This is a genomic window from Streptomyces vulcanius, assembly GCF_042653945.1.
Taxonomy (GTDB): domain Bacteria; phylum Actinomycetota; class Actinomycetes; order Streptomycetales; family Streptomycetaceae; genus Streptomyces; species Streptomyces mangrovi.
This window is the reverse complement of the sequence record NZ_JBHSFK010000044.1, coordinates 1-54,618: the sequence shown is the minus strand read 5'-3', so window position 1 is coordinate 54,618 and position 54,618 is coordinate 1. Positions and strand designations below refer to the sequence as shown.

Here is a 54,618-nt window from a genome sequence, read left to right as displayed (position 1 = left end):
GCTGGCCCGGTGGAACGGGCCGGGGCTGCGCGAGGCCGCGCCGCTCGGCGCCGCCGGATCGCTGGCGTACGCGCTGCTCGGCGAGCACGCCGGACACCCCACGCACCACGGCGTCGCCCAGGCCGTGTCGGTGGTGGCCACCGCCTCCCTGCTCGGCTCTGTTCCGCACCTGGCGCGCGGCCGGGCGCCCGTCCTCGACCACCTGGTCCGCCGGGTCCTCGCCGTGGGCTTCGCCGCCGTCTGCTTCCAGCCGCTCTACAACCACGGCGCGTTCGACCGCTGGCGCGGCCCGCTGTACGCCCTGCTCCTGCTGGCCCTGCTCGTGCTGACCGTGCTGTGCGACGCCGTGGTCGCCGCCGCGCTGGCCCGCTCCCGCACCGGATGGCCCTACGCCCCCCTGCTCCGCGACGAGCTGCGGGCAGTGCCCGGGATCGGCTCCGCGGTGTGCGCGACCGGCGCGGTGATGGCGCTCGCGGTCGCCGTCGTCGGGCTGTGGGCGCTGCCCGTGTTCTCCGTCCCGCTGCTGCTCACCCAGCTGTCCCTGCGCCGGTACGCCGCCGTCCGCGCCACCTACCGGCAGACCATCGCCTCCCTCGCCCGGGCCACCGAGATCGCCGGCTACACCCCGGCCGGACACGCCCGCCGGGTCGCCGCCCTCAGCCAGGCGGTCGGCCGCGACCTGGGCCTTTCCGAGCCCGAGCTCACCGTCCTGGAGTACGCCGCCCTCATGCACGACATCGGCCAGCTCAGCCTCGTCGACCCGGTACCGGCCGGCGCCACCGCGGGCCTCCCGGCGGCCGAGCAGCGGCGGATCGCGCTGCTCGGCGGGGCCGTCGTACGGCAGACCGGCGCGAGCGCCCAGGTCGCGACGGTCGTCGAACGGCAGGCCGACCCCTACCCGGAGCAGCCGGTGGCCGCCCGTATCGTCCGGGTGGTCAACGCGTACGAGGAGAAAGTGCGGGAAGCCGGTCCCGGTGGGCCTCTCACCGCTCTGGAGGAACTGCGCCTCGGCACCGGCGGGGAGTACGCGCCGGACGTCGTGGAGGCCCTGGCCAGGGTGTTGTCCGGGGGTTGCCTGGGGTTGCCTTACCTTGCCCAGGGGTGGGTAACCCATGGGTAATGAGCGGCCTTCCAGCCACACGTGGTTGGATGCGAGGGAGAGAGTGTCCGGGGGCACTGGCCAGCCCACACCACGGAACTGGCAGGCGGGAATAGTGAGGATCTTCGGCAAGGGACGGCACCGGCCCTCCGCCTCCTGGCGGCAGGCCACGGACCGCGCGTTCACGCTGATCGGCGACGGACGGTACGAGGATGCGGGCGCGCTGCTGACACGTGCCGCCGATCTGGAGCCCTGGCTGTCGGAGTCCTGGTTCAACCTCGCCCTGCTGCACAAGTTCCGGCACGACTGGGAGCAGGCCCGCACCGCGGGCCTGCGCGCCGTGGCCCTCCTCGACCGGGAGACCGGCGCCCCCGACTGGTGGAACGTCGGTATCGCCGCCACCGCCCTCCAGGACTGGCCGCTGGCCCGCCGCGCCTGGCAGGCATACGGGCTGCATGTGCCGGGCAGCGGGACCGGCTCCGGCGAGCCGGTCGGCATGGACCTCGGCAGCGCGGCCGTACGGCTGTCCCCGGAGGGGGAGGCGGAGGTGGTGTGGGGGCGGCGGCTCGACCCCGCCCGGATCGAGGTGCTCTCGATCCCGCTGCCGTCGTCCGGGCGGCGCTGGGGCGAGGTCGTGCTGCACGACGGCGTCCCGCACGGTGAGCGGACGACCTCCACCGGGCACTCCTACCCCGTCTTCGACGAGATCGAGCTGTGGGCTCCTTCGCCGGTGCCGACCTGGGTGGTGCTGCTGGAAGCGGCCACGGAGGCCGACCGGGACGCGCTGGAGCAGCTGGCCGCGGACGCGGGGTTCGCGGCGGAGGACTGGTCGTCGTCGGTGCGGTTGCTGTGCCGGATGTGTTCCGAGTCGCGGATGCCGTCGGACGAGGGGGACGGTGAGCATCTCGATCCGCACGATCACAGTGAGCCGGGGCATCCGGGGCCGCTGGGTCATCGGACCGATGGGCAGCTGTGGGTACCCGAGCGGGAGTGCGGCGTCGCCGCCCCGGCCTCGTTGGTTCGGGGGCTGTTGGACGGCTGGGTCGCGGACAGCCCGGATTCCAGGGGCTGGCGGGACCTGGAAGAGGTCTGCTGATCGTTCGGCTGCGGGTTCGTCGTGGCTGGTCGCGCCCACGCGGCGGAGCCGCACATCGAAACTGCCCGCGCCCCTTAGGGGCGCGGCCCCCGTACCCTGTATCCGCATCACACCCCTGGTTTTTCTGAGGAAGGCATACGTCGGACATGGCGCAGCAGGACACCGATCAGCAGCACGCGGGCGTGCTCCCCGTGGACGACGAGGGCTTCGTCATCGACACCGAGGAGGCGGCGGAGCGGGAGCTGGCGTATCGCGAGCGCGGTACCTCGCGGCCGATCACGGTCGTCGGCAACCCGGTGCTCCACAAGGAGTGCAAGGACGTCACCGAGTTCGGTGACGAGCTCCAGCAACTGGTCGCGGACATGTTCGCCTCGCAGCACACCGCCGAGGGCGTCGGCCTCGCCGCCAACCAGATCGGCGTCGACCTGAAGGTCTTCGTGTACGACTGCCCGGACGACGAGGGCAAGCGGCACACCGGCGTCGTCTGCAACCCCAAGCTGGTCGAACTGCCCGCCGACCGGCGCCGGCTGGACGACAGCAACGAGGGCTGTCTCTCGGTGCCCACCGCCTACGCGCCGCTCGCCCGCCCCGACTACGCCGAGGTGACCGGGCAGGACGAGCGGGGCAACGCGGTCAAGGTGCGCGGCACGGGCTACTTCGCTCGGTGTTTGCAGCACGAGACCGACCATCTGTACGGGTACCTGTACATCGACCGGCTGTCCAAGCGCGAACGCAAGGACGCCCTGCGGCAGATGGCCGAGAACGAGCCCCGCTATCCCGTGGTCGCCAACGACTGAACCACGCCAGATCACCCGCGACGCCCGGCCGGAACCTTCCCGGTCGGGCGTCGTTCGTATGTCCGTCGGACGTTCGATCGCTTATGCACATCCGCTGATCCATAACCAGTCGGCCGGGGGTGGATTCTCAGCACGTTGGGGTAGTGAATGAAGCAAATCCGTTCCCAGAACGGTCAGTTGTAGTGCTGAATGGGAACTGCGGGGATACGCAACGGCGCACGCCCGGCACGGCGGGAGGGGCGTGCACCCACTGGCGGCTGAGAGGGGTTGTTCGTGCCAGCTTTCCCATACAGCACCACATACCGCACCATGACGACGGTGGCCGCGCCCGCGGTCCCGCCCTCGCTCTCTCTTCCGGTCATCGAGGCGGCCTTTCCCCGGCAACTGCATCCGTATTGGCCCCGGCTCCAGGAGAACACCCGCTCCTGGCTGCTGGAAAAACGCCTCATGCCGGTGGACAAGGTCGAAGAATATGCCGACGGACTGTGCTACACGGACCTGATGGCGGGCTACTACCTCGGTGCCTCCGACGAGGTTCTGCAGGCGATAGCCGACTACAGCGCATGGTTCTTCGTCTGGGACGACCGGCACGACCGTGACGTGGTCCACGGCCGTACCGCGGCCTGGCGGCGACTCAGGTTCCGCTTGCACGCGGCCCTGGACGCCCCGGCCGATCACCTGCGCGACCCGGATCCGCTGGTCGCCGGGTTCGCGGACAGTGTGAGCCGGCTCTTCGCCTTCCTCCCGGACACCTGGAACGCGCGGTTCGCCCGCCATTTCCACACCGTGATCGAGGCGTACGACAAGGAATTCCGCAACCGCGTCGAAGGACGGATTCCCGGAGTCGATGAATACCTCGCGCTGCGCCGGCTCACCTTCGCGCACTGGATCTGGACCGACCTCCTGGAACTGGGTGCGGGTCATGAACTCCCGGACTCGGTACGAAAAAATCCGGCTTTTCGGCGCGCGGCCCTGCTGAGTCAGGATTTCGCCGCGTTGTACAACGACCTCTGCTCGCTCCCCAAGGAAATAGCGGGCGACGAGGTGCACAATCTCGGAATCAGTCTCATCACCCACGAGGGACTGACCCTGGAAGAAGCGGTGCACGAACTCAGGCGACGCGTCGAGAAATGCATAACAGAATTCCTCGCCGTCGAGCCCGACGTGCTGCGGCTCGCCGACCGGATATCCGACGGTCCTGCCGTACGCGCCTGCCTCGCGAATATGCGGAACTGGTTCAGTTCCGTCTACTGGTTCCACCACGAATCCGGCCGGTACATGGTCGACAGCTGGGACGACCGGTCCACGCCCCCGTACGTCAGCAACGAAGCGGCAGGTGAGAAATGACCGTCGAGTCCGTGAAGCCCACCACCCGAGAGGCTTCCGAACCGTGTGAGCCACCCGTGGCCGGTGGCGGAGTGCCACTGCTCGGCCACGGCTGGCGGCTGGCCCGCCAACCGCTGGCCTTCCTGGCCCAGCTGCGCGACCACGGCGACGTGGTCCGCCTCAGGCTCGGCCCCAAGACGGTGTACGCCGTCACCTCCCCGGAGCTGACCGGCGCCCTGGCGCTCAGCCCCGACTACATCATCGCCGGCCCCCTCTGGGAGTCCCTGGAGAGCCTGCTCGGCAAGGAGGGCGTGGCCACGGCCAACGGCCCGCTCCACCGCCGCCAGCGGCGTACCATCCAGCCCGCGTTCCGGCTCGACGCCATCCCCGGCTACGGGCCGATCATGGAGGAGGAGGCGCACGCCCTCGTCGAGCGCTGGAGCAGGGGCGAGGTGCTCGACGTCACCGCCGAGTCCTTCCGGGTGTCCGTGCGGATCTCCGCGCGCTGTCTGATGCGCGGCAGCTACATGGACGCCCGCGCCGAGCGCATCACATCCGCGCTCGCCACCCTGTTCGCCGGTATGTACCAGCGCATGGTGGTACCCCTCGGCCCGCTTTATCGGGTACCGGTTCCGGCCAACCGCGAATTCAACCGCGCCTTGGCCGATCTGCACCTCCTCGTCGACGAGATCGTCGCGGACCGCCGGGCATCCGGTCAAAAGCCGGACGATTTGCTGACGGCTTTGCTGGAGGCGAAGGACGACAATGGCGACCCGATCGGGGAACAGGAGATCCACGACCAGGTCATCGCGATACTCACCCCGGGCAGCGAAACCGTCGGCTCGTTGGTCATGTCGCTGCTCCTCGTCCTCACCGAGCACCCGGATCAGGCCGACAAGATCCGCGCGGAGGTGAGAAACGTCGTAGGTGACCGGCCGGTCGCATTCGACGACGTCCGAAAGCTGCGGCACACGGCCAATGTCGTGGTCGAGACCATGCGGCTGCGCCCGGCCGTATGGATATTGACCCGGCGGGCGGTGACCGAGACGGAGCTCGGCGGATACCGCATTCCCGCCGGAGCCGACATCGTCTACAGCCCGTACGCGATCCAGCGCGATCCGCGGTCGTACGAGCGGAACGAGGAGTTCGATCCCGACCGCTGGCTTCCGGGCCGCACGGAGTCGGTGCCGAAGTACGCCATGGCGCCGTTCAGCGTCGGCAACCGCAAGTGTCCGAGCGACCACTTCTCGATGGCGGAGCTCACACTGATCGCGGCGGTGGTGGCGAACGCGTTCCGCTTCGAGCACGCGCCGGGCTCCGATCCCCGGCCACGCAACGGCATCACGCTCCGGCCGCGCCGGCTGCTGCTGCGGGCGCGGCCGGTGTGAGACCGGGGGTCCGTCTCAGGCGACGGCCTCGCGGTCCTCGGGGCTCCCCGGGCCCCGGAAGGTGCGCCGGTAGGCGTTCGGGGTCGTCCCCAGGGACCGTACGAACTGATGGCGCAGGGCGCCCGCCGTGCCGAACCCGGTGCGCCAGGCGATCGCGTCCATCGTCTCGTCCGTGCCCTCCAGCAGGCGCTGGGCCAGCAGCACCCGCTGGCGCAGCAGCCATCGGTAGGGGGTGGTGCCCGTCTCCTGCTGGAAGCGGCGGGCGAAGGTGCGCGGGGCCATGTGGGCGCGGACGGCGAGCTGCTCGACCGTGACGTCCTGGTCGAGGTGTTCCTCCATCCACGCCAGCACCCCGCCCACCGTGTCGCAGGAGGACCGGGGCAGTGGCCGCGCGATGTACTGCGCCTGGCCACCGTCCCGGTGCGGCGGTACGACCATCCGCCGGGCGATGCCGTTGGCCACCTCCGGCCCCTGCTCCTTGCGCACGATGTGCAGACAGGCGTCGATCCCCGCGGCCGTGCCCGCCGAGGTGATCACCGAGGCGTCGTCGACATAGAGGACGTCCGGTTCGACGAGCGTCCGGGGAAACCGGCGGGCCAGCACGTCCGCGTGCCGCCAGTGCACGGCGCAGCGCCGCCCGTCGAGGAGGCCCGCGGCGCCCAGCACGAACACTCCCGAGCAGACGCTGAGCACCCGGGCACCCCGGTCCACGGCCCGGCGCAGCGCGTCGAGCAGCTCGGGCGGGAACGCGCGGTCGACGTTCCCGTCCGAGGCAGGCACGGCGATCAGGTCGGCCTCCTCCAGCCGGTCCAGACCGTACGGCGTGGAGACGGTGAGTCCGCCGACATGGGTGCCCAGGACCGGGCCCTCCGCCGACACCACCGCGAAGTCGTACACGGGCAGGCCCTCGTCGCTGCGGTCGAGGCCGAAGACCTCGCAGACGACACCGAGCTCGAAAGGATGCACACCGTCGAGCAGGACGGCGGCCACGTTCTTCAGCATGCTTCCAGTGTGCACCCGATGTGGCAGGAATTTGAAGGTGTACGGCAGTCCTGCCACTCCCGGTCAGGAGTGTCCGGCGGGACAGTGGTGTCCATGAACACGAACCAGATCGAAGGCCTCATCGGAATGCTCCTGGTCCTCGGGATCCTCGTCCTCCTGGTCCTCCCCTCCCTGCCCGGCATCGTGCGCGACAGGCGCGCCGACCGGCAGATCAGGGAGGCCCGGGCGAAGAGGGAGTCCCAGGACGGTCAGAAGTCCTCGTCCAGGTCGACGGTGCCCTCCACCGCCACCTGGTACGCCGACGGACGCCGCTCGAAGAAGTTGGTCAGCTCCTGAACACCCTGGAGCTCCATGAAGGAGAACGGGTTCTCCGAGCCGTACACCGGGGCGAAGCCGAGGCGCGTGAGGCGCTGGTCGGCGACGCACTCCAGGTACTGCCGCATGGAGTCGGTGTTCATCCCCGGGAGGCCGTCGCCGCACAGGTCACGGGCGAACTGCAGCTCGGCCTCGACGGCCTCCCGCAGCATGTCCGTCACCTCCTGCCGGAGCTGGTCGTCGAAGAGGTCCGGCTCCTCCTTGCGGACGGTGTCGACCACGTCGAACGCGAAGCTCATGTGCATGGTCTCGTCCCGGAACACCCAGTTGGTGCCGGTGGCGAGGCCGTGCAGCAGACCACGGCTGCGGAACCAGTAGACGTACGCGAAGGCGCCGTAGAAGAACAGACCCTCGATGCACGCGGCGAAGCAGATGAGGTTGAGCAGGAAGCGGCGGCGGTCGGCGCGGGACTCCAGCCGGTCCAGCTTCTCCACCTCGTTGATCCACTTGAAGCAGAACCCGGCCTTCTCGCGGATGGACGGGATGTTCTCCACGGCGTCGAAGGCGGCGGTGCGGTCCTCCGGATCGGGCAGATAGGTGTCCAGGAGGGTCAGATAGAACTGGACGTGCACGGCCTCCTCGAACAGCTGGCGCGACAGATACAGGCGCGCCTCCGGGGAGTTGATGTGCTTGTACAGCGTCAGCACCAGGTTGTTCGCCACGATCGAGTCGCCCGTCGCGAAGAACGCGACCAGCCGGCCGATCAGGTGCTGCTCGGACGGGGTGAGCTTGGCGAGGTCGGAGACGTCCGAGTGGAGGTCGACCTCCTCGACGGTCCAGGTGTTCTTGATGGCGTCCCGGTAGCGCTCGTAGAAGTCCGGGTAGCGCATGGGACGCAGCGTCAGCTCGAAGCCCGGGTCGAGGAGATGGGTGTTACGGGTGGACATTACTGGCATGCCTCGCAGGACTCGGGGTTCTCAAGGGAGCAGGCGACCGCGTCGGGGTCGGCTGCCTGCTGTACGGGGATGGTGGCCTGTGCGGCGCGGGCGATCCGGGTCGCCGGGCGCGAGCGCAGGTAGTACGTCGTCTTCAGGCCCGCCTTCCAGGCGTACGCGTACATCGAGGAGAGCTTGCCGATGGTCGGCGTCTCCAGGAACAGGTTCAGGGACTGCGCCTGGTCCAGGTACGGGGTGCGGGCGGCGGCCATGTCGATCAGACCGCGCTGCGGGATCTCCCACGCCGTGCGGTACAGCTGCCGTACGTCCTCGGGGATCCAGACGAAGTCCTGCACCGAGCCGTTCGCCTCGCGCAGCGCCTCCCGGGTACGGGCGTCCCAGACGCCCAGCCTCTTGAGCTCCTCCACCAGATACGAGTTGACCTGGAGGAACTCACCGGACAGCGTCTCGCGCTTGAACAGGTTGGACACCTGCGGCTCGATGCACTCGTAGACACCGGCGATCGAGGCGATGGTGGCGGTGGGGGCGATGGCCAGCAGCAGGGAGTTGCGCAGTCCGGTGGCCGCGATCCGCTCGCGCAGCGCCGCCCAGCGCTCCGGCCAGGTGAACTCGACGCCGTAGTGGTCGGGGTGCAGTACTCCGCGCGCGGTACGGGTCTGCTCCCAGGCCGGCAGCGGGCCGTCGCGCTCGGCCAGGTCGGCGGAGGCCTCGTACGCGGCGAGCATGACGCGCTCGGCGATCCGGGTGGAGAGCGCCCGGGCCTGCGGGGAGTCGAAGGGCATCCGCAGCTTGAAGAAGACGTCCTGGAGGCCCATCGCGCCGAGACCGACCGGCCGCCACCTGGCGTTGGAGCGGCCCGCCTGCTCGGTCGGGTAGAAGTTGATGTCGACGACCCGGTCCAGGAAGGTGACGGCGGTGCGGACGGTGTCGTCCAGCCGCTCCCAGTCGATGTCCCCGTCGCTCACGAAGGCACCGAGGTTCACGGACCCCAGGTTGCAGACGGCCGTCTCGCCGTCGTTCGTCACCTCCAGGATCTCCGTGCAGAGGTTGGAGGAGTGGATCACCGCGCCCGGCTCGGCGGTCTGGTTGGCGGTGCGGTTGGCCGCGTCCTTGAAGGTCATCCAGCCGTTGCCGGTCTGCGCGAGGGTGCGCATCATCCGGCCGTACAGGTCACGGGCCGGGATGGTCTTCTTCGCGAGCCCGGCCGCCTCCGCCCTCCGGTACGCGGCGTCGAACTCGTCGCCCCACAGGTCGACCAGCTCGGGCACGTCGGAGGGCGAGAACAGCGACCAGGTGCCGTCCTCGTTCACCCGGCGCATGAACTCGTCCGGGATCCAGTGCGCGAGGTTCAGGTTGTGCGTACGGCGGGCGTCCTCACCGGTGTTGTCGCGCAGCTCCAGGAACTCCTCGATGTCGGAGTGCCAGGTCTCCAGGTAGACCGCCGCCGCGCCCTTGCGCCGCCCGCCCTGGTTCACGGCGGCGACGGAGGCGTCCAGCGTCTTGAGGAACGGCACGATGCCGTTGGAGTGGCCGTTGGTGCCGCGGATCAGCGAACCACGGCTGCGGATCCGGGAGTACGACAGACCGATGCCGCCGGCGTGCTTCGAGAGCCGGGCCACCTGGTGGTAGCGGTCGTAGATGGAGTCCAGCTCGTCGATTGGGGAGTCGAGAAGGTAGCAGGACGACATCTGGGGGTGCCGGGTACCGGAGTTGAAGAGCGTGGGGGAGGACGGCAGGTAGTCGAGCCGGCTCATGAGCCCGTAGAGCGCGGCGACTTCGTCGACGGAGCGCGGGCTGTCGTCCTCGGCGAGGCCGGCCGCGACGCGCAGCAGGAAGTGCTGGGGCGTCTCGACGACCTTGCGGGTGTGGGGGTGCCGCAGGAGGTAGCGGCTGTGCAGGGTGCGCAGGCCGAAGTAGCCGAAGCGGTCGTCGGCGCCGGTGTCGACCAGCGCGTTCAGCCGGGCCGCGTGCAGCCGTACGAACGCGGCGGTGCGGTCGGCGATCAGGCCCTCGCGGTGGCCGACGGCGACGGACTCGGTGAACGAGGTCACGCCCTGGGAGGCGGCCTCCGCGGCGACGCCGATCGTCAGCAGCCGGGCGGCCAGCTTCGAGTAGGCGGGGTCCTCGGAGATCAGGCCGGCCGCCGCCTCCGTGGCCAGCTCGCGCAGCTCGGCGTTGACCTCGTCGAGGGCTCCCCGGGCGGACCGGCCGCGCAGTGCGGCGGCGGCGACCCGGCCGGGGTCCGCGTCGGGGAGGTCGGCGGTCAGCTCGGTCAGGGTCCGCAGCAACGCGGTCCCGGGACCGTCGGTGTCCAGCTGGATGGCTGAAGCCGGATCGGCTGGCGCGATGGTCACGTGGGGGCTCTCCCTCGCTCGGCTGGGGGCCTGGCGGAGGGCAGGGGCAGCACACGAGCGCACGGGGCGTCGCGTCCACCGGCCCACTCCACGAGGCCCGGACGTCAAGGCACCCGGGCCGGGGCGGCCGGGCGCGCTGTCGGCAGGTCCTCGGACTGAACCAGGCGTGCAAAAGCACGCATGTACACCGTTGCGGGACAGTTCCGGATTCGCACCGGATTCCCCTGCGGCGACAGCGAGCACGAGCATACATCTTGTGCTCACCTGTCACGCCACCACCAGATGTTGTGTCGCGGAGGTGTCAGAGCGTCAGGTGATAGGTGAGCAGAGTGAAGTCGTCCAGATGTGGCACGGGATTCCAGTCCCGCTCGGGTGTGCGGACGAAGCCGAGGCGTTCGTATATGCGGTGGGCGGCGTGCATGGCCCTCTGGGTCGACAGAACGACGCCCGTGCAGCCTTCCGTGGCCCGGGCACGGTCGAGGCAGGCGCGGACGAGGGCCTCGCCGGTGCCTCTGCCGCGCGCCGCGGGGCCGACCGCGAGCATACGGATCTCGGTCTGTCCGGGGCCCGCCAGGTCGGCCATGGGGCCGGGCCCCGGCACGAAGGTGACACCGCCGAGGAGACGGTCGTCCGCCACCGCCACCAGCACCTCGGCCGCCGCCGCCCGCTTCGCCACGTTCCGCAGTTCGTGCAGGTAGTCGTCGTCCTCGCCGAAGTCGAGGAGGTTGTCGTCGAGATAGGCACGGCCGGTGAGGGTGCCCAGGGCTTCGTATTCGGTGGGGTCCGCTTCCCGGATCTCTATGTCCATGGCGCGCAGTGTGCACCAGACGCACGACAGCGGGCCGCCGGATTTTCTCCGACGGCCCGCCGATGCCGGTTACTCAGTGGGCCGAGTCGGCAGTCGCCGGCGGCAGTTCCACCTGGACTCCCGGGTCGCCCGCGTCCGCCGTGTAGTCCTGCGGGCTGGTCTCGTCCACGCCCTCGGGGGCCTTGGCGGCCCTCAGGACGAAGGTCAGGACCACCGTGACCACCACGTTCAGGACGAACGCCGTCAGGCCGATGTAGCCGATCTCGCCGATTCCGGGGATCTCCTTGGACGAGCCGCCGAAGTGCTTCTGGGTCGGGGAGGCGACCCCGTACGCGGCGACCGTGCCGTAGACCATGCCGACCGCCCAGCCGGCCAGCAGCGCCCAGCGGTGGAACCAGCGGGTGAACAGGCCGCCGACCAGGGCCGGGAAGGTCTGCAGGATCCAGATGCCGCCGAGGAGCTGGAAGTTGATCGCGACCGTCTTGTCCATCGTCAGGACGAAGACCAGCGCGCCGACCTTCACCAGGAGGGACACCAGCTTGGAGACCTTCGTCTCCTGCTCGGGCGTGGCGTCCGGCTTGATGAAGTCCTTGTAGATGTTGCGGGTGAAGAGATTCGCGGCTGCGATCGACATGATGGCCGCCGGGACGAGCGCGCCGATGCCGATCGCCGCGAACGCCACCCCCGCGAACCAGGCCGGGAACATGTTCTCGAACAGCTGCGGGATCGCCAGCTGGCCGTTGGTGACCTTCACTCCGGCCGCGACGGCCATGAAGCCCAGCAGGGCCAGCAGACCGAGCATCAGGGAGTACAGCGGCAGGATCGTGGTGTTGCGGCGGATCACCTCACGGCTCCTGGAGGAGAGGGTCGCGGTGATCGAGTGCGGGTACATGAAGAGGGCCAGCGCGGAGCCGAGCGCCAGCGTGGCGTACGTCCACTGGCCGGCCTCGGGCGGGACCAGGCCGCCCGCCCTGGCCGCGGTGTACTTCTCGCTCGCCGAGGCGAAGATCTCGTCGAACCCGCCCAGCTTGATCGGGATGTAGATGATCGCCACCGCGATGACGATGTAGATCAGCGTGTCCTTCACGAACGCGATCAGTGCGGGGGCGCGCAGCCCGGACGAGTAGGTGTACGCGGCCAGCACGCCGAAGGCGATCAGCAGCGGGAGGTCCTTGACGAACCAGTTGGTGTCCTCGCCGCCGCCGACGCCCATCACGTCCAGGACGGCCTGGATGCCGACCAGTTGCAGCGCGATGTACGGCATCGTCGCCAGGATGCCGGTCAGCGCCACCGCCAGCGACAGGCCCTTCGAGCCCCAGCGCCCGCGCACGAAGTCGGACGTCGTCACGTACCCGTGCTTGTGCGACACCGACCACAGACGGGGCAGGAGCGTGAAGATCAGGGGGTAGACGAGGATGGTGTACGGCACCGCGAAGAAGCCCGCCGCGCCCGCCGCGTAGATCGCCGCGGGGACGGCGACGAAGGTGTACGCCGTGTACAGGTCGCCGCCGAGCAGGAACCAGGTGACCCAGGTGCCGAACGACCGGCCGCCCAGGCCCCACTCGTCGAGGCTGTGCTCGTTCTCGGCCTTGCGCCAGCGCGCCGCGAGGAAGCCCATGGCCGTGACGGCCAGGAAGAAGAAGATGAAGACGGCGAGCGCCACGCCGTTGACGCCGTCGTTCATCGGCCGGCACCTCCGTGACGCGACCGCTGGTCACGCTGCCACAGCTTGTACGCGAGCATCGTGAGCACGGTCGAGACCAGCACCCACAGCATCTGGTACCAGTAGAAGAAGGGGATCCCGATGAACGCCGGATCCACCTTCGCGTACGAGCCCACCCACAGCATCGCCACGAACGGCGCGAGCAGACAGAGGGCGATGACGACGCGCACAGGCGTCACCACCGGGCCCCTGGTTTCTTCGTCGGACATCGCTGCTCCGTCCCGTCACTGATCGCCTTGATCACTGGTGTAATGCGCAGGCAATGTAAGCGACGGATAAGCGCAGCGGAAGACCGCCTCCGGACATCCCCCCGAGGTCTCTACTCCGTGGGCCGCTTCAGACGGGCCACGAACTTGTAGCGGTCCCCCCGGTACACCGACCGCACCCACTCCACCGGCTGGCCCTCCTTGTCCAGCGAGTGCCGGGAGAGCATCAGCATCGGCAGGCCGACGTCGGTGCCGAGCAGGCCGGCCTCGCGCGGGGTGGCCAGCGAGGTCTCGATGGTCTCCTCGGCCTCGGCGAGATGGACGTCGTACACCTCGGCGAGGGCGGTGTAGAGGGAGGTGTACTTGACCAGTGACCTGCGCAGGGCCGGGAAGCGCTTGGCGCTCAGATGGGTCGTCTCGATCGCCATCGGCTCGCCGTTGGCCATCCGCAGCCGCTCGATGCGCAGCACACGGCCGCCCGCGGTGATGTCCAGCTGTCCGGCCAGGGTGTCGTCGGCGGTGATGTAGCCGATGTCCAGCAGCTGCGAGGTGGGTTCGAGGCCCTGTGCGCGCATGTCCTCGGTGTACGAGGTGAGTTGCAGCGCCTGGGAGACCTTCGGCTTGGCGACGAAGGTGCCCTTGCCCTGGATGCGCTCCAGACGGCCCTCGACGACCAGCTCCTGCAGCGCCTGGCGCACGGTGGTGCGCGAGGTGTCGAACTCGGCCGCCAGCGTGCGCTCCGGCGGGACGGGCGTGCCCGGTGTCTGAGTCTCCGTCATGTCCAGCAGGTGCTTCTTCAGGCGGTAGTACTTGGGCACGCGCGCGGTACGGACTGTCGCCCCACCCTCGTTCTCCGCACTGCTGACGTCGGTACTCATGGCCTGCCTTCCCGGCTCCGGATGCGGGTCACATCGTGGCACGGACACGGCGCCGATTGCCCCGCTGTTCCGCGATCCCCTCTGTATACCGTCGCAATCACCGCTGGTCTAGTCCACCCGTTAGGTGGTCTAGCGGGCCGGTACCCTCCACGCCCGATGTTTTCGACGGCTTCTTACTTAAAGGTTCCTGCATATATAGCTCGCATAACGGCTGGTCAAAGCACTTTCAGCCACCCTTGACAGCCGTATTGGTCTGAGCCAAGCTCTGCGCACTGGTCTACACCATTGGTCCAGGTCCCGGCGTTGTGGCGCGGGGGGTGTGTGGGCATCCTGAGGAGGGTGGCGTGAAGCGCAAGCTGATAGCCGCGATCGGTATCGCGGGCATGATGGTGTCCATCGCGGCGTGTGGGGGCGACAAGGACAGCGGGGGCTCGGACAACGGTTCCGACGCCAAGGAACTCACGGTCTGGCTGACCGTCGACGCCCAGAACAACTGGCCCGAGCTGGTGAAGGCGGCGGACGCGGCGGTGCAGAAGGCCCACCCCGGCGTCAAGATCACCCACGAGTACTACGGCTGGCCGGACAAGAACGCCAAGCTCGACGCGGTCCTCGCCACGGACAAGGTCCCCGACGTGGTCGAGATGGGCAACACCGAGATGCTCAGCTACATGGTCAAGGGTGCCTTCGCCTCCCTCGACGCCTCGAAGTTCGACAACTCCTCCGCCTGGCTCGACGGCCTCAAGGACTCCGTCACCTATGAGGGCAAGACCTACGGCGTCCCCTACTACGCCGGCGGCCGGGTCGCCAACTGGCGCAAGGACGTCTTCGCCAAGGCCGGCGTGAAGTCCGTGCCCACGACCTACGCCGAGCTCACCGCCGCCCTCGACAAGGTCCAGAAGAAGCAGGGCAGCAAGTTCTCCGCCTGGTACCAGCCCACCCGCGACTGGTACGCGGCCATGTCCTTCGTCTACGACGCCGGCGGCTCGATCGCCGTCGAGTCGGGCGGCCAGTGGAAGGGCAACCTCTCCTCGGCCGACTCCATCAAGGGCCTCAACGAGTTCAAGAACGTCGTCGACAAGTACATGCACGGCGACAAGACCAAGGACGAGTCCGACCGGTACATCGTCTACGGCCAGGGCAAGTCCGGCATGATCTTCGCCCCCGCCTGGGAGGGCGCGACCGCCGCGGCGAAGGAGAACGACAAGACCGGCAAGCTCGCCGGCAACGTCGAGAACTTCGTGATGCCCGGCCCGTCCGGCAAGAACCTCCCGGTCTTCCTGGGCGGCTCCGACCTCGCCGTCCCGGTGAAGTCCGACGCGCAGGCCCTCGCCGCCGAGTGGATCAACGCCTTCACCGGCCCCTCCGGCCAGAAGGGCCTGATCGCCAAGGGCAACCTGCCCAACAACAAGACCGACCTCGCCACCCTCAAGAACGACCCGGCGACGGCCGTCCCGGCCACCGCGGCCGAGTCCAACTGGTTCGTCCCCATGGCCCCCGGCTGGGGCCAGGTCGAGAAGGCCCAGGTCCTGCAGAACATGCTGCAGAGCATCGGCACGGGCAAGAAGTCGGTCGAGGACGCCGCGAAGGAAGCGGACGCCGCGATCGACAAGGTCATCAACACCAAGTGACCTGACGGCGGCGCCCCGCTCCAAGGCCGGGCGCCGCCTCTCGTACGACCCGAGGGACCGCTGAGGAGCGCGCGGATGAGTGCCGACACGACCACCCCTGCCAAGGTGCCGCCGAAGCGGCCGTCACCCCCACCGCCCGTCCCACCGGGCCGGCCACGGTCGAAGAAACGTTCGTCCGCCGGCGCCCCCTGGCTGCTGCTCGCCCCCTGTCTGCTGATCCTCGCGCTGGTGATGGGCTATCCGCTGGTCCGCCTGGTCACGCTCTCCTTCCAGAAGTTCGGCCAGTCCCAGCTGTGGGGCTTCCAGCCGGCCGAGTCGGTCGGGCTCGACAACTTCACGGGCGTCCTGGACGACGGCGAGTTCTGGCAGGTCGTCGTCCGGACCATCGTCTTCGCCGCGGGCTGCGTGATCCTCACGATGGTCCTCGGCATGCTGATCGCCCTGCTGCTCCAGCGGGTCTCCGGCTGGGTGAAGACCCTGGTCAACATCGCGCTGGTGGCCAGCTGGGGTATGCCGGTCATCGTCGCCACCACCGTCTTCAAATGGCTGTTCGACTCCGACTACGGCATCCTCAACGCGGTCCTCAGCAGACTCCCCGGCGTCGAACTGATCGGCCACAACTGGTTCGCGAGTGGACCGCAGGGCCTGGCCGTCATCATGCTCCTGGTGATCTGGGGCGCGGTCCCCTTCGTGGTGATCACCCTCAGCGCCGGCCTCACCCAGGTCCCCGCCGAACTGGAGGAGGCCGCCCGCCTCGACGGCGCGGGCGCCTGGGGCGTCTTCCGGTACGTCACCCTGCCCATCCTCAAGCCGATCATCGTGATGCTCACGACCCTGTCGGTCATCTGGGACATGGGCGTCTTCCCGCAGGTCTTCGTGATGCGCAACGGCCATCCCGAGCCCGAGTTCCAGCTCCTGACGACGTACTCCTACGACCGCGCCTTCGTCGTCAACGACTACGGACAGGGCTCGGCGATCGCTCTGATCACCGTGTTGCTGCTGCTCGGCGTGGTCGCCGTGTACATGCGTCAGATGCTGAAGATCGGAGAGGTCGAATGAGCACCGCCACTGTTCGCGGACGGTCGAGGGCCGGCTGGAACCTCCTCGGTTTCCTCGTCTTCGTCGTCGCCGGCTTCCCCGTCTACTGGATGCTCAACACGGCGTTCAAGCCGGCCAAGGACGCGATCGACCCGGACCCGAGCCTGCTGCCGACCGGCTTCACGCTCTCCAACTTCCGCCGCGCGCTGGACATCGCCGACTTCTGGGGCCCGGTCGGCCGCAGTCTCGTCGTGTCCCTCGCGGTGGTGGCGATCGGCATCGTCGTCGGCATGCTGGCCGCGCTCGCCATCTCCCGGTTCGCCTTCCGCGGCCGGAAGATCGTGATCGTGGGCATCCTCGCGGTCCAGATGGTCCCGCTGGTCGCCATGATCATCCCGGTCTTCCTGCTCCTGAACGACCTGGACCAGTACGACAAGCTCTCCGGCCTGATCATCACGTACCTGACCTTCATCCTGCCCTTCACGGTGTGGACCCTGCGCGGCTTCATCGTCAACATCCCGAGGGAGCTGGAGGAGGCCGCGATGGTCGACGGCTGCTCCCGCACCGGCGCCTTCGTCCGGGTCGTCTTCCCGCTCCTCGCCCCCGGCATGGTCGCCACCTCGGTCTACGGCTTCATCCAGGCCTGGAACGAGTACCTGTACGCCCTGATGCTGCTCAGCCAGAAGAACCAGACCGCGACCGTCTGGCTCGGCAACTTCACCACCAAGCACGGCACCGAGTACGCCCCGATGATGGCCGGCGCCACCATGATGGCCGTTCCGATCGTCGCCCTGTTCCTCCTCGTCCAGCGCAAGATGGCCGCGGGTCTCACCGCCGGCGCGGTGAAGGGATGACACCCCCGATGACGACAATCGCCAGCGTCAGCGACACCCTGACGCGCGATGCCCTGACGGTCCTCCAGCCCGGTTTCACCGGTGTGACCGCCCCCGACTGGCTGCTGCGCCGCCTGGGCGAGGGCCTCGCCTCCGTCGGCCTGTTCGGCCGCAACATCGCCTCCCCGGAACAACTCTCCGCCCTCACCGCCCAGTTGCGGGCCGAGCGGGACGACGTCCTGGTCGCGATCGACGAGGAGGGCGGGGACGTCACCCGCCTGGAGGTGCGCACCGGCTCCTCCTTCCCCGGCAACCACGCCCTCGGCGCGGTGGACGACACCGACCTGACCCGCGCGGTGGCGCACGAACTGGGCCGCCGGCTCGCCGAGTGCGGGGTGAACCTCAACTGGGCGCCCTCCGCGGACGTCAACTCCAACCCCGCGAACCCGGTCATCGGGGTCCGCTCCTTCGGCGCCGACCCGGGCCTGGTCGCCCGGCACACGGCCGCCTACGTCACGGGCCTGCAGTCCGCCGGGGTGGCCGCCTGCACCAAGCACTTCCCGGGCCACGGCGACACGGCTGTCGACTCCCACCACGCCCTCCCGCGCATCGACGTACCGGCCGAGGTCCTCTCCGACCGTGAGCTGATCCCGTTCCATGCGGCGATCGCCGCCGGTACGAAGGCGGTGATGAGCGCGCACATCCTGGTCCCCGCCCTCGATCCCGTCCGCCCGGCCACCCTCTCCCGTCGCATCCTCACCGGACTCCTGCGCGAGGAACTCGGCTACGACGGCCTGATCGTCACCGACGGCATGGAGATGCAGGCCGTCGCCGCGACGTACGGCATCGAGCGCGGCAGCGTCCTCGCCATCGCCGCCGGCGCCGACGCCATCTGCGTGGGCGGCGGCCTCTGCGACGACGAGACGGTACGCCGCCTGCGCGACGCCCTGATCACCGCGGTCCGCACCGGCGAACTCCCCGAGGAACGCCTGGCGGACGCCGCCCGGCGGGTGCGGGAGCTGGCCCACTGGACGGCCTCGGGGGAGAGGACCGCTGAGCGCACTGGTGAGGACGTCGGTCTGGTCGCCGCCCGTCGGGCCCTCCGGGTCACCGGTGGGGACGGGTTCAGCCCCCTCGCCGAGGCGCCCTACGTCGCCGCCTTCACGCCCGTCGCCAACATCGCCGTCGGCGAGGAGACCCCCTGGGGCGTGGCCGCGGAGCTGGTCCGGCTGCTGCCCGGCACGGAGACCGGTACCTTCGCCGGCGAGGACGCGGGCGGGGCGGCGCTGGTCGCGGCGGGGGAGCGGCGGATCGTCGCCGTTCTCCGCGACGAACACCGCCACCCCTGGATGGCGGCGGCCCTGGACACCCTCCTGGCGGCCCGCCCCGACACGGTCGTCGTGGAGATGGGCGTCCCCCAGTCCCCGCCCCGCGGCGCCCTCCACATCGCCACCCACGGCGCGGCCCCCGTCTGCGGCCGGGCGGCGGCGGAGGTCATCGCCGGACGGTGATCGCCGGAGGGCAGAAGCACCTGCGAAAGCGGGAGGGGCGCCGGAATCCCGGCGCCCCTCCCGCGTTTCCCCCAGCGGCTCAGATGCCCTGCCAGTCCGGCTTGTTCGCGTACGTGTGGCGGAAGTAGTCCGCCAGCTTCAGCTTGGACGCGGCGGCCTCGTCGACGACGACCGTCGCGTGCGGGTGCAGCTGGAGCGCGGAGGCGGGGCAGACGGCGGCGAGGGGCCCCTCGACGGTCGCGGCGACGGCGTCGGCCTTGTTCTCCCCGGTGGCGAGCAGCACCAGGTGCCGCGCCTCCAGGATGGTCCCGATGCCCTGCGTGATGACGTGGTGCGGGACCTGCTCGATGTCACCGTCGAAGAAGCGCGCGTTGTCGACGCGGGTCTGCTCGGTGAGCGTCTTGATACGGGTGCGCGAGGCGAGCGAGGAGCAGGGCTCGTTGAACCCGATGTGTCCGTCGGTCCCGATGCCGAGCAGCTGGAGGTCCACCCCGCCGGCCGCGGAGAGCGCGGCGTCGTACGCCTGGCAGGCCGCCTGTATGTCCTCGGCCGCGCCGTCGGGCCCGAGGAACGCCTCCATGGCGATGCCGAGCGGTTCGAGGACCTCCCGGCGCAGCACCGAACGGTAGGACTCGGGATGGTCGGCGGGCAGCCCGACGTACTCGTCGAGCTGGGCGATCCGCGCCCGCGCGACGTCCACCGCGCCGGAGCCCACCTTGGCCGTCAGCGCCTGGTAGATGGGCAGCGGCGTGGAACCGGTCGCCACGCCGAGCAGGGCGTCCGGCTTGCGCCGAAGGAGCTGCGCCATGGCCTCGGCGATGAGTTCGCCGCCCGCTCTGGCGTCCGGAACGATGACAACTTCCACGCTGGCCTGCCGTTCTGAACTGTGTGGTTTAGACCAATCTAACAAGGGCTCGATGAAATTGCCGCCCCCATCTCACTCCGTGGAGGAACCCGCAGAGGCTAGGCTGCGTTGTGGATGGTAGGGCATGGACACACCTAGTGGTCTAGTCCACAATGGAGCGTGCGAGAACAGCACAAGAACCTCCGTCTTCCCCGCACAGGAAGGCGGACCGAGGGTCCGGAGCTCTCTGCCCTGACTGCCCCGGCTCCTCACCTTTCGGCCGACGGGACCGCACACCCCGTGGCCGGGATTGCTCCGGGCTGCGGTGCCGGGAGGGCTGAGGGTCCCTCTCAGGCGCCGCGGCCCGCGGGTGTTTTTCGGACACGTCCGGATGCCCGGGTACGCTCACATCCGTGCCCTCCATGAACGAACTCGTACGCCAGCACACCGCTCTCGACGACTCCGACCTCGAGTGGCTGCATCTGCTGGTCTCGGAGTGGCAGCTGCTCTCCGACCTCTCCTTCGCGGACCTGGTCCTGTGGATCCCCACGCGCGACGGCACCCGCTATGTCTCCGTGGCCCAGATGCGCCCCAACACCGGCCCCACCTCCTACCAGGACGACATGGTCGGCCACCTCGTCCCGCGCGGCCGCCGCCCGCTCCTGGACGCCGCCCTCGACGAGGGCCGGATCGTGCGCGAGGGCGACCCGGAGTGGCGCGAGGAGGTCCCGGTCCGCGTCGAGTCGATTCCGGTGCGGCGGGAGGGGCGCGTCCTCGGTGTCATCGCCCGCAACACCAACCTGCTCACCGTGCGCACCCCGAGCCGGCTGGAACTGACCTATCTCCAGAGCGCCTCCGACCTGGCGCAGATGATCGCGGCCGGTTCCTTCCCCTTCGCGGGCCAGCAGACGGACATGGACGCCGCCCCACGCGTCGGCGACGGCCTGATCCGCGTCGACGGCGAGGGCATCGTCCAGTACGCCTCCCCGAACGCGCTCTCCGCCTATCACCGTCTCGGCCTCGCCTCCGACCTGGTCGGCCACCGCCTTGGCCAGACCACCGCCGAACTCGCCCCGACCAGGGGACCGGTGGACGAGGCGCTCGCCAAGGTGGCCAGCGGCTGGGCACCCCGCGAGTTCGAGATCGAGGCGGCCGGCGGTGTCATCCAGTTCCGGACGATCCCGCTCAAGCCCAAGGGCACCCGCATCGGTTCGCTGGTCCTGCTCCGGGACGTCACCGAACTGCGCCGCCGCGAACGCGAGTTGATCACCAAGGACGCGACCATCCGGGAGATCCACCACCGGGTGAAGAACAACCTCCAGACGGTCGCCGCGCTGTTGCGGCTGCAGGCCCGCCGTATCGAGTCCGAGCGCGGCCGGGAGGCGCTGGAGGAGGCGGTGCGCCGGGTCGGCTCGATCGCCATCGTGCACGAGACGCTCAGTCAGAACCTGGACGAGCGTGTGGAGTTCGACGAGATCGCCGACCGGGTGCTGGCGATGGTCGCCGAGATCTCGCCGGGCAAGGTCACCGGCCGGCGCACCGGACGCTTCGGCATCCTGGACGCCGAGGTCGCCACCCCGCTCTCCATGGTGCTGACCGAGATCCTCCAGAACGCCCTGGAGCACGGCTTCCGCGAGGGCGAGACCGGCACGGTCGAGGTCACGGCCACCCGTGGCGGTACGGCGAAGGAGGCCCGGCTGCTGGTCACGGTGCAGGACGACGGTGTGGGCCTGCCCGAGGGATTCGACCCGCACACCTCCGGCAACCTCGGTCTGCAGATCGTACGGACGCTGGTGGAGGGCGAGTTGGGCGGCACCTTCGACATGGTCCCGGCGCCGGGGGGCGGCACACGGGTGATCCTGGACGTCCCGGTCCTGGCGCGGAAGTAAGTGTCAGGTAAGAGCAGTTGGGCGCAGCACAAAGCCCCGGACCGTTCAGGGGTCCGGGGCTCGGATGCTCGTTGCCAGCGATTAGCTGCGCATCGGGGGTACTGCGCGCTGCGGCTCGGGGGCGGGAGATGCGTACTCGCTGTACGCGCCGCCAAGCTCAGGCTGTGTACGGGGCGGGTGTTGTCAGGCGGTTGCCTGGCGGGCCCGGTTGCGGGCGGCACGGCGCTTCATGGCGCGACGCTCGTCCTCGCTGAGACCACCCCAGACGCCGGAGTCCTGGCCGGACTCGAGCGCCCACTGCAGACACTGATCCATAACGGGGCAGCGACGGCAGACGGCCTTGGCTTCCTCGATCTGCAGCAGCGCAGGACCGGTGTTGCCGATGGGGAAGAAGAGCTCGGGGTCTTCCTCGCGGCAAACGGCGTTGTGACGCCAGTCCATGGCTGCTACCTCTCCTTGGTATTACGTGCAGGTTGCTTGTGAATGTGAACGCTTTCACGAATCCCTCAACAAGTGAAGGGCCAACCCGCCAGGTTCGCTGGCGTGGTCCTGTGGATTGAAGAGGGGTTCTGGTGATCAGTGGAGGCTGGTGTTGCGGGCCGTCCCGATCGCCACGTAGAGACTCGCAAACCTCAGCGACGGATACAACCCCTTCCGGAAAGTTTTTTTTGATTCCTCGGTGTCGACTAGGTCACAGCCGTACTTCCATGGGGTGGATCCTGGCCTAAACGTTCGAGTGAAAGGACTTACGCCCTTTCTGCTCACACAATCACACGCAGTGCACGACGTACGCCTGTGAACGTCACGCTCGTACGCAGTCCGAGGTGGTCGCCGTCCATCTGGAGGGGGAGGGGCACCTTCGAATGCAAGGTGAACCGGTCCAGGTCATGGAAGGAGTGGGCGTGCTTGCCATGGGGGCCCCGCTCGGGGGACGAAGTGAGCAACTGGGTGCCATACCGGGCAACTGCGGCGCTGGACAGACGGCTGAGACCGAGTACGTCGAGCCCGGTATCGAACGAGGCCTTAGGTGACGCGTACACCGGGCGATTACCCAGATAGGTCCACGGAGCCGTGTTGCAGACGAGGGTCAACACCAAATCCGTCACCGGGTCGGCATCCGGCCGTTCCAGAATGATCGAACCGTGCCGGCGCTGTGAATCACCCAGCAATTGCCGTACGGCCTGCCGGATATAGAGCGCGTGAGTGGATCTCCGGCCCCGCTCCCGCTGCTGCTCGACCCGGCCGACGACACCCGCGTCGAATCCGAGGCCCGCGTTGAAGGTGAACCAGCGCGAGGGCACCGACTCGTCCTCCGTGCCCGGCGTGCCCGCGGCGAGACCGAGGCCGACCGTGCGCTCGCTTCTCTCCCGCAGCGCGTCCAGCAGGGCGCCGGTCGCCTCCACCGGATCGTTGGGCAGGCCCAGGGCACGGGCGAAGACGTTGGTGGAGCCGCCGGGGACCACCGCGAGGCCGGGCAGCCGGTCCGGGTCGGGGCCGGAGTGCAACAGGCCGTTGACGACCTCGTTGACCGTGCCGTCACCGCCGAGGGCCACCACCAGGTCGACGTTCCCGCTCTCCGCGGCCTGTCTGCCGAGGTCACGCGCGTGTCCGCGGTACTCGGTGGTGACCGCCTCCAGCTTCATCTCGCTGGCGAGCGCGTGGATCAGAACGTCACGCGTCCGTGCACTGGTGGTGGTTGCCGCCGGATTGACCACGAGGAGTGCACGCATGAGTTGCAGCGTACCTACTGGGTGGTACCGGGGCACAGGCCGAGGTGGGGATCCGGTAAGAGAAGGGAGGTGAGCCTCGACACGGGTTGTCTGTATGGCGCGGATGAGTGCGACCCCCCAGGGGCGCGGGGAACTGCGCGACAAGCCCCCACCGGCCCGCAGGTGAAAGGACTGGCGGCGTACCCTGCTCGGGTGAGCAGTCAGCAAAAGTCCGTCGAACCCGAAACCGTCGGCCCCCGGCCGCGTCGGCTGACATACGCCGCCGCTCTGGCCGGCCTGGAAGGCCTGGCGCTCGCCGTCGGAGGGGTGTGGATCCTCGTCCTCGGGATCACCGGGGACCCGGACGACCGGCGGTCGGCCGTCACCGGGGGCGTGACCCTGCTGGTGCTCGCGCTGCTGCCGCTGCTCGCCGCGCGCGGGCTGCTGGGGCTGCGCAGTTGGAGCCGGGGCCCCGCCGTCATCACGCAGATCATGGCGCTGCCGGTCGCCTACAACCTGCTGCAGGCCGACAGCATGGCGATCCCGGCCGGCATCGCGCTCGCGGTCGTCGCCGTCGCGGCGCTCGTCCTGCTCGTCAACGGTGAGACGACCCGGGCCCTCGGGATCCGGGGGCCCGGCAGGGCACAGGAGTAGTCCGGCCGACGGCCTACTCCTCGACGAGCAGCTTCTCCCGAAGCTGGGCGAGGGTCCGTGCCAGCAGGCGCGAGACGTGCATCTGGGAGATGCCGACCTCCTGCGCGATCTGCGACTGGGTCATGTTGCCGAAGAAGCGGAGGAGAAGGATCCGCTTCTCCCGGGGCGGGAGGTCCTCCAGCAGAGGCTTGAGGGACTCCCGGTACTCGACGCCCTCCAGCGCCTCGTCCTCCGCGCCGAGTGTGTCGGCGACCGCCGGGGACTCGTCGTCGGTGTCGGGGACGTCCAGGGACAGCGTGGAGTACGCGTTGGCGGACTCCAGGCCCTCCAGGACCTCCTCCTCCGAGATGGCCAGTTTCTCGGCCAGTTCGTGGACGGTGGGGGAGCGGCCGTGCTGCTGCGAGAGCTCCGCGGTCGCCGTGGTGAGCGAGAGTCGCAGCTCCTGGAGCCTGCGCGGGACGCGCACCGCCCAGCCCTTGTCCCGGAAGTGCCGCTTGATCTCGCCCACGACCGTCGGCGTCGCGTACGTCGAGAACTCCACGCCGCGGTCCGGGTCGAAGCGGTCGACCGACTTGATCAGGCCGATGGTGGCGACCTGGGTCAGGTCGTCCAGCGGCTCCCCGCGGTTGCGGAAGCGCCGCGCCAGGTGCTCCACGAGCGGCAGGTGCATCCGGACCAGCTGGTTGCGCAGGTCCGCGTACTCGGGGCTGCCGTCCTGCAGGCCGCGCAGCTTGACGAACATCGCCCGCGCCCCGCTGCGGTCCGGGATGCCCCGGGGTTCGTGGCTCGCCCGAGGCGGGTTGCTCTCCCGGGGCGGGTTGCTCTCCCGGGGCGGGTTGCTCTCCCGGGGTTCGTGGTTGTCCCGAGGTTCGTGCTGTGTGCCCGGCACCCCGTGTTCGTCGTCTCGCTCGTGCTCGCTCATCGTCCCGCCCGTCGCCCTCTGTCGAGCCCTGTCCTCAGCCCGGCCGGGGGATCCCCCGATCCGCCCCTCGTGAGGCGGGTTCTGCGTGGCACCCCGGCCCACCTGCCCGGCGTCGTCCTCCGGATGAGGCCGGGCCTGCTCGGGGATGCCGTCGATACCGTCCGCCGCCAGGCGCCGGGAACCGCCCGGAGACACGGGGTCCCCGGTGTTGTCGGTGGTCTCGGCCGGCAGCTCCCGGGTGTCGCGCTCTTCGTCCCGCACCGGCCCGTCCCCGTTCCTCACGCCGGCCCGGGTCCCGCGCCGCGCTGTTTGTAGAGGCTGATCGAAACGGTTTTGTCCTCGTCGACAGCCGAGGAGACCTTGCCCGCGAGGGCGGACAGGACGGTCCAGGCGAAGGTGTCGCGCGAGGGGGCGTGGCCGTCGGTGGTCGGTGCCGAGACCGTGACCTCGAGCGAGTCGTCGACGAGTCGGAACACACAACTGAGCACCGAGCCCGGCACGGCCTGCTGGAGCAGGATCGCGCAGGCCTCGTCCACGGCGATGCGCAGGTCCTCGATCTCGTCCAGGGTGAAGTCCAAACGGGCCGCGAGGCCGGCTGTGGCCGTCCGCAGCACCGACAGGTAGGCACCCGCAGCCGGCAGCCGGACTTCCACGAAGTCCTGGGTCGCGGGCTCGCCTGCGTTCTGGGACACCCTCACCTCCAAGGTGGTACAAGCTTTTCGGGGCCGAGGGTCGCCCCCCGGGTAACGCGTGTGTGGTGCAGCGGTGACGCTACCGCGCCCGCCGGTTTCCTGTCCCCGGGACCCCAACCCCCGGCGTCACTCACAGTAAAGCTGTGAACACGCTCCGTGTCTAGGGGGTCTGCGGGCCCAAAAGGGAAGAGGGCGCGCCGGGTTGACGTACCCAGACGTCGGACCGTTCACACGAGTCCTCACACGAGGACATGGTCCACGAAACACCACCGCCAGCTCTCGCCGGGTTCGAAGCTGCGCATCACGGGATGTCCGCTTTCCTTGTGGTGCTCCGACGCGTGCCGGCTCGGCGAGGTGTCGCAGCAGCCTACGTGCCCGCACGTCAGGCACAACCGCAACTGCACCGGGTGGGTGCCGTCCCGCAGGCACTCGGGACACGTCTCGCCGAGTGGGACGGGTTCCGGGGCGGGCAGCGCGTCGGCATGCGTGCACTGTTTCATGATTGCCAGGTTACGACGGGCGTGCGGGGAACCGCGCGGAAAATGCGAGGGCGGCCGGACATGGACGTGATGCCACTGCTGTTGCTGGTGGCGGGCAGCGCGGCGGTCGCGGCAGCGGCCCGGCGCACCCCGGTACCGGCACCCCTGCTGCTGGTCGCCGTGGGCCTGGCGGTGTCGTACGTGCCGGGGGTCCCGGACTACACCCTGGAGCCCGAGGTCGTCCTCCCCCTCCTGCTGCCGCCGCTGCTGTACACCTCGGCCACCGAGAGCTCCTACCTCGACCTGCGCGCCCAGCTGCGGCCGGTCGCCCTGCTGTCGGTCGGGTACGTGCTCTTCGCGACGCTCGCCGTCGGCTACGCCGCCTACCTCCTCGTCCCCGGGCTGCCGCTGACCGCGGCGCTCGTGCTGGGCGCCGTGGTGGCGCCGCCGGACGCGGTCGCGGCGACGGCCGTGGCCCGCCGGGTCGGCCTGCCGTCCAGGATCACCACGATCCTCCAGGGCGAGTCCCTGCTGAACGACGCCACCGCGATCACCGCCTACAAGGTGGCCCTCGCGGTCGTCGTCGGCGAGGGTGCCTCCTGGGCGGGCGGCATCGAGGAGTTCCTGGTCGCGGCCGTCGGCGGGGTCGCCGCCGGGCTCATCCTGATGGCCCCCCTCCACTGGCTGCGCACCCACCTCAAGGAGCCCCTCCTCCAGAACACGCTGTCCCTGCTCATCCCGTTCGTCGCGTATTCGGCCGCCGAACAGTTCCACGCCTCCGGCGTCCTCGCCGTGGTCGTCGTCGCGCTCTATCTCGGCCATCGCGCGTGGGAGGTCGACTTCGCCACCCGGCTCCAGGAGGAGGCCGTGTGGAAGATGGTCGCCTTCGTCCTCGAATCGGCGGTCTTCGCGCTGATCGGCCTGCAACTGCCGGTCGTCCTCAGGGGCCTCGGCGCCTACGAGGGCCTGGACGCTGCCTGGTACGCGACCGCCCTCTTCCTGGTGGTCGTCGCGGCCCGCTTCCTGTGGGTGTACCCGGCGACGTTCCTGCCCCGGGCGCTGTCGGCACGCATCCGCGCGCGCGAGGAGAACCCCACCTGGAGAGGGCCGATCGTGATCGCCTGGGCCGGCATGCGGGGCGTGGTCTCGCTGGCCATCGCCTTCTCCATCCCGCTCACCGTGGACCACGGCGACGCGCCCTTCCCGCACCGCAACCTGATCCTCTTCCTCACCTTCACCACGGTCATCGGGACCCTGGTCGTGCAGGGCCTCACACTGCCCCCGCTGATCCGTCTGCTGAAGTTCCCCGAGCCCGACCCGCAGGCCGCGACCCTCGCCGAGGCCAACGCCCAGGCACAGGCCTCACGGGTCGCCGAGGAACGCCTGGACGCCCTCCTCGCCGACGAGCGCAACGCCCTGCCCCCACCGCTCGCCGACCGTCTGCGCAGCGTCCTGGAACGCCGCCGCAACGCCGTCTGGGAACGCCTCGGCCAGGCCAACCCGGTCACCGGCGAGAGCGTCGACGACACCTACCGCCGGCTGTCCCGCGAAATGATCAGCGCCGAACGCGAGATGTTCGTCCGCCTGCGCGACCTCCGCTACATCGACGACGAAATGCTCCGCACCCTCCTGCGCCGCCTGGACCTGGAGGAGGCGGCGGCCTACCGGGAGGCGGCGTAGGCCTCCGGGCGTCCCGTGACGACGGCTGCCACCCGTGCTCCGCGTGGGAACACGCCTTCCTCCGCGAGAGCCACAAGTCCATACAGCAACTTGGCGACATAGAGACGCTCCACCGGCAGGCCATGGCGGTGTTCGAAGTCCGCGGCGAAGGACTCCAGTTCCGGGGGCACGCGTGCGTAGCCGCCGAAGTGGAAGCGGTCCTCCAGGTGCCAGTCGCCCACCGGGCCGCCGAACGCCTCGTCCTGGAGGGCCCTTATGTCCGCGCCCAGGAAACCGCCCTTGAGGACCGGTATGCCCAGGGCCCGCTGCCCGGGGCCGAGTCCGGCGGCCAGGCCCGCCAGGGTGCCCCCGGTGCCGCAGGCGACGGCGACGACGTCGGCACGCCCGCGCAGTTCCTCGCCGAGGCCCCGGCAGCCGCGTACCGCGGCCGCGTTGCTGCCGCCCTCGGGGACGACGTACGCGTCCTGCGCACCGGCCGCCCGCAGAAGCCTCCCGAGGGTGTCCGGCTCGGTCTTGCGGCGGTAGGCCGCGCGGTCGGCGAAGTGCAGCCGCATGCCGTCGGCGGCGCACCGGGCCAGGGAGGGGTTCAGCGGCCGGCCGGCGAGTTCGTCGCCGCGCACCACGCCCACCGTGCGCAGCCCGAGCAGCCGTCCGGCGGCGGCCGTCGCCCGCAGGTGGTTGGAGTAGGCGCCGCCGAAGGTGAGGACCGTCCGCCCGGCCGCCGCCTCGAGGTTGGGCGCCAGCTTGCGCCACTTGTTGCCGATCAGCTCCGGATGGATCAGGTCGTCCCGCTTCAGCAGCAGCCGTACGCCGTGCCGTGCGAACCGGTCGTCGGCCGCCTCGGTGAGCGGAGAGGGCAGGCGGGGGCGCAGGTCGGTCACCCGCTCATTGTCGAACACCGTTCGGCGAAACGTGCCTCTGCCCAGACCCGCGGAGGTCCATTCCCGCTCTTTCGTGTAATAGCACCGGCACGCTCCGTGATGAAAGGGTGGCTCGTGTGAACAGTGCACCGGGCGCAGTTCGGCGCCCGTGCATGATCTGGGAGGGCATAGCTCTATGTCGGTAGGCGAAGAGGTCCGCACGGAGTCGGGCAAGCCGCAGCAGAGTCTCGGCACCGCTGCCGCGCGGAACCTGGCCACCACGACCAAGTCCGCGCCGCAGATGCAGGAGATCAGCTCCCGCTGGCTGCTGCGGAACCTGCCCTGGGTGGATGTGCAGGGCGGTACGTACCGGGTCAACCGGCGGCTGACCTACGCGGTCGGGGACGGCCGGATCACGTTCGTCAAGACCGGCGACCGGGTCGAGGTCATCCCCGCGGAACTGGGCGAACTGCCCGCACTGCGCGCCTTCGACGACGAGGAGGTGCTCACCGAGCTCGCCTCCCGCTGCCGGCAGCGGGAGATCGGCGCCGGTGAGGTCATCGCCTCCTTCGGCAACCAGTCCGACGAGGTCTACCTGCTGGCGCACGGCAGGGTCGAGAAGATCGGCACCGGCCCCTACGGCGACGACCAGGTGCTCGGCGTGCTCGCCGACGGCGCGTACTTCGGCGAGCAGGCACTGCTCGACGCCGACGCCATCTGGGAGTACACCGCCCGCGCCGACACCGCCTGCACGGTGCTGATCCTGACCCGCCAGGACTTCGAGCAGATCACGGAGCGCGCCGACTCCCTGCGCGAGCACGTCCAGTCGCTGCGCGCGATCCCCGAACAGCGCACCAACAAGTACGGCGAGAAGGCCGTCGACCTGGCCGCGGGCCACGCCGGCGAGCCGGAGATCCCGCACACCTTCGTGGACTACGACGCCCGCCCGCGCGAGTACGAACTGAGCATCGCCCAGACCGTCCTGCGTATCCACACGCGCGTGGCCGACCTCTACAACCAGCCGATGAACCAGACCGAGCACCAGTTGCGGCTGACGGTCGAGGCGATCAAGGAGCGCCAGGAGCACGAGCTGGTCAACAACCGGCAGTTCGGGCTGCTCCACAACTGCGAGTACGACCAGCGGCTCCAGCCGCACGACGGCGTGCCCAGCCCGGACGACCTGGACGAACTGCTCAGCAGGCGGCGCGGCACCAAGATGCTGCTCGCCCACCCGCGCGCGATCTCCGCGATCGGCCGCGAGCTCAACAAGCGCGGGCTCGTCCCGGAGACCCTCGACGTCGGCGGCAACCGCATCCCCACCTGGCGCGGGGTGCCGATCTACCCGTGCAACAAGATCCCCGTCACCGCGGAACGGACCAGCTCGATCATCGCGATGCGTCTCGGCGAGCAGGACCAGGGCGTCATCGGTCTGCGCCAGCCCGGCATCCCGGACGAGATCGAGCCCAGCCTGTCGGTGCGGTTCATGGGCATCAACGAACAGGCCATCATCAGCTACCTGGTCACGGCCTACTACTCGGCGGCGGTCCTCGTCCCGGACGCGCTGGGCGTACTGGAGAACGTCGAGATCGGCCGCTGGCGGTGACCTTCGCCCTCAGCCCGCACCGGACACGCGAAAGGCGGGGGTCCATCGGAACCCAGGGCGGTACCGGGCCGGAGGCCGCCTCGGCTGCCGGAGCCGAAGCGATGGTGATCCTGGAGCATGCCCGGGCCGCCGTCGACCCCGCGCTGCGGGCCGCCGTCGACTCGCTGCCCGGGGCGATGCGGCGGATCGCGTGCTACCACTTCGGCTGGGAGCACGCCGACGGCACCCCGGCCGCGGGCAACGCGGGCAAGGCGATGCGGCCCGCGCTGGTCCTCACCGCGGCCGCCGCGCTCGGTGGCCCGGCGGCCCGCGCGGCAGCCGTGCGGGCCGCCGCCGCGGTCGAACTGGTCCACAACTTCACGCTGTTGCACGACGACGTGATGGACCGGGACACCACCCGCCGGCACCGCTCCACCGCCTGGAGCGTGTTCGGAGTCCCCGACGCGATCCTGGCCGGGGACGCCCTCCAGGCGCTGGCCCTCGGCATGCTCGCCGAGGACCCGCACCCGGGGGCCAGGGCGGCCGTCTCCCGGCTCGCGGCCTGTGTGGTGGAGCTCTGTGAGGGCCAGCAGGTGGACACGGCCCTGGAGGCCCGTGCTCCCGCCGAGGTCACCCTCGACGAGGTGCTCGCCATGGCCGAGGCCAAGACGGGCGCGCTGATCGGCTGTGCCTGCGCGATCGGCGCGCTGTACGCGGGCGCGTCGGACGAGGACGTCGACGCGCTGGACGCGTTCGGCCGGGAGGCCGGGCTCGCCTTCCAGCTCATCGACGACGTCATCGGCATATGGGGCGACCCCCGGCACACCGGCAAACCGGCCGGCGCGGATCTCGCCGCCCGCAAGAAGTCCCTGCCGGTGGTCGCGGCCCTGGCGTCCGGCACGGCCGCCGCGGGGGAACTGGCCGAGCTGTACGCGGCGCCCTACGCACCGGCCGACCTCGACCGCACCGTGCTCGCCGTCGAACAGGCCGGCGGGCGCGAGTGGGCCCAGGACCAGGCGGCCGACCGGATGTCCCGCGCGATGGACGAACTGGCCCGGGCCATCCCGGACCCCGAGTCCGCGGGCGGGCTGCTCAGCCTGGCGGAGTTCGTGACGAGACGGACCGCGTAAGGACCGGAGACGGACGGTGCTCGTCGCGGACGGGCCCGAAGACCCCGGTGTCCCCGGCCCGTGCGGCCTTCACTCCGCATCCCGCACGGTCGCCGGGGGCACCGGCCCCGCGGGTCCCGCACATCCCCACGGTGCGCGGGGCCCGCTCGTCGTCCCGCCCCTACGCACGCGGGCGCCGACGGCCCTACCCTGATGACATGGACAGAGAACAACGGGTCTGTCCCGACTGCGGGCAGCCTGTACAGTCCGTCATTCGCCGGCACAAGACCCTCGGCGCCTGGGTCCCGCGCTGGGTGGCCGGCCCCTGCCACAACCCCGAGTGCGGCGCGTTCACCGAAGAGGCCCACAAGCCCCATGAGTCTCACGCGCCCCAAGAGCCCCACGAGGAAACTCCCGACGCCCCGGCCGGGCCGACCGGCTAGCGTGACCCCATGACCGAGGCACACCCCGAGCACGTCCTCCACATCACCGAGCGCGCGCTGTGGACCGCCGCCCGAGAGCAGGGCGCCTACGAGTGGTCCACCCGCGGGCGCACCCTCGCCGAGGAGGGCTTCGTCCACTGCTCCACCCGCGCCCAGCTCCCCAAGGTCGCCGCCTTCCTCTACGCCGCCCACGACCCCGGCGAGCTGGTGGTCCTGGTCGTCGACCCGGCCCGCCTCGACGTACCGCTCAGGTATGAGGCCGTGCCCCCGGACGGCGAGGAGTTCCCGCACGTGTACGGCCCGATCCCGGTGGACGCGGTGGTGGACGTGGAGCCCTGGAAGTGACCGGCCGCTAGGCAGGGGCGGGCAGGCCGCCCGTCTCCGGGTCGCGGCCCGTGAGGCAGTAGACGCCGTCCGTGGGGTCGCGCATCACCGTCCAGTGCGAGGCCGTCGCGACCCATCGCGCGCCGAGCCGCTCGTGCCGGGCACGGGTCGCCCCGATGTCGGCGCAGGCCAGGTCGAGATGGGCGGCGGCGGGACGCTCCTCGCCGAGCCGCTGGAGCAGCAGCCTGACGGGCAGCCCGGCCGGTGGCCGCACCACATGGAACTCCGGGAGCGAACCGGCCAGGGACTGCCAGCCGGGCAGCAGCCCGCTCCAGAACGCGACTTCGGCGTCGTACGCGGACGGCGGGACGTCGAGGCACACCTGGTCGAGGCGGCTGCCGTCCACCACGGGCGGCCGTACCGTCTCCCCCTGCCACGGCACGGCGCAGAACGGGTGCCCGGCGGGCGAGCGCAGCACGACGTACGTGTCGTGTTCGGCGACCAGCCCCGCGCCCAGCGCGAGCGCGGACTTCGCGAAGTCCGACACGTCGTCCACGGCGAAGTCGGTGTGCGCGCCCCCGGGGCCGGAGTCGACGCCCTGGACCTTGACGCAGGCGTCGGCGCGCGGGGTGTCCGGCAGCAGGGTCACGAACTCGTCCCGGTCGCCCCGGAGCCCGGACAGCCGTGTGTCCGTGACGGCGGCCCAGAAGGCGCAGGCCCGCTCGAAGTGTTCGGCGGGCCGGTCGACGAAGGCGTACGTCCAGCGGACGGGCGCCCGGCTCACGCGGAGCGTTCCATGAACCGCAGCAGGTTCCCGGCCGGGTCCCGGAACGCGCAGTCCCGCACCCCGTACGGCTGGTCCATCGGCTCCTGGAGCACCTCGACGCCGGCCTCACGCACGCGCGCGTGCAGCGCGTCGCAGTTCTCGGTGGTGAAGATGACCCCACGCAGGAGGCCCTTGGCGAGCAGCCGGGCCAGCGCGTCCCGGTCGGCCTCGGAGATGTCCGGGCTGGCCCCCGGGGGCTCCAGCACGACCTCCACGTCCGGCTGCAGCGGCGACCCGACGGTCAGCCATCTCATCCCCGCGTAGGAGACGTCGTTGCGGATCTCCAGACCGAGTACCTCCACATAGAAGTACAGGGCCTTGTCATGGTCGTCGACCGCGAGGAAACACTGCTTGAGCTTGAGGTCCGTGGTGTCCATGCTGCTCAGCCTAGGCTCGGCGGGCCCGCTTCGGGCGGGTGAAGACGCGGGCGACGCAGGGCGGGATCGGGGCGGACTCCTCGTGGGGGCGGGCGCGGTAGGCGCTCGGGGTCTCGCCGACCAGTTCGGTGAAGCGGGCGCTGAAAGAGCCGAGGGAGGTGCAGCCGACGGCCATGCAGACCTCGGTGACGGTCAGGTCGCCCCGGCGCAGCAGGGCCTTGGCGCGCTCCACCCGGCGGGTCATGAGGTAGCCGTAGGGCGTCTCGCCGTAGGCCTCGCGGAAGCTGCGCTGGAAGTGGCCCTCGGACATCAGCGCGGTGCGGGCGAGGACGCCGATGTCGAGCGGCTCGGCGTAGTCGCGGTCCATGCGGTCCCGTGCCTGCCGCAGCCGGACCAGGTCGTCGAGATTCACCACGTCAGCATCGCATGATCCTCACCAACCGGGCGCCCGGTCCTGAATCGTGCTTTGCCTTGCGTTCGCCTGGTGTACGGAAGCGCTTGTTCCACTGAAGCCATGGACCACATCACGTTCCTCGTGGCGGTCGTCATCATCACGGCCCTGGCCTTCGACTTCACCAACGGATTCCATGACACCGCCAACGCGATGGCGACCTCCATCGCCACCGGCGCACTGAAACCGCGCACGGCGGTGCTGGTGAGCGGTGCCCTCAACATCGTCGGCGCCTTCCTCTCCACCGAGGTCGCCAAGACGATCTCCGGCGGAATCGTGGACGACACCCTGGTCTCACCCGGGATGATCTTCGCGGGGCTGGTCGGCGCGATCCTGTGGAACCTGCTGACCTGGCTGGTCGGACTGCCGTCGAGTTCGTCGCACGCGCTGTTCGGCGGACTGATCGGCGCGGTGTGGGTCGGCGCGGGCTCGAACGGCGTCCACTTCGACAAGGTCGTCGAGAAGATACTGATCCCGGCGGTGGCCTCGCCGCTGGTCGCCGGGGTGGCGGCGCTGATCGCCACCTACCTCGCCTACAAGCTCACCGCCCGCGCCCGCAAGAACACGGTCACCAAGGGCTTCCGGCTCGGCCAGATCGCCTCGGCCTCCCTGGTCTCCCTCGCGCACGGCACCAACGACGCGCAGAAGACGATGGGCGTCATCACCCTGACCCTCATCTCCGCGGGCGCCCTCGGCCACGACGCGGGACCGCCGGTGTGGGTCATCGCCTCCGCCGGTCTCGCCATCGGCCTCGGCACCTACCTCGGCGGCTGGCGGATCATCCGCACCATGGGCAAGGGCCTCACCGAGATCCAGTCCCCGCAGGGCTTCGCCGCCGAGACCGCCTCCACCACGGTCATCCTGACCTCCGCCCACCTGGGCTTCGCCCTGTCCACCACCCAGGTCGCCTCCGGCAGCATCCTCGGCGCGGGCCTGGGGCGCCGTCTCGCGGAGGTCCGCTGGGGCGTCGCGGGCCGCATGGTGCTCGCCTGGCTGATCACCCTGCCCGCCGCCGCGCTGGTCGGCGGCCTTTCCGCGAGCGCGGTCAAGCACGGCGGCAACTTCGGCACGGTCGTCGTGGCGCTGATCGGCGCCGCCGTCGCCGCGGGCATCGTGCTGCTCTCCCGCCGCAACCCGGTGCACGCCAACAATGTCAACGACACCCACGAGGTCACCCTCAGCACCACCGCGCCGACGACCGTCGGCACGGCCGCCTGAGCGACGGGAGCCATCCAATGAGCATCGACTGGACCGCACTCGGCCAGGTCACCGCGGTGAGCATCGGGGTCACCGTCGCCGTGGTCGTCGTCTTCGCACTCGGCGTACTCGGTCTCGCCCGATTCGAGGGGGCGCGCGAGGATGTCGGGGGTACGTCCACGCTCGGCCTCGCCCAGGCGGGGCTGTGCTTCCTCGCCTGCGCGTCCGTGGTGGCGTACGGGATCTATCTGATAGTGCCGCGGTTCCACTGAACCCGAGGAGGAGGACGGGCATGACGACGCAACCCCTGCTGTCCGAGCTGGCGGACCTGAAGGTCGACTACAGCGACTACGACGACCCGGTGCTCGTCCGCCCGGACGGCTCCACGGTGGACACCTGGCGGGAGAACTACCCCTACCCGCAGCGTATGGAGCGCAAGGAGTACGAGTGGCACAAGCGGCTCCAGCAGATCGAGCTGCTGAAGCTGCAGGGCTGGATCAAGGAGACCGGACGCCGGCTCGTCATCGTCTTCGAGGGGCGTGACGCGGCCGGCAAGGGCGGCACCATCAAGCGCTTCACGGAACACCTCAACCCGCGCGGCGCACGGGTGGTGGCCCTGGTGAAGCCCACGGAGCGCGAGAGCGGCCAGTGGTACTTCCAGCGCTATGTGCAGCACCTGCCCACCGCCGGGGAGATCGTCCTCTTCGACCGCTCCTGGTACAACCGGGCGGGCGTCGAGCGGGTCATGGGCTTCTGCTCGGACGACGAGTACCGGCGCTTCATGCGCCAGACCCCGCTGTTCGAGCGGATGCTGGCGGACGACGGGATAGACCTGATCAAGTTCTGGTTCTCGGTCTCGCAGGGAGAACAGCGCACCCGTTTCACGATCCGCCAGGTCGACCCCGTACGGCAGTGGAAGCTCAGCCCGATGGATCTGGCCTCCCTGGACCGCTGGGACGACTACACCGCCGCGAAGGTCGCCATGTTCCGCGAGACGGACACCGAGCACGCGCCGTGGACGGTGGTGAAGAGCAACGACAAGAAGCGGGCCCGCGTCGAGGCCATGCGCAGTGTCCTCGCCCGCTTCGACTACGACAACAAGGACGAGGAGGTCGTCGGCAGCCCCGACCCGAGAATCGTGGGCGCGGCGGCGGGCCTGCTGGAGGCGGGCGAGGACGACCACGGCGGTCACTAGGCGGGGCGGGGCGGGGCGGTGCGCTTCTGCTTGTACTAGCGCACTGAGCCGGGCTTGCGCCATCCGTTGACGGTGCCGATCACCGTGCCCGCGACCACGCAGAACATCGCGGCGGCGAACGTCGTCACACCGACGGCGTCGCCGTCCATCCCGCCGATGCTCAGCACCACCCCCAGGACGATCGCGGAGCCGCAGCCGACCGCGCAGCCGACGAGCAGTCCATGTCCGAAGCCGAGGACGGCCCCGGCAGGGTTTCCGGGGCGGGCCGACGGCGCCTTCGGGGGCGGGGCGGCCTGCCGTACGGGAGCAGGCGGTGCGGGAGCCGCGGGACGGGCCTGAGGAGGCGTGTAGGACATGACGGTCCACGGCATTCTCTCCAGCATGGTGGAGAGTGCGGCGAACGGCTTGCCCGGGCCGAGGGAGACGAGGTAGGCCGACGACTGGTGCCGCAGGGTGCGGGTGTGCTCGTCGACGGCGCGGCCGTCCTTGCCGGAATAGCCGCTCCAGGTCTCGGTGTACGCGAGGAAGCGCCCGTCAGGAGTGAGCACCAGGTGGTCGGCGCTGCGGAACTCCTCCCAGTTGTCGATACCGCGATACTCGTCCTTCGCATGGTCCCGCTGCTCGACGCACCACCCCTCGACCGTCGTGCCGTCGTCGGCCTCGTAAGGGCGGGGCCTGATGCCCCTGTCCGCGAGTGTGCCCGCCGTGCGGCGCGCCAGGTCGAGCATTTCCTCGTACGCGTCCATCAGGCCGCCCCCCGGCTGTCGAGGTCTCAGCCCGCGTCGCCGCAGCCCTGACAGGGAGTACGAGGGATCTTCGTGGCGAAGCACTTGCCGCACTTGACGGTTTCAGCCATGCCGACCGCCCACCTTTCCGCGTCCTGTGTCCAAGTGCCGCGAGCATAGCGCTGAGGGAAGGGAGTAAAAGGGGGAAATCTTATAACCTGGCCCCGCGTTGGGCCGGCGACCCGCAGGCCGCGCGGCAGGGCAGAGAAGACACCTGGGAGAGGTGGATCGAGCAGGGGCTTCAGGACGGTGCTTGCGTTGGGTGTGTGGCGTCGTAGTGGGTTCGGTTGTCGTTGATCTCGTGGCGGTGTGTGGTGGCCCACTCTCCGAGAGCGACGACGGAGTCCAGTAGCGTCGCGCCGAGTTCGCTGAGCGTGTAGTCCACGCGTGGGGGGACGCTGGGGTGTGGGTATGGCCATGGCCGGCCTGCGCAACTGGGCACACACCCTGCACGCCGAACTCGAGCCGCAGGGAATCTACGCGGGCACGGTGACGATCGCTTCCGGGGTCGTCCCCGGCGGCGGCGAGGCTGACCCTGATGCCATCGGCGCCCGCTACTACGGCATGTACCGGCAGCGGAACCGCGTCGAAGAGGTTGTCGGCGACCTGGACGCTTTCCGGTCTCTCGTCGCCCGGACAGGTGGGCGCGGCAGTTCGGCCATACCGATCAGCCCCGCGGACTAGGCCGCATCCTCACCGAGTGAACCCAGCGCCTCTGGTGCCGGGAGGCGGGCCCAGGACTCGGCCGATTCCCGGTAGCCGTCGGTCATCGCGATCAGCTCCGTGGTGCCGTCCCGCACGCCCATCAGGACCAGCACGCAGGACTTCGCCGGCCGAGCTGCCGAGGAACCGCTCAGGCGTGGGACGAGATCACCAGACGACAGGCACCTCTCCACCCGCCACCACTTCACATGTCCGGTAGAAGAAGCCAGACTTCGGAGATGGCGAGGCCGTGCTCGTGGGTCACCACCCCGCACGGGCAGCCCAGTGAGATCTGGCGCCAGTCGCAGGTCACGGTCCACGGGCCGGTCTTGCCCCCGCACGCCGGGCAGGCGATGGTCTCGGCCGTCCAGACCCCGGGAGCGGGTCTGCCATGACGACGGAAACGGCCCGCGTACCGGACCTGCCAGGGTTCGACCGGGGGCGTGAGCGGGACGGTCCCGGGCGGGCTCGTCGAGGCCAGCTCGGCGAACAGCGCGATCAAATCGGGGAACAGGGCCTCGCCGGCCTCTGTCGGTGGCACGGCCGGGCCGTCTGCCGTCCCCGCCGGGGTCCCGTATCTCGGGGCCGCCGCTGCGCTCGGTGGGTTCGGGGTGGCGTGCCAAGGCAGGAAAGCGCGGGCGACGGCGGCCAGGAGGAGGGTTGTGGGCGGGCTGACGGTGCCTGCGTCGAGGTGGTGGAGGGTAGTGCGCAGAAGGCGTTGGAGTCGCCGGTCCCGGTCTGTGGCCGGCATCCGTGCGGTCGCTGCCCGCCGGGCCGGGAGCGGGGCCGTGAGGCGGTCCAGGACGGCCGTTGCCGCTTCGGAGTCCGGCGCGGCAGGGCGCCACTCCCCGGCGGCCAGGAGCTGCCGTGCCTGCCCGGCCCCACGGGTCAGGGCGCGCGTCTGCAACGGTCGCTCACCGAAGGCTGCCCCGTGGGTCTCGTGCCCGCTCGTCATGGCGGATCCTCCGCAAGGTCCGGTGCTCGACCACCCGCATCACCGGTCTCGTCCGAGCCGTCCGCTGCCCGCATAGGGCCGGCTCACCAGAAGACCGCACCCGGACCGCTATGGACGCCGTGCTCGGCGGCCTGCGGACCGGGTGCGGACAGGATGACCGGGCGACCAACGAAATCGCAGGTCAAACGGCATGATCAAAGATCAGGCCTTCTTGGTCTCCCAGAAGATGCGGTCGATCTCGGCGATGAGTTCCAGGGCCTTCTCGCCCGTCTTCGGGTCCGTGGACCCCTTGGCGGCCGAGAGGGCCTTCAGGGTGTCGTTGACCAAGACGTGGAGCTCGGGGTACTTCTCGAAGTGCGGGGGCTTGAAGTAGTCGCTCCAGAGGACCGACACGTGGTGCTTGGCGAGCTCGGCGCGCTGCTCCTTGATGACGGTGGCGCGCGCCTGGAAGTGCGGGTCGTCGTTGGCGGCCATCTTCTCCTGCACGGCCTTCACCGACTCCGCCTCGATGCGGGCCTGGGCCGGGTCGTACACACCGCAGGGCAGGTCGCAGTGTGCGCTGACCTTGACCTTGGGGGCAAACAGGCGGGAAAGCATGGAGCATTCCTTCCTCGTGATCGTCTTCTCAGGTGGGACATTACTCCCTGCAAGACGTGTTTTCGCGAGTGCCCCCTAGGGCTTAGGACAAAAGTCCAGGGTCAGACTGAGACTGGTGGAGGAACGAAACCGGGGAGGTGCCGGCGATGCCGGAGCTGTCGCAGGAGACCGAGCGGGGGAGGGCCGTGCCGCCCTTCGGGCTGGCCGAGGTGACCGGGCCGTCCATGGTGCCCACGCTGTACCACGGGGATCAGCTGGTGGTGCAGTACGGGGCACGGGTGCGGCCGGGGGACGTGGTCGTGCTGCGGCATCCCTTCCAGCAGGATCTGCTGGTGGTCAAGCGGGCCGTCGAGCGGCGGGACGGGGGGTGGTGGGTGCGGGGCGACAACGCGTTCGCCGGCGGGGACAGCACCGACTACGGGACCGTGCCCGATGAGCTGGTCCTCGGCAAGGTGCGGCTGCGCTGGCGGCCGCTCAAGGCGGATCAGCGGTCGCCGCTCGCACTGGTGCGCTGGGCGCTGTCGGCGGCCAGGCCGGTGCTTGCGGTGCGGTCGGCTTCGAGGCGTTTTCGGGCACGGTAGGCGGCCACGTTGGCGCGGGTCGCGCAGCGGTCGGAGCAGTAGCGCCGGGAGCGGTTGGTCGAGGTGTCGAGGTAGGCGTTGCGGCAGGGGGGCGCCTCGCACAGGCCCAGCCGGTCGACGCCGTACTCGGTGAGGTGGAAGGCCAGGCCCATGGCGGCGATGGCGGCGTAGCCCGCGGTCGCGTTCGAGGGATGGTCGGCCAGATGCATGTGCCACAGGGGGCGGCCGTCCTCGTCCCGGAAGTTGTGCCCGGAGATCTGCGGACTGACCGGGAACTCCAGCAGCAGCGAGTTCAGCAGGTTCACCGCCAGCGTCTCGTCGCCGCCGTCCGCGGCCTCGAAGACGGCTCGCAGCCGCGCCCGGACCGAACGGAAGCGGGTGACGTCGGCCTCGGTGGCGCGGCGGGCCGCCTCCTGGTTGCTGCCGAACAGATCCCGGACGGCCTCCACCGAGGTCAGCGTGTCCTTGCCCCTTGCCGGTTCCTCGGTGTTGACGAGGCGCACGGCGTAGTCCGAGTAATAGGCCAGTTCCACTTGTAGTCCTTACGGAGGGGCTCTATGGTCGTGGGAGCGGTCGGGGTAACAGCTGATCGTGTATTCAGGGTATTACGCGGGTGACGAATGTCGTGGGTGACGACGAGGGGGCTTTCATGACGACCACCAGTACCGGAACCGACTGGCCGGCCTGGCAGCGGAGCTGGGACCGCCAGCAGGAGTGGTACATGCCCGACCGGGAGGAGCGCTTCCGGGTCATGGTCGACATGGTCGAGGCGGTCGTCGGACCCACGCCGCGGGTTCTCGACCTCGCCTGCGGCACCGGGACCATCACGGCCCGGCTGCTCGCCCGCCTCCCCGGCGCCACCAGCACCGGCGTCGACCTCGATCCGGCCCTTCTCGCCATCGCCGAGGGCACCTTCGCGGGCGACGACCGGGTCACCCTGGTCACGGCGGACCTCAAGGAGGCGGACTGGGCGACGAGGCTGCCGTACGACTCGTACGACGCCGTCCTGACCGCCACGGCCCTCCACTGGCTGCACAGCGAACCCCTCGCGGCCCTCTACGGTCAGGTCGCGGAACTCGTCCGCGACGGCGGTGTCTTCATGAACGCGGACCACATGATCGACGACAGCACGCCCCGGATCAACGCGGCGGAGCGGGCGCTGCGGCACACGCGTATGGATCAGGCCAAAGCGGGCGGCGTCCTCGACTGGTCCGAGTGGTGGCGGCTCGCCGCCCAGGACCCGGTGCTCGCCGGGCCGACCGCCCGCCGCTTCGAGATCTACGGTGAGCACGCCGACGGGGACATGCCCTCGGCGGCCTGGCACGCGCGTGTGCTGAAGGAGAAGGGGTTCGGGGAGGCCCGGCCGGTGTGGTGCTCGCCCTCGGACACCCTGCTGCTGGCGCTCAGGTAGGCGCAGCGGGAAGGGGCGGTACGGGAGAGTCCCCGTACCGCCCCTTCCTTTCTGCCGTGCCGCTACAGCACCTTCGACAGGAACGCCTGCGTTCGCTCGTGCTGAGGGTTGGTCAGGACGTCGCGGGGGTTGCCGGACTCGACGACCACGCCGCCGTCCATGAAGACCAGGCTGTCGCCGACCTCACGGGCGAAGCCCATCTCGTGGGTGACGACGACCATCGTCATGCCCGACTCGGCCAGGTCGCGCATGACGTCGAGGACGTCACCGACCAGCTCCGGGTCGAGGGCCGAGGTCGGCTCGTCGAACAGCATCAGCTTCGGGTCCATGGCCAGCGCCCGCGCGATGGCGACGCGCTGCTGCTGGCCGCCGGAGAGCTGCGAGGGGTAGCTGTCGGCCTTGTCGGCCAGGCCGACCCGGTCGAGGAGCTCCTTCGCCCGCTCCTTGGCCCGGGCCTTGCTGACGCCCTTGACCTGGACCGGGGCCTCGATGACGTTGTCCGCCGCGGTCATGTGCGGGAACAGGTTGAACCGCTGGAACACCATGCCGATGTCCCGGCGCTGCAACGCGACCTCGCTGTCCTTGAGCTCGTACAGCTTGTCGGCCTTCTGGCGGTAGCCCACCAGGCGTCCGTCGACGTACAGCCGGCCGGCGTTGATCTTCTCGAGGTGGTTGATGCACCGCAGGAACGTCGACTTCCCGGAGCCGGACGGGCCGATGAGGCAGAACACCTCGCCGTTCTTGACCTCCAGGTCGATGCCCTTGAGGACCTCGAGCGCGCCGAACGACTTGTGGACGCCTTCCGCCTTCACCATCGCGGTCACTGGGCGCTCCTTTCGCGGCCGAGCGAGAGCAGGTTCGCCTTGACCTTCTGGAAGACCGTGGGCGGCAGGCTGCGGCTGGAACCACGGGCGTAGTAACGCTCCAGGTAGTACTGGAAGACGCTGAAGACACTGGTCATCACCAGGTACCAGATGGAGGCGACGAACAGCAGCTCCATGACGGCGAACGACGAGGAGCCGATCACCGAGGTCGAGCGCAGCAGCTCGTTGTACGTCACCACGTACACCAGCGACGAGGTCTTGAGCATGTTGATGAACTCGTTGCCGGTCGGCGGCACGATCACCCGCATCGCCTGCGGGATGACGATCCTGCGCAGCGTCTTGCCGTGGCTCATGCCCAGCGCGTGGGCCGCCTCGGTCTGCCCCTCGTCCACGGCCAGCAGGCCGGCCCGGCAGATTTCGGCCATGTACGCCGCCTCGTTCAGGCCCAGGCCGAGCAGGGCGCACATGAACGGCGTCATGACGTCCGTCATCTCGTCCTTGTAGATCGGACCGAGGTTCAGGACGGGGAAGATCAGCGCCAGGTTGAACCACATCAGCAGCTGGACGTAGACCGGCGTGCCGCGGAAGAACCAGATGTAGAGCCAGGCGACGGTGCTGGTCACCGGGTTCTTCGACAGTCGCATCACGGCCAGTACGACGCCCAGGACCACGCCGAGCACCATGGCCAGGACGCTGATCAGCAGCGTACGTCCGGCGCCCGCGACGACGGTCGAGTCGAAGACCTTGTCGCCGACCGTGGCCCACTGGATGTCGCCGTTCGCGAAGGCGTTCACCAGCAGCGCGAGCAGCGCGACGACCACGAAACCGCTGACCCAGCGGCCCCAGTGGCGCACCGGGATGGCCTTGATGGCCTCCGGCGGACCGGAGAACGACGACCCCCCCTCCGGCGGGGTGTCCTCCGGTGGCGCGCCCGCGGCGGACTTCTCGAGCTTGTCAGTCATGGGGACTGCCCTTCAGAAGCTTCGGCAGCTTCGGGAGACGCGGGTGGATCACTTGCCGCCGTTGATCGCGGCCGCCTTGATCGCGCCGCTCTGGGCGCCCCACTTCTCCAGCACCTTCTGGTACGAGCCGTCCTTGATGATCGCGTCGACGGCCTCCTTCAGGGCGTCGCGCAGCTGGGTGTTCTTCTTGTCGACGACGATGCCGAACGGGGCGGCCTCGTACTGCTCGTCGAGGACCTCGAAGGTGTTGCCGCCGCCGGCCTTCTCGGCCATGTCCACGGCGACCGGGTAGTCGTTGACGCCGGCCACGGCACCGCCGGACTTCACGCGGGTCTGGGCCTCGGTGTCGTTCTCGAACGACTCGATCGTGAGGGCCTTCTTGCCGCCCTCCGTACACGTCTTGGACTGGGCCTGGAGGGCCTCCTCGTACGTGGTGCCGCGCTGCACGGCGACCTTCTGGCCGCAGAGGTCGTCCATCGTCTTGATGCCCTTGGGGTTGCCCTTCTGGACGTAGATGGCCGTGCCGGCGGTGAAGTAGTCGACGAAGTCCACGCCCTCGCCGAGCTTCTTGCCGCTGTCGTCCAGGCCCTCCTGGCGCTGCTTGTTGTCCGTGATCGACGACATCGCGACGTCGTAGCGGCCGGTGTTGACCGCGGTGATCAGGGTGTCGAAGCCGCCCGAGGTGAACTGGAAGTCGACGCCGAGCTGCTTGCCGAGCGCGGCGGCGATGTCGGGGTCGACGCCCACGATCTTGCCGCCCTCGACGGACTCCATCGGGGCGTACTCGGCGTTGGTGCCGACCTTGACGACACCCGCCTTCTGGATGTCGGCCGGCAGCTTCGAGAAGAGCGGGGCCGTGCTCGCGCCGCTCGACGACTCGGAGGAGCCGCCTCCGCCGCCTTCGGTCTGGTCGCCACAGGCGGTGAGCAGCAGGGCGCCGGCGACCGCGAGGGATCCGACCGCTGCCAGGCGGGTGTGCGCGGCGGTGGTACGTCGGGTGGAACTGGCGGTCATGGTGGATTCCTCCGGCGGATGGATGGAGATGCCGATGGGGCGGCAGTGCCGATGGTTCGACAGTGCCGTTGGGTCGACGAGAACACACACCTTCGGGTGTCGCGACCTCGTGTGATTAGGGCATCTTGCCATTCGGACTATGCCAATCAGGGGCCCGGCCATGTCAAAATCGGATAACGGGCGACCCCCGAACCGCATCAGTCCGGTCGATCGCGACCGGAGGACGCCGGACCATCTGCAGGAATCCCTCCTTCCGGCCGAAAGATCTTCGGTTCATCTCACTACGTGATCGTTTGTCGTGCGGCCCGTTCGTTGGCTTGAGCCCGTGTCAAGCGTTTCCTGTGGGCTTGGCGATTCTTCGCGCATGAGGCATGTCACTCGCCCTGGCCTCTGTGAACATGAGTGCGAGGGACCTGTGGAGGATCCACAGGTCGGGGGGTGTGACCTTGCACGGATTGGACTCGTCGGCCGCGGGTTCCGTCGGGTAAGAAGGTTCTCTACACCCCTCATCCGGGGCTCAGGGCGCGTGTGCGGCGCGCCCGCCGCGCAGGACCCGTTCGCATCAGCTCTGGGACCGGCGCGACGCCCGCCCGCTCCTCACCAGGAGCGGCCACCCTCAACCATGCACACCTAAGGGGTACAACACAGTGGCAGCGGAGATCGTCAATCCTCGCAGCGAGAGCGCGGACCACACGGGCCAGGAGGGCGGTGCGAAACCCCTCGATTCCCTCGACTCCATCGACCCGGCGTTCGCACTGCACCGCGGCGGAAAGATGGCCGTGCAGGCCACCGTTCCGATCCGGAACAAGGACGACCTGTCCCTCGCCTACACGCCCGGCGTCGCCCGCGTGTGCACCGCGATCGCGGAACAGCCGGACCTGGTGAACGACTACACATGGAAGTCGTCCGTCGTCGCCGTCGTGACCGACGGCACGGCCGTCCTCGGGCTCGGGGACATCGGACCGGAGGCGTCACTTCCGGTCATGGAGGGCAAGGCGATCCTGTTCAAGCAGTTCGGCGGGGTCGACGCGGTTCCCATCGCGCTCGCCTGCACGGACGTGGACGAGATCGTCGAGACCGTGGTGCGGCTCGCGCCCTCGTTCGGCGGCGTGAACCTGGAGGACATCTCGGCGCCGCGGTGCTTCGAGATCGAGCGCCGGCTCCAGGAAGCCCTGGACATCCCCATCTTCCACGACGACCAGCACGGTACGGCGGTCGTGACGCTGGCGGCGCTGCGGAACTCCGCGCGGCTGAGCGGACGGGCCATCGGCGAGCTGCGGGCCGTCATCTCGGGGGCCGGCGCGGCCGGTGTCGCCATCGCCAAGATGCTGGTCGAGGCCGGTATCGGGGACGTCGCGGTCTCCGACCGCAAGGGTGTCGTCTCGGCCGACCGTGACGACCTCACCGACGTCAAGCGGGAACTCGCCTCCTTCACCAACAAGGCCGGGCTGACCGGGTCCCTCGAGGACGCCCTGGCCGGCGCCGACGTGTTCATCGGCGTCTCCGGCGGTACGGTCGCGGAGGACGCGGTGGCCTCCATGGCCGAGGGCGCGTTCGTGTTCGCCATGGCCAACCCGAATCCCGAGGTGCACCCCGACGTCGCGCACAAGTACGCGGCGGTCGTGGCCACCGGGCGGTCGGACTTCCCCAACCAGATCAACAACGTGCTGGCGTTTCCGGGGATCTTCGCGGGGGCGTTGCAGGTGCGGGCCTCCCGGATCACCGAGGGGATGAAGATCGCGGCGGCCGAGGCGCTGGCCGGGGTCGTCGGGGATGATCTCGCCGCCGATTACGTGATTCCGTCGCCCTTCGACGAGCGCGTCGCGCCCGCGGTGACTGCGGCGGTGGCCGCGGCTGCCCGTGCCGAGGGCGTTGCCCGCCGCTGACGTGCGCTCTCTTGGCCCCGCCCGCCCGGGCGGGGCCAAACCCTTTACCCACCCACCAGCCCGTTCGGGTGAGCCGGGAGGGCGCCGTCCCCCGGGCAGCCCGAGTTGGCAAGAGGGTGTGTCTCACAGTGGCCCCCGGTTTCGCCGGGGCCGTGCGGAACCTATCGTCGAGGGCATGTTCGCCGTCTACGCCGCCCGAATCGACCGCGACCAGCCGCTTTCCGGACTCGAGTTGGGGGAGCGGCCCGCCCCCGAGGCCCGGCCCGGCTGGAGTACCGTCACCGTGCGGGCCGCCTCCCTCAACCACCACGACCTCTGGTCCCTGCGCGGCGTCGGCCTCGCCGAGGACAAGCTCCCGATGATCCTCGGCTGTGACGCCGCCGGTGTCGACGAGGACGGCAACGAGGTCGTCCTGCACTCCGTCATCGGCCAGACGGGGCACGGCGTCGGGCCGAAGGAGCCCCGCTCCATCCTCACCGAGCACTACCAGGGCACCTTCGCCGAGCAGGTCGCGGTGCCGACCTGGAACGTGCTGCCCAAGCCCCGGGAGCTGTCGTTCGAGGAGGCGGCCTGTCTGCCCACCGCCTGGCTGACGGCCTACCGGATGCTCTTCACCAACGCGGGGGTGCGCCCCGGTGACTCGATCCTCGTGCAGGGCGCCGGCGGCGGGGTCGCCACCGCCGCGATCGTCCTCGGCCGGGCCGCCGGGCTGCGGGTCTTCGCGACCAGCCGGGACGAGTCCAGGCGCAAGCGGGCCGTGGAACTGGGCGCCGTCGAGGCCGTGGAGCCGGGCGCGCGGCTGCCGCAGCGCGTGGACGCCGTCATCGAGACCGTCGGCGCCGCCACCTGGTCGCACTCGGTGAAGTCCCTGCGGCCCGGCGGCACGCTGGTCATCTCCGGTGCGACGAGCGGCGACCGGCCCTCGCACGCCGAGCTCACCCGGATCTTCTTCCTGGAGCTGAAGGTCGTCGGCTCGACCATGGGCACCAAGGAGGAACTGGAGGATCTGCTCTCCTTCTGCGCCACCGCCGGGGTGCGCCCGGTCATCGACGAGGCGCTCCCGCTCGACCGGGCCCGCGAGGGCTTCGAACGGCTGGAGTCCGGCGACCAGTTCGGCAAGATCGTGCTCACCAACGGCTGAGGTGGCCTCCACAGCATGGTTGTCAACTACGGTTGACATTGCCTGCCGTGTCAACGTAAGTTGACGTCATGACCGAAGCAACGGATCTCGCCGCGCGTGCCGGCGACCGCGATCCACGGGTCGGACTGCGGGCCGTCGCCGCGCTGCGCCGGCTGCTGGAGCAGCTGGAGGCGGTGCAGGTGCGCAGTGCGCGCCATCAGGGCTGGTCGTGGCAGGAGATCGCCGCGGAACTCGGAGTGAGCAGGCAGGCCGTGCACAAGAAGTACGGGAGGCATTGATGTTCGAACGGTTCACCAAGGACGCCCGGGACGTGGTGCGCGGCGCCGTCGAGCACTGCGAGGGGGCCGGGGTGCGGACCGTCGGCGCCGAGCATCTGCTGCTCGCGCTGCTGGACCGCGAGGCGAGCCGCGGCTCCTTCGCGCTGGCCGCCCTCGGGCTCGACGGGCGCGCCGACTCGGTACGGGCGGCGCTGGACGAGATGCGTGGGCGCGCGGGGCTGTCCCGCGCCGAGGTCGACGCCCTCGCCGGACTGGGCATCGACGTCTCGGAGATCGTCGCCCGGGTGGAGGAGGCGCACGGTGCCGGTGCGCTGTCCCGGGACTCCGAGGGCCGGAAGCGGTCGGCGGGGCGTCCCGGTTTCGGCAGGGAGGCCAAACGGGTCCTGGAGCAGTCCCTGCGGATGGCCGTCTCCCGCCGCGACCGGCACATCGGTGACGAGCACATCCTCCTCGCGCTGACCGTCCTCCCGGGCCCTGCGGCCGAGGTGCTCGCCGACCACGGGGTGACCCATGAGTCGGTGACGCGGGTGCTGTACGGCGGGGGAGAGGGCCACGCCCAGGCCGGCTGACCGGGCGAAACCGATCTGGCCCCGCCGACCTGGCCCCGCCGATCAGGGCCCGCCGATCAGGGCTCGTTGGCCAGGGCCCGCTGACCAGGCCTTCGGCGATCAGGCCTTCGGTGATCGCAGTATCGCCCCGATGTGCGCCGCCGCCGTCGACAGGTGGCGGCGGGCGTCGCGGAGCTGGTCGGCGGTGACGCCGTGGTCGCGGGCCGCGTCGCGGATGTCGTCGCGGAAGCGGTCGAGCAGGCGGTCCAGGTCGCGGGCCGGGTCGTCGCCGACGGGCTCATGGGCCCAGGCGGGTTCGTACTCGGCGGGGAAGTCCTCGGGAGTGTGCGAGTACTCGGGGGGTGTGGTTCCGTTCTTCGGCTGTGAGCCACTTCCGGTGCCGGTGCCGGTGCCGGTGCCCGTGCCCGTGCGGCCGAAGCCGAAGTCCTTGCCGAAGTCGCCGAACTCCCTGGCCAGTTCGGTCAGGCCCTCGCGGACCCCTGTCGGCCAGTCGCCGCGCGTGAAGTGGTCCTGGACCTGCTCCTGGACCCGGCGCGCGATGCGCTGCATCTCCTCCTGTGTCTCCTTGGCCTGGCGACGGGCCCGTTGGGCGTCCTCGCGGGCCCGGCGGCTCTCGTCCTTGGCCCGCCGGGTCTGTTCCTTCCACTCCTGCTTGACGCGGCGCATCTCCTCCTTGGCGGCGCGCCAGGTCTCCTTGTCGCTCCACTGCCCCTGACCTTGCCCCTGGCCCTGGCCCTGGTCGTGGTTCGGGCCCTGGTCGTGGTTCGGGCCGGGACCGGGGCCGGGGCGGGTGCCGTGCCGGGCCTCGGAGGCCGCCGCCCGCATCTCGCGCCGCAGATCGCCCGCCGCGCCCCGGACGTCGGAGCGGATCTCCGCGGCCAGTTCGGCGACCGAGTCGCGGATCTCCAGCTCCAGGTCGGCGAGTTCGCCGCCGCGGTCGGCCAGTTCGGCGCGGCCCGCGTCGGTGATGGAGTAGACCTTGCGGCCACCCTCGGTGGTGTGGGTGACCAGGCCCTCGGTCTCCAGCTTCGCCAGCCTGGGGTACACCGTGCCCGCCGAGGGCGCGTACAGCCCCTGGAAGCGCTCTTCCAGGAGGCGGATCACCTCGTAGCCGTGGCGGGGGGCCTCGTCGAGCAGCTTCAGCAGGTAGAGGCGGAGGCGGCCGTGGGCGAAGACGGGAGGCATGTCAGAGCACCTTCTTGTCGGTCGTGCCGTCGGCCGGGGTGCCGGGGGAGGGGGTACCACCCGGGCCGGAGACGGAATTGTCTCGCGGGCCGGGGAGTGGTTCGTCCTCCGCCGGGGGCCGCCGCAGCAGCGCGATGGAGCCGGAGATCGTCGTCGCCTTCAGCCTCCCGCTGCCCGCGCCGAGCCGGCCGGTGATCCGCTTGGCGCCCCACTGGCCGCTGACCCGGAGGTCCTCGAAGGCGTTGGAGACCGAGCCGCTCGCGGTGTTCGCCTCCACCTCCGCGTCCGCCGGGTGGGGCAGCCGGATGGCGATCTCGCCCGAGATGTTCGTCAGCGCGATGTCCGTGGGCCTGCTCGTCGGGTCCAGGTCGACGATCATCGAGCCGCTCACCGAGTCCGCCTTCACGGATGAGCCCGCCTCGATCACGGTCAGGTCCCCCGAGACGGAGTTGAACCTCAGGTCGCCGGTGAGGGCCTGGGCCTCCACGTTTCCCGAGACGGTGTCCGCGTGGACCCGGCCCGTGAGCGCCAGGAGTGTCGTGTCGCCGCTGACGCCCTTGATCTCGGTGTGTCCCTCGATCCCGGAGACCACCGCGGCGGCGCTCACCACGCCCACCTCCACGCGGGTGTCGGCCGGGACGGCGAGGGTGACGACGGCACTGCGCCGCCAGCCCTTGCGGTCGAGCCACTTGAGGAAGCCCTTCCAGGGCAGGTCCTCGTACGTCACCGTCAGGGTGCCGTCCCGGTGGGTCACTATCAGGGGTGGTCCCTCGATCCGGGAGACCTCCAGACGGGCGGGGCCCTCGTCCGTGCCCACCACGTTCACCGTGCCGTCGACGATGCGTACGTGCAGCTCGCTGACCGGTTCGAAGGTGAGCTTCTCCGGCTCGCTCACGGACCACTCGGACATGGTGCGGACCTCCTCGCTGCGACGGCAACACGCCATATCGCGTCTCCTGCAATTCACGATATATCGCGGTCGCCGAAAGTCAAGACACTCGTTGTGGTGACGGCCTCGGCCTACCCTTGGGGCGTAGACCGACAGGAGCAGGAGCGAGAGTTGTACTTCACCGACCGAGGCATCGAGGAACTGGAGAAGCGGCGCGGCGAGGAGGAGGTCACCTTCGAGTGGCTCGCCGAGCAGCTGCGGACGTTCGTCGACCTGAACCCGGACTTCGAGGTGCCGGTGGAGCGCCTGGCGACCTGGCTCGCGCGACTGGACGACGAGGACGAGGAGTAGCCGACGAGGAGCAGAGGGAGCAGCCGACTCGCAGTCCCTCGCGCCTCTCTTCGGTTGAGCCACGTCGCTGTTCCGCCCGCCACGGTCGGCCGGCGTCGGGGACGACGGGGGACCGGGATGAATCACATCCACGACATCGAGCTGCCGGACGGCACCGTGGTCACGGCGCGGATCGGCGCGGGTGACGAGCGTCGCCTTCGTCGGCTGGCGCACGCCCCGGCCAACCGAGGAGCAGGCCGGACGGCTTGCCGAGGCGGTCGAGGACATGCCGCTGCTCCTCGACCAGCCAGCGGCCTGGCTCGACCAGAATCCGACCGTGTCACCGGACACGTACATCCGCGACATCCTGATGGAGCGGGTGGTGGGCCGGGACCACCCCTGGGCGATCGGCTGCGCCAAGAACGGTGTCGCGGCGCTCGCCGCCGCCGGGGACACGGAGGAGGCCGCCGCGCTCGGTCTGCGCACCGCCGAGCGGGCCGCCCGGGTCCTGGGCGACCAGCACATCCTCACCGTCAGCCTGCGCGCCGGGCTCGCCCTCGACCTGGCCGCGCTGGACCGCCAGGAGGAGGCCGACACCCTCCACCAGGACGTCCTCACCCGCCTCGGCGCCCTGCTGGGCGCCGACCACCCCCACACCCGCCAGATCCTCGAACGCCGGCGCCCCTACTGGGACTTCGAACCCCAGCCGATCTGATCCGGCACAGAGGCGGAAGTCCCCGCCTCCGGGGCCTGCGGGGGCGGGAAGGCAGGTAGTGGCGGCGGACGCCGAAGGGCCCGCCCCCGGGAGTTCCGGGAGCGGGCCCTTCTCACCGATCGCTCAGCGGGTCACGCGTCGAAGACCTCGCGGACCAGCTGCTCCTGCTCGGCCTGGTGGCGCTTGGCGGAGCCCACCGCCGGGGACGAGCCGTGCGGGCGCGAGATACGGCGCAGGCGCTCGCCGTGCGGGACGTCCGCGCCGACCGCCAGGTCCAGGTGGTCGATCAGATTCAGGGCGATGAACGGCCAGGCACCCTGGTTGGCCGGCTCCTCCTGGGTCCACAGGTACTTCTCGGCGTTCGGGAACTTGTTGACCTCCGCCTGGACCTCCGCACCCGGCAGCGGGTACAGACGCTCGATACGGATGATCGCCGTGTCCGTGGCACCGCGCTTCTGCCGCTCGGCCTCCAGGTCGTAGTAGACCTTGCCGGCGCAGAACACGACCTTCTTCACGGCCGCCGGGTCCACCGAGGTGTCGCCGATGACCGGGCGGAACTGGCCGCTCGTGAACTCCTCCGCCTTCGACGCGGCGGCCTTCAGACGCAGCATCGACTTCGGGGTGAAGACGACCAGCGGCTTGTGGTGCGGGTTGTGCACCTGCCACCGCAGGAGGTGGAAGTAGTTCGACGGCAGCGTCGGCATGGCGACCGTCATGTTGTTCTGCGCGCAGAGCTGGAGGAAGCGCTCGACGCGGGCCGAGGAGTGGTCCGGGCCCTGGCCCTCGTAGCCGTGCGGCAGCAACAGGGTGACGCCGGACGTCTGGCCCCACTTCTGCTCGGCCGCCGAGATGTACTCGTCGACCACCGTCTGCGCGCCGTTGACGAAGTCGCCGAACTGCGCCTCCCACATCACGAGCGCGTCGGGGCGGGCCAGCGAGTAGCCGTACTCGAAGCCCATGACCGCGTACTCGGACAGGAGGGAGTTGTAGACGTTGTAGCGGGCCTGCTCGTCGGCGAGGTACTGGAGCGGGGTGTGCTCCTCGCCCGTCTCACGGTCGATGAGGACCGCGTGGCGCTGGCCGAAGGTGCCCCGCTGGGAGTCCTGGCCGGACAGCCGGACCGGGGTGCCCTCGAGGAGCAGCGAGCCCACAGCCAGCGTTTCGCCCATGCCCCAGTCGATCGTGCCGTCCTCGACCATCGACGCGCGGCGCTGCAACTGCGGCAGCAGACGCGGGTGCACGTGGAAGTAGTCGGGGATGTTGACCTGGGACTCGGCGATGCGCTTGACGACCTCCGAGGAGACCGCGGTCGGGACCGCGACCGGGAAGCCGTCCTGCGGCTCGTGGGAGTCGCCGCCGACGGGCTGCGCGGTGGCCTCGCGGACCTCCGTGAAGACCTTCTCCAACTGGCCCTGGTAGTCCTGCAGGGCCTGCTCGGCCTCTTCCAGGGTGATGTCGCCGCGACCGATCAGGGACTCGGTGTAGAGCTTGCGCACCGAGCGCTTCTTGTCGATCAGGTCGTACATCAGCGGCTGGGTGAAGGCCGGGTTGTCCGACTCGTTGTGACCGCGGCGGCGGTAGCAGATGAGGTCGATCACCACGTCCTTGTTGAACGCCTGGCGGAACTCGAAGGCCAGGCGCGCGACGCGCACGACGGCCTCGGGGTCGTCGCCGTTCACGTGGAAGATCGGGGCCTCGATCATGCGGGCCACGTCCGTGGCGTACATCGACGAGCGCGAGGACTCCGGGGCGGCGGTGAAGCCGACCTGGTTGTTGATGACGATGTGGACCGTGCCGCCCGTGCGGTAGCCGCGCAGCTGCGACATGTTCAGGGTCTCGGCCACCACGCCCTGGCCCGCGAAGGCCGCGTCGCCGTGCAGGGCCACCGGCAGGACGGTGAAGTCCGTGCCGCCCTTGTTGATGATGTCCTGCTTGGCGCGGCTGATGCCCTCGATGATGGGGTCGACCGTCTCCAGGTGGGACGGGTTCGCGGCCAGCGAGACCTTGATCTGCTCGCCGTCGAGGCCGGTGAAGGTGCCCTCGGCGCCCAGGTGGTACTTCACGTCGCCGGAGCCGTGCATCGACTTCGGGTCGAGGTTGCCCTCGAACTCGCGGAAGATCTGGGCGTACGACTTGCCGACGATGTTCGCCAGGACGTTCAGCCGGCCGCGGTGGGCCATGCCGATGACGACCTCGTCGAGGCGCGACTCGGCGGCGCTGTCGATGACCGCGTCGAGCAGCGGGATGACGGACTCGCCGCCCTCCAGGGAGAAGCGCTTCTGGCCGACGTACTTGGTCTGGAGGAACGTCTCGAAGGCCTCGGCCGCGTTCAGCCGGCGCAGGATGCGCAGCTGCTCCTCGCGCTCCGGCTTGGTGTGCGCGCGCTCGATGCGGTCCTGGATCCAGCGGCGCTGCTTCGGGTCCTGGATGTGCATGAACTCGACGCCGGTGGTGCGGCAGTACGAGTCGCGCAGCACGCCGAGGATGTCGCGCAGCTTCATCAGGGACTTGCCCGCGAAGCCGCCGACGGCGAACTCGCGCTCCAGGTCCCACAGGGTGAGGCCGTGCTCGGTGATGTCCAGGTCGGGGTGCTTGCGCTGGCGGTACTCCAGCGGGTCGGTGTCGGCCATGACATGGCCGCGGACCCGGTAGGAGTGGATCAGCTCGAAGACCCGCGCGGCCTTGGTGACGTCGTCGTCGTGCGAGGCGTCGATGTCCCGCAGCCAGCGGACCGGCTCGTAGGGGATGCGCAGGGCCTCGAAGATCTCGTCGTAGAAGCCGCTCTCGCCGAGGAGGAGGTTCGCGACGATCCGCAGGAACTCGCCGGAGGCGGCGCCCTGGATGACCCGGTGGTCGTAGGTCGACGTGAGCGTCATGACCTTCGAGATGCCGAGCTTGTTGAGGGTGTCCTGGCTGGTGCCCTGGAACTCGGCCGGGTAGTCCATGGATCCGACGCCCATGATGACCGACTGACCGGGCATCAGACGCGGGACCGAGTGGACCGTGCCGAGGCCGCCCGGGTTGGTCAGGGAGACCGTCACGCCGGTGAAGTCGTCCATCGTCAGCTTGCCGTCGCGGGCGCGGCGGACGATGTCCTCGTAGGCCTGCCAGAACTCGAAGAAGTTCAGCGTCTCGGCCTTCTTGATGCCGGCGACGACGAGCTGGCGGTCGCCGTTGGCCTTCACCAGGTCGATGGCCAGGCCGAAGTTGACGTGCGGCGGCTTGACGAGGGTGGGCTTCCCGTCCTTCTCCGCGTAGTGCCAGTTCATCGACGGCATGGCCTTGATGGCCTGCACCATCGCGAAGCCGATCAGGTGCGTGAAGGAGATCTTCCCGCCCCGGGCGCGCTTGAGATGGTTGTTGATGACGATGCGGTTGTCGAACAGCAGCTTCACTGGGACCGCGCGCACGGACGTGGCCGTGGGCAGCTCCAGGGAGGCGTTCATGTTCTTCACGACCGCGGCGGCCGGGCCGCGCAGCGTGATCAGCTCCGGGCCCTCGGCGGGCGCGGCGGGCGCTGCCTTGGGAGCGGCGGCGGCAGCCGGCTTGGCGGGGGCCGGCGCGGCCGTCACCGTCGCCGGGGCGGGCGCGGCGGGCGCGGGG

The 54,618-nt window shown here is 70.0% G+C and carries 57 protein-coding genes and 1 riboswitch (1 of these 58 only partly in view); of the genes, 28 read left to right on the top strand and 29 right to left on the bottom strand.

All coding sequences use genetic code 11. The features are described 5' to 3' along the window. From ACFPIH_RS44895 to ACFPIH_RS44875, 5 genes are all read left to right on the top strand, one after another. A protein-coding gene (locus ACFPIH_RS44895) for an HD-GYP domain-containing protein (RefSeq protein WP_381164832.1) crosses the window boundary here: on the top strand, positions 1–1,120 show its 3' portion. Its footprint begins 128 nt before the window's first position; the window shows 1,120 of its 1,248 coding nt (coding positions 129–1,248); its start codon lies off the left edge, out of view; its stop codon occupies positions 1,118–1,120. Positions 1,121–1,214: 94 nt separating this feature from the next. Continuing rightward, on the top strand, positions 1,215–2,195 hold the full coding sequence (locus ACFPIH_RS44890; RefSeq protein ID WP_381164829.1) for a tetratricopeptide repeat protein: 981 nt from the start codon (positions 1,215–1,217) through the stop codon (positions 2,193–2,195). Positions 2,196–2,341: 146 nt separating this feature from the next. After that, complete coding sequence (gene def / locus ACFPIH_RS44885; RefSeq protein WP_381164827.1) at positions 2,342–2,992, top strand: peptide deformylase; 651 nt, start codon at positions 2,342–2,344, stop codon at positions 2,990–2,992. Between the two features lie 309 nt (positions 2,993–3,301). Next, positions 3,302–4,339: an epi-isozizaene synthase gene (gene cyc1, locus ACFPIH_RS44880; protein ID WP_381165759.1), complete on the top strand. Its 1,038-nt coding sequence runs from the start codon at positions 3,302–3,304 to the stop codon at positions 4,337–4,339. Next, positions 4,336–5,706 (top strand): bifunctional albaflavenone monooxygenase/terpene synthase, encoded by a 1,371-nt coding sequence (locus ACFPIH_RS44875; RefSeq protein ID WP_381164824.1) that lies wholly within the window; start codon positions 4,336–4,338, stop codon positions 5,704–5,706. The genes cyc1 and ACFPIH_RS44875 overlap by 4 nt, the downstream gene beginning before the upstream one ends. 15 nt (positions 5,707–5,721) lie before the next feature. Here ACFPIH_RS44875 and ACFPIH_RS44870 read toward each other — a convergent pair whose 3' ends face one another. Then, positions 5,722–6,708, bottom strand: coding sequence for a helix-turn-helix domain-containing protein (locus ACFPIH_RS44870; RefSeq protein WP_381164821.1), 987 nt, complete (start codon positions 6,706–6,708; stop codon positions 5,722–5,724). A 93-nt stretch (positions 6,709–6,801) separates the two neighbouring features. Between ACFPIH_RS44870 and ACFPIH_RS44865 the strand changes: the two genes are divergently transcribed. Beyond that, positions 6,802–7,044, top strand: coding sequence for a hypothetical protein (locus tag ACFPIH_RS44865; RefSeq protein ID WP_381164818.1), 243 nt, complete (start codon positions 6,802–6,804; stop codon positions 7,042–7,044). Here ACFPIH_RS44865 and ACFPIH_RS44860 read toward each other — a convergent pair. The 6 genes from ACFPIH_RS44860 to ACFPIH_RS44835 form a co-directional block, all read right to left on the bottom strand. Continuing rightward, on the bottom strand, positions 6,957–7,970 hold the full coding sequence (locus ACFPIH_RS44860; protein WP_381164815.1) for a ribonucleotide-diphosphate reductase subunit beta: 1,014 nt from the start codon (positions 7,968–7,970) through the stop codon (positions 6,957–6,959). The two genes, ACFPIH_RS44865 and ACFPIH_RS44860, sit on opposite strands and share 88 nt — an antisense overlap. Further along, entirely contained in the window at positions 7,970–10,333 is a 2,364-nt protein-coding gene (locus ACFPIH_RS44855) for a ribonucleoside-diphosphate reductase subunit alpha (RefSeq protein ID WP_381164811.1), read from the bottom strand. Before ACFPIH_RS44855 ends, ACFPIH_RS44860 begins: the two co-directional genes overlap by 1 nt. Before the next feature lie 124 nt (positions 10,334–10,457). Next, positions 10,458–10,582, bottom strand: a riboswitch (cobalamin riboswitch). Between the two features lie 52 nt (positions 10,583–10,634). Then, the gene (locus ACFPIH_RS44850) at positions 10,635–11,141 is read right to left on the bottom strand and encodes a GNAT family N-acetyltransferase (protein WP_381164808.1); all 507 of its coding nucleotides are present in this window, start codon (positions 11,139–11,141) and stop codon (positions 10,635–10,637) included. A gap of 73 nt (positions 11,142–11,214) precedes the next feature. Continuing rightward, the gene (mctP, locus tag ACFPIH_RS44845; protein ID WP_381164805.1) at positions 11,215–12,825 is read right to left on the bottom strand and encodes a monocarboxylate uptake permease MctP; all 1,611 of its coding nucleotides are present in this window, start codon (positions 12,823–12,825) and stop codon (positions 11,215–11,217) included. Next, a complete protein-coding gene (locus tag ACFPIH_RS44840; RefSeq protein ID WP_381164802.1) occupies positions 12,822–13,073 on the bottom strand; it encodes a DUF3311 domain-containing protein in 252 nt (83 codons plus the stop codon). Before ACFPIH_RS44840 ends, mctP begins: the two co-directional genes overlap by 4 nt. 110 nt (positions 13,074–13,183) lie before the next feature. Beyond that, the gene (locus ACFPIH_RS44835; RefSeq protein WP_381164799.1) at positions 13,184–13,948 is read right to left on the bottom strand and encodes a GntR family transcriptional regulator; all 765 of its coding nucleotides are present in this window, start codon (positions 13,946–13,948) and stop codon (positions 13,184–13,186) included. A gap of 344 nt (positions 13,949–14,292) precedes the next feature. On the opposite strand from ACFPIH_RS44835, the gene ACFPIH_RS44830 reads away from it, so the two are divergent. The 4 genes from ACFPIH_RS44830 to ACFPIH_RS44815 all read left to right on the top strand — a co-directional run bounded on the left by ACFPIH_RS44830 (position 14,293) and on the right by ACFPIH_RS44815 (position 18,958). Further along, positions 14,293–15,576, top strand: coding sequence for an extracellular solute-binding protein (locus tag ACFPIH_RS44830; protein ID WP_381164796.1), 1,284 nt, complete (start codon positions 14,293–14,295; stop codon positions 15,574–15,576). A 75-nt stretch (positions 15,577–15,651) separates the two neighbouring features. Next, positions 15,652–16,635 carry a carbohydrate ABC transporter permease gene (locus ACFPIH_RS44825; protein WP_381164793.1) on the top strand — a complete coding sequence of 328 codons (984 nt, stop codon included), beginning with the start codon at positions 15,652–15,654 and terminating at the stop codon, positions 16,633–16,635. Then, the gene (locus ACFPIH_RS44820; RefSeq protein ID WP_381164791.1) at positions 16,632–17,468 is read left to right on the top strand and encodes a carbohydrate ABC transporter permease; all 837 of its coding nucleotides are present in this window, start codon (positions 16,632–16,634) and stop codon (positions 17,466–17,468) included. The genes ACFPIH_RS44825 and ACFPIH_RS44820 overlap by 4 nt, the downstream gene beginning before the upstream one ends. An 8-nt stretch (positions 17,469–17,476) precedes the next feature. Continuing rightward, positions 17,477–18,958 (top strand): glycoside hydrolase family 3 protein, encoded by a 1,482-nt coding sequence (locus ACFPIH_RS44815; protein WP_381164788.1) that lies wholly within the window; start codon positions 17,477–17,479, stop codon positions 18,956–18,958. Between the two features lie 79 nt (positions 18,959–19,037). Here ACFPIH_RS44815 and nagB read toward each other — a convergent pair whose 3' ends face one another. Then, a complete protein-coding gene (gene nagB / locus ACFPIH_RS44810; protein ID WP_381164785.1) occupies positions 19,038–19,823 on the bottom strand; it encodes a glucosamine-6-phosphate deaminase in 786 nt (261 codons plus the stop codon). Positions 19,824–20,224: 401 nt separating this feature from the next. Here nagB and ACFPIH_RS44805 point away from each other — a divergent pair, with 401 nt between their 5' ends. After that, on the top strand, positions 20,225–21,691 hold the full coding sequence (locus ACFPIH_RS44805) for a sensor histidine kinase (protein ID WP_381165757.1): 1,467 nt from the start codon (positions 20,225–20,227) through the stop codon (positions 21,689–21,691). Between the two features lie 183 nt (positions 21,692–21,874). Here the strand turns inward: ACFPIH_RS44805 and ACFPIH_RS44800 are convergent, their stop codons facing one another. After that, on the bottom strand, positions 21,875–22,132 hold the full coding sequence (locus ACFPIH_RS44800; protein WP_010353616.1) for a WhiB family transcriptional regulator: 258 nt from the start codon (positions 22,130–22,132) through the stop codon (positions 21,875–21,877). A 320-nt stretch (positions 22,133–22,452) separates the two neighbouring features. Next, positions 22,453–23,421: a diacylglycerol/lipid kinase family protein gene (locus ACFPIH_RS44795; RefSeq protein ID WP_381164781.1), complete on the bottom strand. Its 969-nt coding sequence runs from the start codon at positions 23,419–23,421 to the stop codon at positions 22,453–22,455. Positions 23,422–23,613: 192 nt separating this feature from the next. Between ACFPIH_RS44795 and ACFPIH_RS44790 the strand changes: the two genes are divergently transcribed. After that, positions 23,614–24,054 (top strand): hypothetical protein, encoded by a 441-nt coding sequence (locus ACFPIH_RS44790; protein ID WP_381164778.1) that lies wholly within the window; start codon positions 23,614–23,616, stop codon positions 24,052–24,054. A gap of 13 nt (positions 24,055–24,067) precedes the next feature. On the opposite strand, the gene ACFPIH_RS44785 is transcribed toward ACFPIH_RS44790, so the two are convergent. The 3 genes from ACFPIH_RS44785 to ACFPIH_RS44775 form a co-directional block, all read right to left on the bottom strand. Beyond that, positions 24,068–25,258, bottom strand: a complete 1,191-nt coding sequence (locus ACFPIH_RS44785) for an RNA polymerase sigma factor SigF (protein WP_385878845.1) — start codon at positions 25,256–25,258, stop codon at positions 24,068–24,070. Beyond that, a complete protein-coding gene (locus ACFPIH_RS44780) occupies positions 25,255–25,668 on the bottom strand; it encodes an ATP-binding protein (RefSeq protein WP_381164772.1) in 414 nt (137 codons plus the stop codon). The genes ACFPIH_RS44785 and ACFPIH_RS44780 overlap by 4 nt, the downstream gene beginning before the upstream one ends. A gap of 239 nt (positions 25,669–25,907) precedes the next feature. Continuing rightward, positions 25,908–26,168 carry a UBP-type zinc finger domain-containing protein gene (locus tag ACFPIH_RS44775; protein ID WP_381164769.1) on the bottom strand — a complete coding sequence of 87 codons (261 nt, stop codon included), beginning with the start codon at positions 26,166–26,168 and terminating at the stop codon, positions 25,908–25,910. A gap of 60 nt (positions 26,169–26,228) precedes the next feature. On the opposite strand from ACFPIH_RS44775, the gene ACFPIH_RS44770 reads away from it, so the two are divergent. Continuing rightward, positions 26,229–27,827: a Na+/H+ antiporter gene (locus tag ACFPIH_RS44770; RefSeq protein WP_381164766.1), complete on the top strand. Its 1,599-nt coding sequence runs from the start codon at positions 26,229–26,231 to the stop codon at positions 27,825–27,827. Here the strand turns inward: ACFPIH_RS44770 and ACFPIH_RS44765 are convergent. After that, positions 27,809–28,708, bottom strand: a complete 900-nt coding sequence (locus ACFPIH_RS44765) for a 1-aminocyclopropane-1-carboxylate deaminase/D-cysteine desulfhydrase (RefSeq protein WP_381164763.1) — start codon at positions 28,706–28,708, stop codon at positions 27,809–27,811. The genes ACFPIH_RS44770 and ACFPIH_RS44765 overlap by 19 nt on opposite strands. Positions 28,709–28,883: 175 nt before the next feature. Between ACFPIH_RS44765 and ACFPIH_RS44760 the strand changes: the two genes are divergently transcribed. The 3 genes from ACFPIH_RS44760 to ACFPIH_RS44750 all read left to right on the top strand — a co-directional run bounded on the left by ACFPIH_RS44760 (position 28,884) and on the right by ACFPIH_RS44750 (position 32,166). Beyond that, positions 28,884–30,290: a family 2B encapsulin nanocompartment shell protein gene (locus ACFPIH_RS44760; protein ID WP_381164760.1), complete on the top strand. Its 1,407-nt coding sequence runs from the start codon at positions 28,884–28,886 to the stop codon at positions 30,288–30,290. Between the two features lie 44 nt (positions 30,291–30,334). Next, the gene (locus ACFPIH_RS44755; RefSeq protein ID WP_381165755.1) at positions 30,335–31,399 is read left to right on the top strand and encodes a family 2 encapsulin nanocompartment cargo protein polyprenyl transferase; all 1,065 of its coding nucleotides are present in this window, start codon (positions 30,335–30,337) and stop codon (positions 31,397–31,399) included. A 431-nt stretch (positions 31,400–31,830) separates the two neighbouring features. Then, entirely contained in the window at positions 31,831–32,166 is a 336-nt protein-coding gene (locus tag ACFPIH_RS44750) for a DUF952 domain-containing protein (protein WP_381164757.1), read from the top strand. A 7-nt stretch (positions 32,167–32,173) separates the two neighbouring features. On the opposite strand, the gene ACFPIH_RS44745 is transcribed toward ACFPIH_RS44750, so the two are convergent. The 3 genes from ACFPIH_RS44745 to ACFPIH_RS44735 are packed head-to-tail and all read right to left on the bottom strand — an operon-like array spanning position 32,174 to position 33,760. Beyond that, positions 32,174–32,929 (bottom strand): VOC family protein, encoded by a 756-nt coding sequence (locus ACFPIH_RS44745; RefSeq protein WP_381164754.1) that lies wholly within the window; start codon positions 32,927–32,929, stop codon positions 32,174–32,176. Continuing rightward, the gene (locus ACFPIH_RS44740) at positions 32,926–33,348 is read right to left on the bottom strand and encodes a VOC family protein (RefSeq protein WP_381164751.1); all 423 of its coding nucleotides are present in this window, start codon (positions 33,346–33,348) and stop codon (positions 32,926–32,928) included. The genes ACFPIH_RS44745 and ACFPIH_RS44740 overlap by 4 nt, the downstream gene beginning before the upstream one ends. A gap of 10 nt (positions 33,349–33,358) precedes the next feature. Next, positions 33,359–33,760, bottom strand: coding sequence for a helix-turn-helix transcriptional regulator (locus ACFPIH_RS44735; protein ID WP_381164748.1), 402 nt, complete (start codon positions 33,758–33,760; stop codon positions 33,359–33,361). Positions 33,761–33,862: 102 nt separating this feature from the next. Between ACFPIH_RS44735 and ACFPIH_RS44730 the strand changes: the two genes are divergently transcribed. The 3 genes from ACFPIH_RS44730 to ppk2 are packed head-to-tail and all read left to right on the top strand — an operon-like array spanning position 33,863 to position 36,191. Beyond that, on the top strand, positions 33,863–35,017 hold the full coding sequence (locus ACFPIH_RS44730; protein ID WP_381164745.1) for an inorganic phosphate transporter: 1,155 nt from the start codon (positions 33,863–33,865) through the stop codon (positions 35,015–35,017). Positions 35,018–35,034: 17 nt separating this feature from the next. After that, positions 35,035–35,268, top strand: coding sequence for a hypothetical protein (locus tag ACFPIH_RS44725; RefSeq protein ID WP_381164742.1), 234 nt, complete (start codon positions 35,035–35,037; stop codon positions 35,266–35,268). A 20-nt stretch (positions 35,269–35,288) separates the two neighbouring features. Next, positions 35,289–36,191 (top strand): polyphosphate kinase 2, encoded by a 903-nt coding sequence (gene ppk2 / locus ACFPIH_RS44720; RefSeq protein ID WP_381164739.1) that lies wholly within the window; start codon positions 35,289–35,291, stop codon positions 36,189–36,191. A 35-nt stretch (positions 36,192–36,226) separates the two neighbouring features. Here ppk2 and ACFPIH_RS44715 read toward each other — a convergent pair whose 3' ends face one another. Continuing rightward, complete coding sequence (locus ACFPIH_RS44715) at positions 36,227–36,937, bottom strand: hypothetical protein (RefSeq protein ID WP_381164736.1); 711 nt, start codon at positions 36,935–36,937, stop codon at positions 36,227–36,229. A gap of 280 nt (positions 36,938–37,217) precedes the next feature. Then, on the bottom strand, positions 37,218–37,361 hold the full coding sequence (locus ACFPIH_RS44710) for a hypothetical protein (RefSeq protein WP_381164733.1): 144 nt from the start codon (positions 37,359–37,361) through the stop codon (positions 37,218–37,220). A 26-nt stretch (positions 37,362–37,387) separates the two neighbouring features. On the opposite strand from ACFPIH_RS44710, the gene ACFPIH_RS44705 reads away from it, so the two are divergent. Continuing rightward, positions 37,388–37,660: a hypothetical protein gene (locus tag ACFPIH_RS44705; RefSeq protein ID WP_381164730.1), complete on the top strand. Its 273-nt coding sequence runs from the start codon at positions 37,388–37,390 to the stop codon at positions 37,658–37,660. Here ACFPIH_RS44705 and ACFPIH_RS44700 read toward each other — a convergent pair. The 3 genes from ACFPIH_RS44700 to sodN form a co-directional block, all read right to left on the bottom strand. Next, complete coding sequence (locus ACFPIH_RS44700; RefSeq protein ID WP_381165820.1) at positions 37,657–37,794, bottom strand: hypothetical protein; 138 nt, start codon at positions 37,792–37,794, stop codon at positions 37,657–37,659. The two genes, ACFPIH_RS44705 and ACFPIH_RS44700, sit on opposite strands and share 4 nt — an antisense overlap. A gap of 89 nt (positions 37,795–37,883) precedes the next feature. Next, positions 37,884–38,633, bottom strand: coding sequence for a hypothetical protein (locus tag ACFPIH_RS44695; protein ID WP_381164727.1), 750 nt, complete (start codon positions 38,631–38,633; stop codon positions 37,884–37,886). A 201-nt stretch (positions 38,634–38,834) separates the two neighbouring features. After that, entirely contained in the window at positions 38,835–39,230 is a 396-nt protein-coding gene (gene sodN, locus ACFPIH_RS44690; RefSeq protein WP_381164724.1) for a superoxide dismutase, Ni, read from the bottom strand. A gap of 146 nt (positions 39,231–39,376) precedes the next feature. On the opposite strand from sodN, the gene sodX reads away from it, so the two are divergent. Then, the gene (gene sodX / locus ACFPIH_RS44685; protein ID WP_381164721.1) at positions 39,377–39,811 is read left to right on the top strand and encodes a nickel-type superoxide dismutase maturation protease; all 435 of its coding nucleotides are present in this window, start codon (positions 39,377–39,379) and stop codon (positions 39,809–39,811) included. Here sodX and ACFPIH_RS44680 read toward each other — a convergent pair. After that, the gene (locus tag ACFPIH_RS44680) at positions 39,715–40,344 is read right to left on the bottom strand and encodes a CGNR zinc finger domain-containing protein (protein ID WP_381164718.1); all 630 of its coding nucleotides are present in this window, start codon (positions 40,342–40,344) and stop codon (positions 39,715–39,717) included. The genes sodX and ACFPIH_RS44680 overlap by 97 nt on opposite strands. Before the next feature lie 116 nt (positions 40,345–40,460). On the opposite strand from ACFPIH_RS44680, the gene ACFPIH_RS44675 reads away from it, so the two are divergent. After that, on the top strand, positions 40,461–41,222 hold the full coding sequence (locus ACFPIH_RS44675) for a class I SAM-dependent methyltransferase (protein ID WP_381164715.1): 762 nt from the start codon (positions 40,461–40,463) through the stop codon (positions 41,220–41,222). A 62-nt stretch (positions 41,223–41,284) separates the two neighbouring features. Here ACFPIH_RS44675 and ACFPIH_RS44670 read toward each other — a convergent pair whose 3' ends face one another. Genes ACFPIH_RS44670 through ACFPIH_RS44660 form a run of 3 tightly spaced genes read right to left on the bottom strand, consistent with a single transcriptional unit; the run spans position 41,285 to position 44,022 of the window. Then, a complete protein-coding gene (locus ACFPIH_RS44670; protein WP_381164712.1) occupies positions 41,285–42,046 on the bottom strand; it encodes an amino acid ABC transporter ATP-binding protein in 762 nt (253 codons plus the stop codon). Continuing rightward, on the bottom strand, positions 42,043–43,008 hold the full coding sequence (locus ACFPIH_RS44665; protein WP_381164709.1) for an amino acid ABC transporter permease: 966 nt from the start codon (positions 43,006–43,008) through the stop codon (positions 42,043–42,045). The genes ACFPIH_RS44670 and ACFPIH_RS44665 overlap by 4 nt, the downstream gene beginning before the upstream one ends. A gap of 48 nt (positions 43,009–43,056) precedes the next feature. Next, the gene (locus ACFPIH_RS44660; RefSeq protein WP_381164706.1) at positions 43,057–44,022 is read right to left on the bottom strand and encodes an ABC transporter substrate-binding protein; all 966 of its coding nucleotides are present in this window, start codon (positions 44,020–44,022) and stop codon (positions 43,057–43,059) included. A 647-nt stretch (positions 44,023–44,669) separates the two neighbouring features. Here ACFPIH_RS44660 and ACFPIH_RS44655 point away from each other — a divergent pair. The 4 genes from ACFPIH_RS44655 to ACFPIH_RS44640 all read left to right on the top strand — a co-directional run bounded on the left by ACFPIH_RS44655 (position 44,670) and on the right by ACFPIH_RS44640 (position 47,896). Beyond that, the gene (locus ACFPIH_RS44655; protein WP_381164703.1) at positions 44,670–45,908 is read left to right on the top strand and encodes an NAD(P)-dependent malic enzyme; all 1,239 of its coding nucleotides are present in this window, start codon (positions 44,670–44,672) and stop codon (positions 45,906–45,908) included. A gap of 175 nt (positions 45,909–46,083) precedes the next feature. After that, on the top strand, positions 46,084–47,049 hold the full coding sequence (locus ACFPIH_RS44650; protein ID WP_381164700.1) for a zinc-binding dehydrogenase: 966 nt from the start codon (positions 46,084–46,086) through the stop codon (positions 47,047–47,049). Between the two features lie 68 nt (positions 47,050–47,117). Next, positions 47,118–47,327, top strand: a complete 210-nt coding sequence (locus tag ACFPIH_RS44645) for a helix-turn-helix domain-containing protein (RefSeq protein ID WP_381164696.1) — start codon at positions 47,118–47,120, stop codon at positions 47,325–47,327. Next, entirely contained in the window at positions 47,327–47,896 is a 570-nt protein-coding gene (locus ACFPIH_RS44640) for a Clp protease N-terminal domain-containing protein (protein WP_381164693.1), read from the top strand. Before ACFPIH_RS44645 ends, ACFPIH_RS44640 begins: the two co-directional genes overlap by 1 nt. Positions 47,897–47,995: 99 nt before the next feature. Here the strand turns inward: ACFPIH_RS44640 and ACFPIH_RS44635 are convergent, their stop codons facing one another. Together ACFPIH_RS44635 and ACFPIH_RS44630 are read right to left on the bottom strand one after the other, a co-directional pair. Continuing rightward, complete coding sequence (locus ACFPIH_RS44635; RefSeq protein WP_381164690.1) at positions 47,996–49,081, bottom strand: PadR family transcriptional regulator; 1,086 nt, start codon at positions 49,079–49,081, stop codon at positions 47,996–47,998. 1 nt (position 49,082) lies between these two features. Then, a complete protein-coding gene (locus ACFPIH_RS44630; RefSeq protein ID WP_381164687.1) occupies positions 49,083–49,991 on the bottom strand; it encodes a DUF4097 family beta strand repeat-containing protein in 909 nt (302 codons plus the stop codon). Between the two features lie 150 nt (positions 49,992–50,141). Between ACFPIH_RS44630 and ACFPIH_RS44625 the strand changes: the two genes are divergently transcribed. Both ACFPIH_RS44625 and ACFPIH_RS44620 read left to right on the top strand, forming a co-directional pair. Further along, complete coding sequence (locus ACFPIH_RS44625; RefSeq protein ID WP_023586593.1) at positions 50,142–50,321, top strand: DUF6104 family protein; 180 nt, start codon at positions 50,142–50,144, stop codon at positions 50,319–50,321. Positions 50,322–50,502: 181 nt separating this feature from the next. Continuing rightward, positions 50,503–51,015 carry a tetratricopeptide repeat protein gene (locus ACFPIH_RS44620; RefSeq protein ID WP_381164683.1) on the top strand — a complete coding sequence of 171 codons (513 nt, stop codon included), beginning with the start codon at positions 50,503–50,505 and terminating at the stop codon, positions 51,013–51,015. 131 nt (positions 51,016–51,146) lie between these two features. Here ACFPIH_RS44620 and ACFPIH_RS44615 read toward each other — a convergent pair. Then, on the bottom strand, positions 51,147–54,618 hold a 3,472-nt coding region (locus ACFPIH_RS44615), incomplete at its 5' end, for a multifunctional oxoglutarate decarboxylase/oxoglutarate dehydrogenase thiamine pyrophosphate-binding subunit/dihydrolipoyllysine-residue succinyltransferase subunit (RefSeq protein ID WP_385878835.1).

What these genes read in the sequence shown, in the direction of transcription:
- def (WP_381164827.1), top strand. Translation starts at nt 2,342, where the DNA reads ATGGCGCAGCAGGACACCGATCAGCAGCACGCGGGCGTGCTCCCCGTG.
- cyc1 (WP_381165759.1), top strand. Translation starts at nt 3,302, where the DNA reads ATGACGACGGTGGCCGCGCCCGCGGTCCCGCCCTCGCTCTCTCTTCCG.
- ACFPIH_RS44875 (WP_381164824.1), top strand. Translation starts at nt 4,336, where the DNA reads ATGACCGTCGAGTCCGTGAAGCCCACCACCCGAGAGGCTTCCGAACCG.
- ACFPIH_RS44870 (WP_381164821.1), bottom strand. Translation starts at nt 6,708, where the DNA reads ATGCTGAAGAACGTGGCCGCCGTCCTGCTCGACGGTGTGCATCCTTTC.
- ACFPIH_RS44865 (WP_381164818.1), top strand. Translation starts at nt 6,802, where the DNA reads ATGAACACGAACCAGATCGAAGGCCTCATCGGAATGCTCCTGGTCCTC.
- ACFPIH_RS44860 (WP_381164815.1), bottom strand. Translation starts at nt 7,970, where the DNA reads ATGTCCACCCGTAACACCCATCTCCTCGACCCGGGCTTCGAGCTGACG.
- ACFPIH_RS44850 (WP_381164808.1), bottom strand. Translation starts at nt 11,141, where the DNA reads ATGGACATAGAGATCCGGGAAGCGGACCCCACCGAATACGAAGCCCTG.
- mctP (WP_381164805.1), bottom strand. Translation starts at nt 12,825, where the DNA reads ATGAACGACGGCGTCAACGGCGTGGCGCTCGCCGTCTTCATCTTCTTC.
- ACFPIH_RS44840 (WP_381164802.1), bottom strand. Translation starts at nt 13,073, where the DNA reads ATGTCCGACGAAGAAACCAGGGGCCCGGTGGTGACGCCTGTGCGCGTC.
- ACFPIH_RS44835 (WP_381164799.1), bottom strand. Translation starts at nt 13,948, where the DNA reads ATGAGTACCGACGTCAGCAGTGCGGAGAACGAGGGTGGGGCGACAGTC.
- ACFPIH_RS44825 (WP_381164793.1), top strand. Translation starts at nt 15,652, where the DNA reads ATGAGTGCCGACACGACCACCCCTGCCAAGGTGCCGCCGAAGCGGCCG.
- ACFPIH_RS44820 (WP_381164791.1), top strand. Translation starts at nt 16,632, where the DNA reads ATGAGCACCGCCACTGTTCGCGGACGGTCGAGGGCCGGCTGGAACCTC.
- ACFPIH_RS44815 (WP_381164788.1), top strand. Translation starts at nt 17,477, where the DNA reads ATGACGACAATCGCCAGCGTCAGCGACACCCTGACGCGCGATGCCCTG.
- ACFPIH_RS44805 (WP_381165757.1), top strand. Translation starts at nt 20,225, where the DNA reads ATGAACGAACTCGTACGCCAGCACACCGCTCTCGACGACTCCGACCTC.
- ACFPIH_RS44800 (WP_010353616.1), bottom strand. Translation starts at nt 22,132, where the DNA reads ATGGACTGGCGTCACAACGCCGTTTGCCGCGAGGAAGACCCCGAGCTC.
- ACFPIH_RS44795 (WP_381164781.1), bottom strand. Translation starts at nt 23,421, where the DNA reads ATGCGTGCACTCCTCGTGGTCAATCCGGCGGCAACCACCACCAGTGCA.
- ACFPIH_RS44775 (WP_381164769.1), bottom strand. Translation starts at nt 26,168, where the DNA reads ATGAAACAGTGCACGCATGCCGACGCGCTGCCCGCCCCGGAACCCGTC.
- ACFPIH_RS44770 (WP_381164766.1), top strand. Translation starts at nt 26,229, where the DNA reads ATGGACGTGATGCCACTGCTGTTGCTGGTGGCGGGCAGCGCGGCGGTC.
- ACFPIH_RS44760 (WP_381164760.1), top strand. Translation starts at nt 28,884, where the DNA reads ATGTCGGTAGGCGAAGAGGTCCGCACGGAGTCGGGCAAGCCGCAGCAG.
- ACFPIH_RS44750 (WP_381164757.1), top strand. Translation starts at nt 31,831, where the DNA reads ATGACCGAGGCACACCCCGAGCACGTCCTCCACATCACCGAGCGCGCG.
- ACFPIH_RS44740 (WP_381164751.1), bottom strand. Translation starts at nt 33,348, where the DNA reads ATGGACACCACGGACCTCAAGCTCAAGCAGTGTTTCCTCGCGGTCGAC.
- ACFPIH_RS44730 (WP_381164745.1), top strand. Translation starts at nt 33,863, where the DNA reads ATGGACCACATCACGTTCCTCGTGGCGGTCGTCATCATCACGGCCCTG.
- ACFPIH_RS44725 (WP_381164742.1), top strand. Translation starts at nt 35,035, where the DNA reads ATGAGCATCGACTGGACCGCACTCGGCCAGGTCACCGCGGTGAGCATC.
- ppk2 (WP_381164739.1), top strand. Translation starts at nt 35,289, where the DNA reads ATGACGACGCAACCCCTGCTGTCCGAGCTGGCGGACCTGAAGGTCGAC.
- ACFPIH_RS44715 (WP_381164736.1), bottom strand. Translation starts at nt 36,937, where the DNA reads ATGGACGCGTACGAGGAAATGCTCGACCTGGCGCGCCGCACGGCGGGC.
- ACFPIH_RS44705 (WP_381164730.1), top strand. Translation starts at nt 37,388, where the DNA reads ATGGCCATGGCCGGCCTGCGCAACTGGGCACACACCCTGCACGCCGAA.
- ACFPIH_RS44695 (WP_381164727.1), bottom strand. Translation starts at nt 38,633, where the DNA reads ATGACGAGCGGGCACGAGACCCACGGGGCAGCCTTCGGTGAGCGACCG.
- sodN (WP_381164724.1), bottom strand. Translation starts at nt 39,230, where the DNA reads ATGCTTTCCCGCCTGTTTGCCCCCAAGGTCAAGGTCAGCGCACACTGC.
- sodX (WP_381164721.1), top strand. Translation starts at nt 39,377, where the DNA reads ATGCCGGAGCTGTCGCAGGAGACCGAGCGGGGGAGGGCCGTGCCGCCC.
- ACFPIH_RS44675 (WP_381164715.1), top strand. Translation starts at nt 40,461, where the DNA reads ATGACGACCACCAGTACCGGAACCGACTGGCCGGCCTGGCAGCGGAGC.
- ACFPIH_RS44665 (WP_381164709.1), bottom strand. Translation starts at nt 43,008, where the DNA reads ATGACTGACAAGCTCGAGAAGTCCGCCGCGGGCGCGCCACCGGAGGAC.
- ACFPIH_RS44660 (WP_381164706.1), bottom strand. Translation starts at nt 44,022, where the DNA reads ATGACCGCCAGTTCCACCCGACGTACCACCGCCGCGCACACCCGCCTG.
- ACFPIH_RS44650 (WP_381164700.1), top strand. Translation starts at nt 46,084, where the DNA reads ATGTTCGCCGTCTACGCCGCCCGAATCGACCGCGACCAGCCGCTTTCC.
- ACFPIH_RS44645 (WP_381164696.1), top strand. Translation starts at nt 47,118, where the DNA reads ATGACCGAAGCAACGGATCTCGCCGCGCGTGCCGGCGACCGCGATCCA.
- ACFPIH_RS44640 (WP_381164693.1), top strand. Translation starts at nt 47,327, where the DNA reads ATGTTCGAACGGTTCACCAAGGACGCCCGGGACGTGGTGCGCGGCGCC.
- ACFPIH_RS44635 (WP_381164690.1), bottom strand. Translation starts at nt 49,081, where the DNA reads ATGCCTCCCGTCTTCGCCCACGGCCGCCTCCGCCTCTACCTGCTGAAG.
- ACFPIH_RS44630 (WP_381164687.1), bottom strand. Translation starts at nt 49,991, where the DNA reads ATGTCCGAGTGGTCCGTGAGCGAGCCGGAGAAGCTCACCTTCGAACCG.